Annotated in this window: 51 protein-coding genes, 6 tRNA genes, 3 rRNA genes and 1 riboswitch (2 of these 61 cut by a window edge); of the genes, 49 read left to right on the top strand and 11 right to left on the bottom strand. The window is 46.2% G+C overall.

All coding sequences use genetic code 11. The features are described 5' to 3' along the window. The 13 genes from rsmG to glmU form a co-directional block, all read left to right on the top strand. A protein-coding gene (gene rsmG / locus IX91_RS15110) for a 16S rRNA (guanine(527)-N(7))-methyltransferase RsmG (protein WP_004743583.1) crosses the window boundary here: on the top strand, positions 1-610 show its 3' portion. The gene continues 23 nt to the left of window position 1, outside the view; 610 of the gene's 633 nt are visible here — the last part of the coding sequence; its start codon lies beyond the left edge, outside the window; it ends in the stop codon at positions 608-610. 14 nt (positions 611-624) lie between these two features. After that, positions 625-1,398, top strand: coding sequence for a ParA family protein (locus IX91_RS15105; protein WP_004743582.1), 774 nt, complete (start codon positions 625-627; stop codon positions 1,396-1,398). A 24-nt stretch (positions 1,399-1,422) separates the two neighbouring features. Then, positions 1,423-2,304, top strand: coding sequence for a ParB/RepB/Spo0J family partition protein (locus tag IX91_RS15100; RefSeq protein ID WP_004743581.1), 882 nt, complete (start codon positions 1,423-1,425; stop codon positions 2,302-2,304). 187 nt (positions 2,305-2,491) lie between these two features. Then, positions 2,492-2,881: a F0F1 ATP synthase subunit I gene (locus IX91_RS15095; RefSeq protein WP_004743580.1), complete on the top strand. Its 390-nt coding sequence runs from the start codon at positions 2,492-2,494 to the stop codon at positions 2,879-2,881. Positions 2,882-2,889: 8 nt separating this feature from the next. Beyond that, positions 2,890-3,702, top strand: coding sequence for a F0F1 ATP synthase subunit A (gene atpB / locus IX91_RS15090; RefSeq protein WP_004743579.1), 813 nt, complete (start codon positions 2,890-2,892; stop codon positions 3,700-3,702). A gap of 44 nt (positions 3,703-3,746) precedes the next feature. Next, positions 3,747-4,004 carry a F0F1 ATP synthase subunit C gene (gene atpE, locus IX91_RS15085; RefSeq protein WP_004411110.1) on the top strand — a complete coding sequence of 86 codons (258 nt, stop codon included), beginning with the start codon at positions 3,747-3,749 and terminating at the stop codon, positions 4,002-4,004. Positions 4,005-4,077: 73 nt separating this feature from the next. Then, positions 4,078-4,548: a F0F1 ATP synthase subunit B gene (gene atpF, locus IX91_RS15080; protein WP_004743578.1), complete on the top strand. Its 471-nt coding sequence runs from the start codon at positions 4,078-4,080 to the stop codon at positions 4,546-4,548. Between the two features lie 14 nt (positions 4,549-4,562). Beyond that, positions 4,563-5,096, top strand: a complete 534-nt coding sequence (gene atpH, locus IX91_RS15075; protein WP_004743577.1) for a F0F1 ATP synthase subunit delta — start codon at positions 4,563-4,565, stop codon at positions 5,094-5,096. A gap of 13 nt (positions 5,097-5,109) precedes the next feature. Further along, the gene (gene atpA / locus IX91_RS15070) at positions 5,110-6,651 is read left to right on the top strand and encodes a F0F1 ATP synthase subunit alpha (protein WP_004743576.1); all 1,542 of its coding nucleotides are present in this window, start codon (positions 5,110-5,112) and stop codon (positions 6,649-6,651) included. A 42-nt stretch (positions 6,652-6,693) separates the two neighbouring features. Next, complete coding sequence (gene atpG / locus IX91_RS15065) at positions 6,694-7,560, top strand: F0F1 ATP synthase subunit gamma (RefSeq protein ID WP_004743575.1); 867 nt, start codon at positions 6,694-6,696, stop codon at positions 7,558-7,560. Positions 7,561-7,595: 35 nt separating this feature from the next. Beyond that, complete coding sequence (atpD, locus tag IX91_RS15060; RefSeq protein WP_004743574.1) at positions 7,596-8,999, top strand: F0F1 ATP synthase subunit beta; 1,404 nt, start codon at positions 7,596-7,598, stop codon at positions 8,997-8,999. Positions 9,000-9,017: 18 nt separating this feature from the next. After that, positions 9,018-9,440, top strand: coding sequence for a F0F1 ATP synthase subunit epsilon (locus IX91_RS15055; RefSeq protein WP_004743573.1), 423 nt, complete (start codon positions 9,018-9,020; stop codon positions 9,438-9,440). 151 nt (positions 9,441-9,591) lie between these two features. Then, positions 9,592-10,953 (top strand): bifunctional UDP-N-acetylglucosamine diphosphorylase/glucosamine-1-phosphate N-acetyltransferase GlmU, encoded by a 1,362-nt coding sequence (gene glmU / locus IX91_RS15050; RefSeq protein ID WP_004743572.1) that lies wholly within the window; start codon positions 9,592-9,594, stop codon positions 10,951-10,953. An 80-nt stretch (positions 10,954-11,033) separates the two neighbouring features. On the opposite strand, the gene IX91_RS15045 is transcribed toward glmU, so the two are convergent. Continuing rightward, on the bottom strand, positions 11,034-11,774 hold the full coding sequence (locus IX91_RS15045) for an amino acid ABC transporter permease (protein WP_004743571.1): 741 nt from the start codon (positions 11,772-11,774) through the stop codon (positions 11,034-11,036). Positions 11,775-11,865: 91 nt separating this feature from the next. On the opposite strand from IX91_RS15045, the gene IX91_RS15040 reads away from it, so the two are divergent. Then, positions 11,866-12,642, top strand: a complete 777-nt coding sequence (locus tag IX91_RS15040; RefSeq protein ID WP_004743570.1) for a transporter substrate-binding domain-containing protein — start codon at positions 11,866-11,868, stop codon at positions 12,640-12,642. A gap of 56 nt (positions 12,643-12,698) precedes the next feature. On the opposite strand, the gene punC is transcribed toward IX91_RS15040, so the two are convergent. Next, complete coding sequence (punC, locus tag IX91_RS15035) at positions 12,699-13,898, bottom strand: purine nucleoside transporter PunC (RefSeq protein WP_004743569.1); 1,200 nt, start codon at positions 13,896-13,898, stop codon at positions 12,699-12,701. A gap of 154 nt (positions 13,899-14,052) precedes the next feature. On the opposite strand from punC, the gene punR reads away from it, so the two are divergent. Continuing rightward, positions 14,053-14,955, top strand: coding sequence for a DNA-binding transcriptional activator PunR (gene punR / locus IX91_RS15030; RefSeq protein ID WP_004743568.1), 903 nt, complete (start codon positions 14,053-14,055; stop codon positions 14,953-14,955). Between the two features lie 45 nt (positions 14,956-15,000). On the opposite strand, the gene fadA is transcribed toward punR, so the two are convergent. Together fadA and fadB are read right to left on the bottom strand one after the other, a co-directional pair. Then, complete coding sequence (gene fadA / locus IX91_RS15025; protein WP_004743567.1) at positions 15,001-16,176, bottom strand: acetyl-CoA C-acyltransferase FadA; 1,176 nt, start codon at positions 16,174-16,176, stop codon at positions 15,001-15,003. Positions 16,177-16,188: 12 nt separating this feature from the next. After that, positions 16,189-18,360, bottom strand: coding sequence for a fatty acid oxidation complex subunit alpha FadB (fadB, locus tag IX91_RS15020; protein ID WP_004743566.1), 2,172 nt, complete (start codon positions 18,358-18,360; stop codon positions 16,189-16,191). 249 nt (positions 18,361-18,609) lie between these two features. Between fadB and IX91_RS15015 the strand changes: the two genes are divergently transcribed. From IX91_RS15015 to thiH, 20 genes are all read left to right on the top strand, one after another. Beyond that, on the top strand, positions 18,610-19,239 hold the full coding sequence (locus IX91_RS15015) for a YigZ family protein (protein ID WP_004743565.1): 630 nt from the start codon (positions 18,610-18,612) through the stop codon (positions 19,237-19,239). 40 nt (positions 19,240-19,279) lie between these two features. Further along, complete coding sequence (locus IX91_RS15010) at positions 19,280-20,737, top strand: TrkH family potassium uptake protein (RefSeq protein ID WP_004743564.1); 1,458 nt, start codon at positions 19,280-19,282, stop codon at positions 20,735-20,737. A 9-nt stretch (positions 20,738-20,746) separates the two neighbouring features. Continuing rightward, positions 20,747-21,274: a menaquinone-dependent protoporphyrinogen IX dehydrogenase gene (gene hemG, locus IX91_RS15005; protein ID WP_004743563.1), complete on the top strand. Its 528-nt coding sequence runs from the start codon at positions 20,747-20,749 to the stop codon at positions 21,272-21,274. Positions 21,275-21,726: 452 nt separating this feature from the next. Continuing rightward, positions 21,727-23,279: ribosomal RNA gene (locus IX91_RS15000) — 16S ribosomal RNA — on the top strand. 88 nt (positions 23,280-23,367) lie between these two features. Then, positions 23,368-23,443, top strand: a tRNA-Glu gene (locus IX91_RS14995). 2 nt (positions 23,444-23,445) lie between these two features. Beyond that, positions 23,446-23,521, top strand: a tRNA-Lys gene (locus IX91_RS14990). Between the two features lie 14 nt (positions 23,522-23,535). After that, positions 23,536-23,611: transfer RNA gene (locus IX91_RS14985), tRNA-Ala, on the top strand. 13 nt (positions 23,612-23,624) lie between these two features. Beyond that, positions 23,625-23,700, top strand: a tRNA-Val gene (locus IX91_RS14980). A gap of 273 nt (positions 23,701-23,973) precedes the next feature. Then, positions 23,974-26,863, top strand: a 23S ribosomal RNA gene (locus IX91_RS14975). A gap of 90 nt (positions 26,864-26,953) precedes the next feature. Beyond that, positions 26,954-27,069: ribosomal RNA gene (gene rrf / locus IX91_RS14970) — 5S ribosomal RNA — on the top strand. The 16S, 23S and 5S rRNA genes sit together here with 6 tRNA genes alongside, the layout of an rRNA operon. Positions 27,070-27,101: 32 nt before the next feature. After that, positions 27,102-27,178 (top strand) — tRNA-Asp (locus IX91_RS14965). 170 nt (positions 27,179-27,348) lie between these two features. Continuing rightward, positions 27,349-27,425, top strand: a tRNA-Trp gene (locus IX91_RS14960). A 286-nt stretch (positions 27,426-27,711) separates the two neighbouring features. Beyond that, positions 27,712-29,094 carry a multicopper oxidase family protein gene (locus IX91_RS14950; RefSeq protein WP_004745344.1) on the top strand — a complete coding sequence of 461 codons (1,383 nt, stop codon included), beginning with the start codon at positions 27,712-27,714 and terminating at the stop codon, positions 29,092-29,094. Positions 29,095-29,202: 108 nt separating this feature from the next. Beyond that, positions 29,203-29,586 (top strand): fluoride efflux transporter CrcB, encoded by a 384-nt coding sequence (gene crcB / locus IX91_RS14945; protein WP_004745345.1) that lies wholly within the window; start codon positions 29,203-29,205, stop codon positions 29,584-29,586. Positions 29,587-29,655: 69 nt separating this feature from the next. After that, positions 29,656-29,754: riboswitch (TPP riboswitch) on the top strand. Positions 29,755-29,917: 163 nt separating this feature from the next. Beyond that, positions 29,918-31,858, top strand: coding sequence for a phosphomethylpyrimidine synthase ThiC (gene thiC, locus IX91_RS14940; RefSeq protein WP_004745347.1), 1,941 nt, complete (start codon positions 29,918-29,920; stop codon positions 31,856-31,858). Next, positions 31,858-33,234, top strand: coding sequence for a thiamine phosphate synthase (locus tag IX91_RS14935; RefSeq protein WP_004745348.1), 1,377 nt, complete (start codon positions 31,858-31,860; stop codon positions 33,232-33,234). The genes thiC and IX91_RS14935 overlap by 1 nt, the downstream gene beginning before the upstream one ends. Beyond that, positions 33,224-34,012: a thiazole biosynthesis adenylyltransferase ThiF gene (gene thiF / locus IX91_RS14930; RefSeq protein WP_004745350.1), complete on the top strand. Its 789-nt coding sequence runs from the start codon at positions 33,224-33,226 to the stop codon at positions 34,010-34,012. The genes IX91_RS14935 and thiF overlap by 11 nt, the downstream gene beginning before the upstream one ends. Before the next feature lie 63 nt (positions 34,013-34,075). Then, positions 34,076-34,330 (top strand): sulfur carrier protein ThiS, encoded by a 255-nt coding sequence (thiS, locus tag IX91_RS14925; RefSeq protein WP_004745351.1) that lies wholly within the window; start codon positions 34,076-34,078, stop codon positions 34,328-34,330. 5 nt (positions 34,331-34,335) lie between these two features. Then, positions 34,336-35,103 carry a thiazole synthase gene (locus tag IX91_RS14920; RefSeq protein ID WP_004745352.1) on the top strand — a complete coding sequence of 256 codons (768 nt, stop codon included), beginning with the start codon at positions 34,336-34,338 and terminating at the stop codon, positions 35,101-35,103. Positions 35,104-35,121: 18 nt separating this feature from the next. Continuing rightward, positions 35,122-36,240, top strand: a complete 1,119-nt coding sequence (gene thiH, locus IX91_RS14915; protein ID WP_004745353.1) for a 2-iminoacetate synthase ThiH — start codon at positions 35,122-35,124, stop codon at positions 36,238-36,240. A gap of 163 nt (positions 36,241-36,403) precedes the next feature. Here the strand turns inward: thiH and IX91_RS14910 are convergent, their stop codons facing one another. Further along, positions 36,404-38,194 carry an aminopeptidase P family protein gene (locus IX91_RS14910; RefSeq protein ID WP_004745354.1) on the bottom strand — a complete coding sequence of 597 codons (1,791 nt, stop codon included), beginning with the start codon at positions 38,192-38,194 and terminating at the stop codon, positions 36,404-36,406. A 99-nt stretch (positions 38,195-38,293) separates the two neighbouring features. After that, complete coding sequence (locus IX91_RS14905) at positions 38,294-39,235, bottom strand: LysR family transcriptional regulator (protein ID WP_004745355.1); 942 nt, start codon at positions 39,233-39,235, stop codon at positions 38,294-38,296. A 105-nt stretch (positions 39,236-39,340) separates the two neighbouring features. Between IX91_RS14905 and IX91_RS14900 the strand changes: the two genes are divergently transcribed. Next, positions 39,341-40,534, top strand: a complete 1,194-nt coding sequence (locus tag IX91_RS14900; protein ID WP_004745356.1) for a multidrug effflux MFS transporter — start codon at positions 39,341-39,343, stop codon at positions 40,532-40,534. A gap of 82 nt (positions 40,535-40,616) precedes the next feature. Then, entirely contained in the window at positions 40,617-40,901 is a 285-nt protein-coding gene (gene tsrA / locus IX91_RS14895; RefSeq protein WP_004745357.1) for an H-NS-like global regulator TsrA, read from the top strand. Positions 40,902-40,942: 41 nt separating this feature from the next. On the opposite strand, the gene asnC is transcribed toward tsrA, so the two are convergent. Next, positions 40,943-41,407, bottom strand: a complete 465-nt coding sequence (asnC, locus tag IX91_RS14890; protein ID WP_004745358.1) for a transcriptional regulator AsnC — start codon at positions 41,405-41,407, stop codon at positions 40,943-40,945. Between the two features lie 101 nt (positions 41,408-41,508). On the opposite strand from asnC, the gene IX91_RS14885 reads away from it, so the two are divergent. The 3 genes from IX91_RS14885 (at position 41,509) to IX91_RS14875 (ending at position 46,143) form a co-directional block, all read left to right on the top strand. Continuing rightward, positions 41,509-44,643, top strand: a complete 3,135-nt coding sequence (locus IX91_RS14885) for an EAL domain-containing protein (protein ID WP_004749258.1) — start codon at positions 41,509-41,511, stop codon at positions 44,641-44,643. A 62-nt stretch (positions 44,644-44,705) separates the two neighbouring features. Continuing rightward, positions 44,706-45,485, top strand: coding sequence for a class I SAM-dependent methyltransferase (locus IX91_RS14880; protein ID WP_004745361.1), 780 nt, complete (start codon positions 44,706-44,708; stop codon positions 45,483-45,485). A 100-nt stretch (positions 45,486-45,585) separates the two neighbouring features. Beyond that, positions 45,586-46,143, top strand: a complete 558-nt coding sequence (locus IX91_RS14875; protein ID WP_004745362.1) for a hypothetical protein — start codon at positions 45,586-45,588, stop codon at positions 46,141-46,143. Positions 46,144-46,204: 61 nt separating this feature from the next. Here the strand turns inward: IX91_RS14875 and IX91_RS14870 are convergent, their stop codons facing one another. Both IX91_RS14870 and uspA read right to left on the bottom strand, forming a co-directional pair. Next, positions 46,205-47,089, bottom strand: coding sequence for a carboxylate/amino acid/amine transporter (locus IX91_RS14870; protein WP_004745363.1), 885 nt, complete (start codon positions 47,087-47,089; stop codon positions 46,205-46,207). Positions 47,090-47,134: 45 nt separating this feature from the next. Next, positions 47,135-47,560: a universal stress protein UspA gene (uspA, locus tag IX91_RS14865; RefSeq protein ID WP_004745364.1), complete on the bottom strand. Its 426-nt coding sequence runs from the start codon at positions 47,558-47,560 to the stop codon at positions 47,135-47,137. 156 nt (positions 47,561-47,716) lie between these two features. Here uspA and ftnA point away from each other — a divergent pair, with 156 nt between their 5' ends. The 3 genes from ftnA to IX91_RS14850 all read left to right on the top strand — a co-directional run bounded on the left by ftnA (position 47,717) and on the right by IX91_RS14850 (position 49,938). After that, a complete protein-coding gene (ftnA, locus tag IX91_RS14860) occupies positions 47,717-48,244 on the top strand; it encodes a non-heme ferritin (protein ID WP_004745366.1) in 528 nt (175 codons plus the stop codon). A 71-nt stretch (positions 48,245-48,315) separates the two neighbouring features. Further along, positions 48,316-48,639, top strand: a complete 324-nt coding sequence (uspB, locus tag IX91_RS14855) for a universal stress protein UspB (protein WP_004745367.1) — start codon at positions 48,316-48,318, stop codon at positions 48,637-48,639. Between the two features lie 105 nt (positions 48,640-48,744). After that, positions 48,745-49,938: a BaiN/RdsA family NAD(P)/FAD-dependent oxidoreductase gene (locus IX91_RS14850; RefSeq protein WP_004745368.1), complete on the top strand. Its 1,194-nt coding sequence runs from the start codon at positions 48,745-48,747 to the stop codon at positions 49,936-49,938. A gap of 77 nt (positions 49,939-50,015) precedes the next feature. Here the strand turns inward: IX91_RS14850 and IX91_RS14845 are convergent, their stop codons facing one another. Further along, on the bottom strand, positions 50,016-50,492 hold the full coding sequence (locus IX91_RS14845; RefSeq protein ID WP_004745370.1) for a YHS domain-containing (seleno)protein: 477 nt from the start codon (positions 50,490-50,492) through the stop codon (positions 50,016-50,018). 111 nt (positions 50,493-50,603) lie between these two features. Here IX91_RS14845 and IX91_RS14840 point away from each other — a divergent pair, with 111 nt between their 5' ends. Continuing rightward, complete coding sequence (locus IX91_RS14840) at positions 50,604-51,428, top strand: AraC family transcriptional regulator (RefSeq protein ID WP_004745373.1); 825 nt, start codon at positions 50,604-50,606, stop codon at positions 51,426-51,428. A gap of 88 nt (positions 51,429-51,516) precedes the next feature. Beyond that, complete coding sequence (locus IX91_RS14835; protein WP_004745375.1) at positions 51,517-52,341, top strand: HDOD domain-containing protein; 825 nt, start codon at positions 51,517-51,519, stop codon at positions 52,339-52,341. A 40-nt stretch (positions 52,342-52,381) separates the two neighbouring features. Here the strand turns inward: IX91_RS14835 and IX91_RS14830 are convergent, their stop codons facing one another. Beyond that, entirely contained in the window at positions 52,382-53,287 is a 906-nt protein-coding gene (locus IX91_RS14830; protein ID WP_004745377.1) for a DMT family transporter, read from the bottom strand. Between the two features lie 167 nt (positions 53,288-53,454). Between IX91_RS14830 and rmuC the strand changes: the two genes are divergently transcribed. The 4 genes in view from rmuC to ubiB are tightly spaced (at most 56 nt apart) and all read left to right on the top strand, a layout consistent with a single transcriptional unit that may run on beyond the window. After that, a complete protein-coding gene (gene rmuC / locus IX91_RS14825) occupies positions 53,455-55,005 on the top strand; it encodes a DNA recombination protein RmuC (RefSeq protein ID WP_004745379.1) in 1,551 nt (516 codons plus the stop codon). Positions 55,006-55,061: 56 nt separating this feature from the next. Continuing rightward, positions 55,062-55,844: a bifunctional demethylmenaquinone methyltransferase/2-methoxy-6-polyprenyl-1,4-benzoquinol methylase UbiE gene (gene ubiE, locus IX91_RS14820; protein ID WP_004745381.1), complete on the top strand. Its 783-nt coding sequence runs from the start codon at positions 55,062-55,064 to the stop codon at positions 55,842-55,844. A gap of 11 nt (positions 55,845-55,855) precedes the next feature. Continuing rightward, positions 55,856-56,461: a ubiquinone biosynthesis accessory factor UbiJ gene (locus tag IX91_RS14815; RefSeq protein WP_004745383.1), complete on the top strand. Its 606-nt coding sequence runs from the start codon at positions 55,856-55,858 to the stop codon at positions 56,459-56,461. Then, positions 56,458-57,671: the 5' portion of a ubiquinone biosynthesis regulatory protein kinase UbiB gene (gene ubiB / locus IX91_RS14810; protein ID WP_004745385.1), read on the top strand. It continues 421 nt past the right edge of the window; the window shows 1,214 of its 1,635 coding nt (coding positions 1-1,214); the start codon lies at positions 56,458-56,460; its stop codon lies beyond the right edge, outside the window. The genes IX91_RS14815 and ubiB overlap by 4 nt, the downstream gene beginning before the upstream one ends.

The raw sequence follows: 57,671 nt of genomic DNA, 5'->3' as shown, positions 1-57,671 counted from the left end.
TGATGAACTGATTGCTCAGACCGATCTAGAGGTCTCGCCTCGTCAGCGTGAACAGCTGGTTGGCTATGTCGAAATGCTCAACAAATGGAACAAGGCGTACAACCTGACATCGGTACGCGATCCACAAGAGATGCTGGTGAAGCACATTATGGACAGCATCATTGTTAGCACTCACTTACAGGGTGAGTGTTTTATTGATGTCGGTACAGGACCAGGCCTGCCAGGCATTCCTTTGTCCATTATGAACCCTGACAAAACGTTTGTGTTGCTAGATAGCTTGGGCAAACGCATTCGTTTTATCAAACAAGTTCTTCATGAACTCAAAATAGAAAATGTGACACCGATTCAAAGTCGAGTCGAAGAATACCAGCCTGAAGATAAATTCGATGGCGTATTAAGTCGTGCATTTGCTTCAATGACTGATATGGTTGAGTGGTGCCACCATCTACCAAAATCACAAGGTGGGCATTTCTTGGCGCTGAAAGGTCAATTACCACAGGATGAGATTGAGCAATTACCTGAGTGGTGTTCTGTGACCGACGTCAAAGCTTTGAATGTTCCTCAATTGGAAGGTGAGCGTCATCTAGTAATCTTATCGCGCAAGGAATAAAAGCGAGGTTCATTGTGGGAAAAATCGTAGCGATCGCCAACCAGAAAGGCGGGGTTGGAAAAACAACGACATGCATCAACTTAGCCGCATCTATGGCTGCGACTAAGCGTAAGGTATTGGTGATAGACCTCGACCCACAAGGCAATGCAACGATGGCCAGTGGTGTAGATAAATACCAAGTCGATGCCACGGCTTATGAGCTGCTGGTAGAAGATGTGCCGTTTGATGAAGTGGTGTGTCGTAAGACATCCGGCAACTATGATTTAGTGGCGGCCAATGGAGATGTGACGGCGGCTGAAATCAAACTGATGGAAGTTTTTGCCCGTGAAGTTCGCCTTAAGCACGCTTTAGCATCAGTTCGCGATAACTATGATTTCATCTTTATCGATTGTCCTCCTTCTCTAAACCTTCTTACAATCAACGCTATGGCCGCAGCCGATTCGGTTTTGGTTCCAATGCAGTGTGAGTATTTTGCACTTGAAGGTTTAACCGCGTTAATGGATACAATCAGTAAGCTTGCTGCTGTTGTAAACGAAAATCTAAAAATCGAAGGGTTACTACGTACTATGTATGACCCTCGCAACAGACTGTCGAACGAAGTATCCGATCAACTTAAAAAGCACTTTGGCAACAAGGTGTACCGCACCGTTATTCCGCGCAATGTGCGTCTCGCTGAAGCGCCTAGTCATGGTAAACCGGCAATGTATTACGATAAATACTCTGCAGGTGCTAAGGCTTATTTAGCTCTAGCTGGTGAGATGCTTCGCCGCGAAGAAGTCCCTGCATAACGACAACCAAAGGAATTCCGTCTCATGTCTAAGCGTGGTTTAGGTAAAGGGCTTGATGCCCTGCTTTCAACCAGTTCACTAGCGCGTGAAAAACAGCAAAGTGCACTGCACAGCCAAGAACTGTCATCGGATGGTAGTCTCACCGATTTAAATATTAACAGCTTAAAGCCGGGTGTTTACCAGCCGCGCAAAGAGATGGAGCCTGAAGCGCTAGAAGAGCTTGCCGCTTCAATTGAATCTCAAGGGATTATTCAGCCTATCGTGGTGAGACAGGTTGACGGTGACAAATTTGAAATCATCGCCGGAGAACGTCGCTGGCGAGCAGCTCGTAAGGCGGGCCTTAAGCAAGTACCATGCGTGGTGAAGAATGTCGAAGATCGCGCAGCGATCGCTATGGCATTGATCGAGAACATTCAGCGTGAAGATCTTAATGTGATCGAAGAAGCGGTTGCTCTCGATCGTCTGCAAGAAGAGTTTAGCCTGACTCATCAGCAGGTTGCTGATGTTATTGGTAAGTCTCGCGCGGCGGTAAGTAACTTATTGCGTCTAAATCAGCTAGAAGATGACGTGAAAGGTTTAGTTTCCGGTAATTTGCTTGATATGGGGCATGCTAGGGCGCTGTTGGCTCTTGAAGGTGAGCAACAGGTCGAGATTGCTCAGCAGGTCGCCAAAAAGAAAATGACCGTTCGTCAGACCGAGCAGTTAGTGAAAAAGTGTCTCCAGCCTCAATCTGAAGCAAAAAATGAGGTTCAAGACGCTGAAGCACAACAAATGTCACAAAAATTGAGTGAAATGCTTGGGGCTAAAGTTGCAATTGTGCGCGCTGACAACGGCAAGTCGAAAGTGACGATTAGTCTTGATGAGCCTCACAAATTAGAGCAGTTAATTGCCAAGCTTGAAAGCTAAATGAGATAATTGATCTCAATCAATATATGTAAAAATCGAATTTTTGTGCGGAAGTTGTCGGCTTGTAAACAAAATTGTAACTTTTTGCGGTGTTTTAATTGCAATCAGTTCGACTCACCGTATAATTTTCGCCAATTTCCCAGCCCTGAGGTAGTAAAGCTGTGGATTTTACTAGAGGTACGAATACATGGTAGCTGCGTTAGCTAGACCAGGACGAGCGCTTGCAAAGCAATTGTTAATGATCGAGGCGAGCGCGGTTGCGTTAGTGGCAGCGGGTATGGCGATAGCCGTCAATACTGAATGGGGAATCTCAGCGCTAATTGGAGGGAGCATATTTGTTGTCGCCAATGCTGTATTTGCCTTGTGTGCTTTTCTGTTTGTAGGGGCTCGTGCAGCAAAAATGGTTGCTGCGTCTTTCTACACCGGAGTGGCACTAAAGATCCTCATTACTGTGGCTCTCTTCTCTGTTGCTTACATGTATATGCAGGTGGAACTCGTTCCCCTCAAACTAACCTATTTGCTGGTATTAGGGATTAATATCTTTGCGCCAGCGCTATTCATTAACAACAAAAAATAGGATGAGTTATGGCTGCGCCAGGTGAAGCGCTAACATCGTCCGGATACATTGCCCACCACTTATCAAACCTATCTTTAGCAAAGCTAGGCTTGGTAGCGGAGGAGACAAGTTTCTGGAACGTACATATCGATAGCCTGTTTTTTTCTTGGTTTACTGGTTTAATTTTCTTAGGAATTTTCTACAAAGTAGCGAAGAGAACAACAGCGGGTGTACCAGGTAAGCTTCAGTGTGCTGTTGAAATGATCGTAGAATTTGTCGCGGAAAACGTCAAAGATACGTTCCATGGACGCAACCCATTGATTGCCCCTCTAGCACTAACTATCTTTTGTTGGGTATTTTTGATGAACGTGATGGACTTAGTTCCTATCGATTTCTTACCTTACCCAGCAGAGCATTGGCTTGGTATTCCTTACCTTAAGGTTGTACCGTCAGCTGATGTTAATATCACCATGGCTATGGCTCTAGGCGTGTTTGCTCTGATGATCTACTACAGCATCAAAGTAAAAGGTCTAGGTGGATTCGCCAAAGAACTTGCTTTACATCCATTTAATCACCCAATCATGATTCCGTTTAACCTACTGATTGAAGTGGTATCGCTACTTGCGAAGCCTCTATCACTTGGTATGCGTCTATTTGGTAACATGTTCGCGGGTGAGGTTGTATTCATTCTTTGTGCGGCAATGTTACCATGGTATTTACAATGGATGGGTTCACTACCGTGGGCAATCTTCCATATCTTGGTTATTACGATTCAGGCCTTCGTGTTTATGATGCTTACGATTGTTTATATGTCGATGGCACACGAAGACAGTGATCACTAATTTTTTAAACTCTTATTAGTCAAAAAGTATATTTGGAGATAGTAATGGAAACTGTACTGAGCTTTTCAGCAATCGCAGTAGCAATCATCGTTGGTCTATGTGCAGTAGGTACTGCAATCGGCTTCGCAATCCTAGGTGGTAAGTTCCTAGAAGGTGCTGCGCGTCAACCAGAAATGGCTCCTATGCTACAAGTTAAGATGTTCATCATCGCTGGTCTACTAGATGCGGTTCCAATGATCGGTATCGTAATCGCTCTACTATTTACTTTCGCAAACCCATTCGTTGGTCAACTAGCTGGTTAATCATTGCTTTTCAGAGACAAACATTGGTTTGTCATTGATTAACACTAAGTCCAATTAAAGAGGGGTAGCTGTTGTGAATATGAACGCAACTCTGCTGGGTCAAGCAATCTCGTTCGCTCTGTTTGTGTGGTTCTGCATGAAGTATGTATGGCCGCCAATCATGAACGCAATCGAAGAACGTCAGAAGAAAATTGCTGACGGCCTTCATGCGGCAGAACGTGCTGAGAAAGACTTGAATCTAGCTCAAGCTAACGCTTCTTCTCAATTGAAAGAAGCGAAGCGCACAGCAACTGAGGTCATTGAGCAAGCGAACAAGCGTAAAGCTCAAATTCTAGACGAAGCTCGTGAGGAAGCTCAGGCAGAACGCCAGAAAATCCTTGCGCAAGCAGAAGCTGAACTTGAAGCAGAACGCAACCGTGCGCGCGATGAACTGCGCAAACAAGTTGCAACTCTGGCTTTAGCTGGTGCTGAGAAAATCCTAGAGCGCTCTATCGATAAAGACGCGCACAAAGATCTTCTCGACAACATTACTGCAAAACTTTAAGTCTGGGGGCGCACATGGCTGATATGACTACTATCGCACGCCCCTATGCTAAAGCAGCATTCGACTTTGCTGTAGAAAAAGGCCAACTAGACCAATGGGGTCAGATGTTGTCTTTTGCCGCGGAAGTCGCCAACAACGAACAAGTACACGAGCTATTAACTAGCTCAATGTCTGCAGACAAACTTGCAGAAGTATTTGTTGCGGTATGTGGCGAACAAGTTGATGAGTTTGGCCAAAACCTGATTAAGGTGATGGCGGAGAATGGCCGATTATTGGCTCTTCCTGATGTATGTGCTGAGTTCCTGTTGTTAAAACAAGAGCACGAGAAAGAAATCAGTGTAGAAGTGACTTCTGCGACTGAACTTTCAGAACAGCAAAAAGCAGACATCAGCAGCAAACTTGAAACGCGTCTTGAACGCAAAGTCCAGCTGAATTGCAGCATAGATGAGGCCCTACTTGGTGGGGTTATTATTAGAGCCGGAGACTTAGTCATCGATAACTCAGCTCGTGGTCGTTTGAACCGCCTGAGCGATGCATTGCAGTCTTAATGGGGATTGGAGCATGCAACTTAATTCCACGGAAATTAGCGATCTAATTAAACAACGTATCGAATCTTTCGAAGTTGTTAGTGAAGCTCGCAACGAAGGTACTATCGTATCGGTAAGCGATGGTATCATTCGCATTCACGGCCTAGCGGACGTGATGCAAGGTGAAATGATTGAATTACCGGGTGGCCGTTATGCACTAGCACTTAACCTTGAGCGTGACTCGGTTGGTGCGGTTGTAATGGGCCCATATGCTGACCTTAAGGAAGGCATGAAAGTTACAGGTACTGGTCGTATTCTTGAAGTACCAGTTGGTCCTGAAATGCTTGGTCGTGTTGTAAACACACTAGGTGAGCCAATCGATGGTAAAGGTCCAATCGAAGCGAAACTGTCTTCGCCTGTAGAAGTGATTGCACCAGGTGTAATCGACCGTAAATCGGTAGATCAACCTGTGCAAACTGGTTACAAATCTGTTGACTCAATGATCCCAATCGGTCGTGGTCAGCGTGAGCTTGTAATCGGTGACCGTCAGACTGGTAAAACAGCAATGGCGATCGATGCAATCATCAACCAGAAAGACTCTGGTATTTTCTCAATCTACGTAGCAATCGGTCAGAAAGCATCGACTATCGCTAACGTAGTTCGCAAACTAGAAGAGCACGGCGCGCTAGCTAACACTATCGTTGTTGTTGCATCTGCTTCTGAATCTGCAGCGCTACAATACCTAGCGCCATACGCAGGTTGTGCGATGGGTGAATACTTCCGTGATCGCGGTGAAGACGCACTGATTGTTTATGATGATCTATCTAAGCAAGCGGTAGCTTACCGTCAGATCTCTCTACTACTAAAACGTCCACCAGGTCGTGAAGCATTCCCAGGTGATGTTTTCTACCTCCACTCACGTCTACTAGAGCGTGCTGCTCGTGTAAGCGAAGAGTACGTAGAGAAGTTCACTAACGGTGAAGTGAAAGGTAAGACAGGTTCTTTGACTGCACTACCTATCATCGAAACTCAAGCTGGTGACGTTTCAGCATTCGTACCGACAAACGTAATCTCGATTACTGACGGTCAGATCTTCCTACAGACTGAGCTATTCAACGCGGGTGTTCGCCCAGCGGTTGACCCAGGTATCTCAGTATCTCGTGTTGGTGGTTCTGCACAGACGAAAATCATCAAGAAGCTATCAGGTGGTATCCGTACTGCACTAGCTCAGTACCGTGAACTAGCGGCTTTCGCACAGTTCTCGTCTGACCTTGATGAAGCGACAAAGAAACAGCTAGACCACGGTCAGAAAGTTACAGAACTAATGAAGCAGAAGCAGTACGCTCCAATGTCTGTATTCGACCAAGCTCTAGTTATCTTTGCGGCAGAGCGCGGCTACCTAGCAGATGTTGAATTAAGCAAACTGCTAGATTTCGAAGCGGCTCTACTATCGTATGCTCGCGGTCAATACGCTGAATTTGCAGCTGAGATCGACAAGACGGGTGCATACAACGATGAAGTTGAAGCACAGCTGAAGAAGCTGACTGACGACTTCGTAGCAACCCAAACTTGGTAATAGGTCGGTGGCAGTAATGTCACCAACTAATGGAGAGTAACGATGGCCGGCGCAAAAGAGATACGTAATAAAATCGGTAGTGTTAAAAGCACTCAGAAGATTACGAAAGCAATGGAAATGGTAGCAGCTTCAAAAATGCGTCGCTCTCAAGACGCAATGGAAGCTTCTCGTCCATACGCTGAAACAATACGTAAAGTGATCGGTCACGTAGCAAACGCAAGTCTAGAGTATCGTCATCCATACCTAGAAGAGCGTGAAGCTAAGCGTGTTGGTTACATCATCGTTTCAACAGACCGTGGCCTCTGTGGCGGCTTGAACATTAACGTGTTCAAAAAAGCTGTGACAGATATGCAAAGCTGGAAAGAGAAAGGTGCTGAAGTTGAACTGGCATTGATTGGTTCAAAAGCAACAGCTTTCTTTAACAACAGTGGTGCAAAAGTGGCTGCTCAGGTTTCAGGCCTAGGCGATCAGCCAAGCCTTGAAGACCTTATCGGTTCTGTCAGCGTAATGCTTAAGAAATACGATGAAGGTGAATTGGACCGCCTATATGTGGTGAGCAACAAGTTTGTGAACACTATGGTTCAACAACCAACGATCGATCAATTACTACCTTTGCCTAAATCGGACAGCGAAGAGATGCAGCGTACCCACCAGTGGGACTACATCTACGAGCCAGAACCAAAATCGCTACTAGATACACTTCTAGTGCGTTATGTGGAATCTCAAGTATACCAAGGTGTGGTTGAGAATCTTGCTTGTGAGCAAGCGGCTCGAATGATTGCAATGAAAGCTGCAACTGATAATGCGAGCAACCTGATTGATGACTTAGAACTTGTGTACAACAAAGCCCGTCAGGCTGCGATTACACAAGAACTATCAGAAATCGTTTCAGGTGCAGCAGCGGTTTAAGCTTAGGTAAAACGAAATAGTTTAGAGGATTAACGATGGCTACAGGTAAGATCGTACAGATCATCGGTGCGGTAGTCGACGTAGAGTTCCCACAGAGCGAAGTACCTAGTGTATATGACGCTCTAAACGTTACTGAATCAAAAGAGCGTCTAGTTCTTGAGGTTCAACAACAGCTAGGCGGTGGCGTAGTTCGTTGTATCGTTATGGGTAGCTCTGATGGTTTACGTCGTGGAGTTGAAGTTGTAAATACTGGCGCTCCAATTTCAGTACCAGTAGGTACTAAGACCCTTGGTCGTATCATGAACGTACTTGGTGATGCGATTGATGAGTGTGGTGAAATCGGTGCGGAAGAGACTTACTCTATCCACCGTGAAGCACCAAGCTACGAAGAGCAATCAAACGAAACTGCTCTACTAGAAACTGGCGTTAAAGTAATCGACCTAGTTTGTCCATTCGCTAAGGGTGGTAAAATCGGTCTATTCGGTGGTGCAGGTGTAGGTAAGACCGTTAACATGATGGAACTTATCAACAACATCGCACTACAACACTCTGGTCTTTCAGTATTCGCAGGTGTTGGTGAGCGTACTCGTGAGGGTAACGACTTCTACTTCGAAATGCAGGAAGCTGGCGTTGTAAACGTTGAGAATCCAGAAGAATCGAAAGTAGCAATGGTTTACGGTCAGATGAACGAGCCACCAGGCAACCGTCTACGTGTTGCACTGACTGGTCTAACAATGGCAGAGCGTTTCCGTGACGAAGGTCGTGACGTTCTACTGTTCGTTGATAACATCTACCGTTACACGCTAGCAGGTACTGAGGTATCCGCACTTCTAGGCCGTATGCCTTCTGCGGTAGGTTACCAGCCTACACTAGCAGAAGAGATGGGTGTTCTTCAGGAGCGTATCACGTCAACTAAAGCAGGTTCTATCACGTCTGTACAGGCGGTATACGTACCAGCGGATGACTTGACTGACCCTTCTCCAGCAACAACGTTCGCTCACTTAGATGCAACGGTTGTACTTAACCGTAACATCGCAGCAATGGGTCTATACCCAGCGATCGACCCGCTAGATTCGACTTCTCGTCAGCTAGACCCACTAGTAGTAGGTCAAGAGCACTACGACATCGCTCGTGGCGTTCAGCAGACACTTCAGCGCTACAAAGAGCTGAAAGATATCATTGCGATTCTAGGTATGGACGAGCTATCTGAAGAAGATAAGCAAGTTGTATCTCGTGCACGTAAGATTGAGCGTTTCCTAACTCAGCCTTACCACGTAGCGGAAGTATTTACTGGCGACCCAGGTGTTTACGTACCTCTTAAAGAGACTCTACGTGGCTTCAAAGGTCTACTAGCTGGTGATTACGATGACATTCCAGAGCAAGCGTTCATGTACTGCGGTACGATCGACGATGCTATCGAGAATGCGAAGAAGCTATAAGGCTAACTAGGAGGCGATATGGCAGCAATAACCTTTCACCTAGACGTTGTTAGTGCGGAGAAGAAAATTTTCTCAGGCCTAGTTGAAACGTTCCAGGTGACCGGTAGCGAAGGTGAGCTTGGTATTTTCCATGGCCACACACCGCTGCTGACCGCTATCAAGCCTGGTATGGTGCGTATTGTTAAACAGCACGGCCACGAAGAAATTATCTATGTTTCTGGTGGTATGATAGAAGTTCAACCGGGTACAGCGACTGTACTGGCTGATACGGCTATCCGTGGTGAAGAGCTAGACGCAGCTAAGGCAGAGGAAGCTAAACGTCGCGCTGAGGAGAGTATCCACAACCAGCACGGCGATATGGACTTCGCTCAAGCGGCCAGTGAACTGGCTAAAGCCATTGCTCAGCTACGAGTTATCGAGCTGACGAAACAGCGTCGCTAATTCGCGACACTGTTTTAAAAGTGATAAAGGCGGTCGTAAGACCGCCTTTTTGCTTAATTTTTAACGGAAATTTTTCCTAATCAATTAACTAATCAAGGATTAGTGTCTAGAATACCTCTCAGTTTTAATACAAGTTCAAATGGGTAACTCAATGAAGTTTAGCGCAGTGATTCTGGCAGCGGGCAAAGGGACTCGCATGTATTCCAATAAACCTAAGGTTCTGCATACGCTTGCGGGTAAGCCGATGGTGAAACATGTGATTGACACATGTAATGGATTAGGCGCGCAGAACATCCATTTGGTGTATGGCCATGGTGGCGATCAAATGCAAGCTGAGCTAAGCAGTGAGTCAGTAAGTTGGGTGTTGCAAGCGGATCAGCTCGGTACAGGTCACGCAGTGGATCAAGCAGCACCACAGTTTGAAGATGATGAAAAGATCTTAGTGCTTTACGGCGATGTACCACTGATCTCAGAAGAGACCATTGAAAGCTTACTTGATGCCCAGCCAACAGGCGGTATCGCACTGCTAACTGTCGTACTAGATAATCCTATGGGCTACGGACGTATCGTGCGTAAGAACGGCCCTGTTGTTGCGATTGTTGAGCAAAAAGACGCGACAGAAGAGCAGAAGCTGATTAAAGAGATCAATACTGGTGTGATGGTTGCTACAGGCGGTGATCTGAAACGTTGGTTATCTGGTCTAAACAACAACAATGCTCAAGGTGAGTACTACTTAACCGATGTTATCGCTGCTGCCCATGATGAAGGTAGAGCGGTTGAAGCAGTTCATCCAGTTAACCCAATTGAAGTGGAAGGGGTTAACGACCGCGCTCAGTTGGCGCGTTTAGAGCGTGCGTTCCAGTCAATGCAAGCACAAAAGCTACTAGAGCAAGGTGTTATGCTGCGCGACCCCGCACGTTTCGATCTACGTGGTGAATTACAGTGCGGTATGGATTGTGAAATTGACGCCAATGTTATTATCGAAGGTAAAGTATCGCTCGGTGATAATGTCGTGATTGGCACTGGTTGCGTACTTAAAGATTGTGAAATAGACGATAACACGGTTGTTCGTCCGTACAGTGTGATTGAAGGTGCGACGGTCGGTGAAGAGTGTACAGTGGGTCCATTTACTCGTCTGCGCCCGGGTGCAGAGATGCGTAATGACTCTCACGTTGGTAACTTCGTTGAAGTGAAGAACGCTCGCCTTGGTGAGGGCTCTAAAGCTAATCACCTGACTTATTTAGGTGATGCCGAGATCGGTCAGCGCACCAATGTAGGGGCGGGTGTGATCACTTGTAACTATGATGGCGCAAACAAGTTTAAAACAACCATCGGCAACGATGTTTTTGTTGGCTCTGACAGTCAGCTGGTGGCGCCAGTCACTATCGCTGATGGTGCGACAATTGGTGCGGGAACGACTTTGACCAAAGATGTCGCTGAAGGTGAGTTAGTCATCACTCGCGCTAAAGAGCGTAAGATTTCAGGTTGGCAGCGCCCAGTAAAACAAAAGTAATCGCTTTTGCTACCAATAATAACGTAACAAAGCCGCTCATGATGAGCGGCTTTGTTGTATCTAGTTAGTTGGAAAGCGACTTAATGACTAGGAATAGCGATACGCTTTTCTAACCAACGAACAGCTTGAGAGACCAAAAGAATCAGCACTAAATATTCTAAAACCAGGAAGGTATAGATCTCTAAAGGTAAGTACTCATTAACCACTAGCTCGTTGGCGCGACGGGTTAGGTCACTTAGACCAATCACACTGACCAGTGAGCTCATTTTAAGAATATAAACAAACTGGTTGCCCAATGGCGGTAAGATTTGTCGAAATGCTTGCGGTAAAATTACTAAGCGCATCTTCTGCCAATAGTTCAAACCTAGCGACTCTGCTGCTTCATGTTGGCCGCGACTGATAGCTTGAATCCCACCGCGAAATACTTCTGCCATAAAGGCACTTTCCGCGATGGTCAGTGCAATGACCCCCGCCCAGAAATGATCGAGCGAGATATCCAATAAAGTAGGCATTCCATAATAAACCCACAGAAGTAACACGAGCACTGGCACAGAACGCACACTTTCTACATAGATTCGGTTGATAGCACGCAGATACTTCAGCGGTGAAAGCGCAGGCAACGCGATAATGAGCCCGAGCGTCATGGCAAACAACATACTCAGCAGAGAGACTTGAATTGTGTCGCTAAACCCGGCAAGTAGAAAGCTTACGTTGGTTCGGCCTTGATCGGTTGTTGGGTCGAGTACGTACCAACCCCACTGATAATCCGAACAGCCAGTGAGAAGTAACAGTGAACCAAGCAATAGATAACGAGAAGTCACATTACACCTTGTATTGACTAAAAAAATCCATTTGATGCTGCTATGTTAGCAATGAACGGGCTTAATTCGTAATAACTTTAGGGAAGATATAATGAACAAGTATATTCTGGCACTTGGATTGTGCTTATTGTCAGTGGGGCAGGTCATGGCTGAAACCAGTCGTTTACATCAAATCCTTGATAATGGGGTGCTACGTGTTGGTACAACAGGGGATTGGAATCCAATGACAATGAAGGATCCTGCTACCAATAGCTACCGTGGTTTTGATATTGATGTAACAACTGAGTTAGCTAAAGATCTTGGGGTGAAAGTCGAATATGTCGCAACCGATTGGAAAACGCTGGTCAACGGGGTGACTGCCAATAAGTACGACATTACCGGTAGTGCTTCGCTTAACATGTCGCGCGCCAAGGTAGCAGGCTACAGTCAGCCTTACTTCTACTTAGCTTTTGTTCCTGTGGTGCAGAAAAAGGATTTAGACAAGTATTCTGATTGGAGTGACTTTGATAAAGCTGAAGTAAAAGTGGCGGCAACGCTAGGCACGGTTCAAGAGAAGATGGTCAAAGAGTTCTTCCCATCAGCACAACATGTGGTTATTGAAGCGCCAGCGCGTGACTTCCAAGAGTTACTGGCACGCAGAGCCGATGTCTCGGTGACTTCAAACGTAGAGGCTGCAACGCTGGTGGAGAAGTTTAAACAATTGGCCATTGTTCCAGTTAAAGAGCCACGTAAGCCGACGCCAATCGCGATGCTACTGCCACAGGATGATCAGGTTTGGATTAATTACCTGAATCACTGGGTCGAGCTGAAGAAAACTCAAGGATTCTTCAAAAAGACCGCTGAGAAGTGGGGGCTGAAAAGTTTGTAACTGCTTACTTATCCGGCTGAAACTAAAAAGAGCCGCAATTGCGGCTCTTTGTCTATTTATTCATCACCGACGACTCTCGAATTGTCTGGTGCTGTGAAGTGTTGGGATAACTCACGATTAGACACCACGTAGCCAATCCACATTCCGCCCATACAAATCACAATCGCAATACCTGTCACTAGTTGAGCCTGACTTGCCATCGCGGCGACTAACGCACTGGCTAGGCTGCTGACACAGATCTGTAGGCTATTCTGTAATCCTGCTGCAGTTGCTGGACTTTGCTGTGCACTGGCTAATGCGCGATTAACAACGATTGGGTATAGAGCACCGTTGGCTACCGCAATCAAACAGAACGGAGCAAGAATTGGCCAGATTGACGTTAGCTGCCACTGAGAGGCGATAAATATCAGTAGAGAAGCGACACTGAACAGCCCGATCAACTGGCGCAGGACTTTCTCATCACCATATTTACGCACGCCGACTTTACCTAAGTAGCCGCCAGCCATAAAGGCGATAGTCTGTGGAATAAAGCTCAAACCAATATCTTTCGCTTCGTAGCCAAGCTGAGACATGATCTCTGGCATTCCGGTTAGGTAAGCAAAGAATGCCGCTGATGCCGTGGCGAACATAAACACATTACCTAGGTAGGTCTTGGAACCTAGCAGTGCCTTAATATCTGCCGACATGCTGGTTTGCTTGACCTCGGCCTTTTCATTGTTCTGTGTCATGGTTGTGATAACGAGTAGCGCACCCATTAGTGTCAGAGCGACAAAAATACTGTGCCAGCCAAAGTTATCTGCCAATAGCACACCTAGCTGAGGCGCAAGTGCCGGAGACAATGCTACTAAAGGCATGATCGTAGCAAAGATCTGTTGGCTATTACTTGAGTGACGTTTGATCACCATTGCTTGCCAGATGACTGCTGGTGCACAAACACCGATCGCTTGCACAAAGCGCAGAGCCAGTAGCTGCCATACTTGATCGCTAAACGCCAAGCCAAATGATGCGATGGTGAAAATCACCAATCCGGCTGCTAGGGTATTGCGGTGGCCAAATTTGTCCGAGGCCAAGCCCCACATCAACTGACCAAAAGCCATACCAATAAGAAAGACAGTTAGTGAAAGAGCGATTTGTTCAGGGCCTGTCGCAAAGTCGATTTCCATCGCTTTGAATGCAGGTAAGTACATGTCGGTGGCAATAAAGCCGAGCATCGAAAGGGCTGCGAGATAAACAAGCTGTAGTTTTGAAATTTTCATGATTCAACCAATCAAATTATTTAATCATTATTTACTCAGTATCAGTTGGCGCCAACCCTGATTTATTTACCTCGCCATTCTATTTTTCGATTTTCAGAAAATAAAACGTTAAAATTATTGGTTATCAATCAAAAATTTTGAACGGTTGTGTGTTATGTATTCAAAATCGTCGCTTGAGATGTTAGATACCGTTGCCCGCTTGGGAAGTTTTACCGCTGCGGCTGAGGTGCTGCATAAAGTCCCTTCAGCGATCAGTTATGGCGTGCGTCAGGTCGAGCAAGAGTTGGACGTGATCTTGTTTCGCCGTCTGCCAAGGAAAGTAGAGCTGACACCCGCAGGCGAACTGTTTATTGCTGAAGCTCGATTACTGCTGAGACAGATGGAAGATCTTAAGGCGCAAACCAAACGTGCTGCTCAAGGCTGGCAATCGACACTCAAGCTGACCTTAGACAATGTGGTCAAGCTAGATAAGCTTAAACCGCTAGTGGAAGACTTTTACCGTGAGTTCGAGTTCGCTGAGCTGCAGATCAATATGGAAGTGTTTAACGGTTCATGGGAGGCGATAGCACAAGAGCGAGCAGATATCGTGATTGGAGCGACGTCTGCGGTTCCTGTTGGTGGTGATTTTGAAGTGAGAGATATGGGGGTTTTGGACTGGGCATTTGTAATGTCTCCAGCGCATCCTTGTGTCCGCCAACAAAATCTAACTGAAGAGTTTGTCAGTCAGTATCCGGCGATCTGCTTGGATGATACCTCTAGCGTGTTGCCCAAGCGTCACACAGGGCATTATCCGCAGCAGCGGCGTTTGTTACTGCCCAATTGGTACAGTGCGATAGAGTGTCTCAAGAATGGCGTCGGGGTAGGTTATATGCCTAGGCACATTGCAATGCCGTTAATTCTTGATGGGGTGCTGGTGGAGAAAACGCTGCCAGATGAAAAGCCGATCAGCCAGTGTTGTTTAGTTTGGCGCAAGGATGATAACCATAAGCTTATTCAGTGGATGGTGGATTACTTAGGCTCTTCCAATCAACTCCATCACGACTGGTTAAAGCACTAAAGAAAACGCCAGCGTAATGCTGGCGTTATTTTAATTGATTACTGCTTAAGGGCGTTCAAAGACGGTTGCGATACCCTGACCTAAACCGATACACATTGTAGCTAGACCATATTTGGCATCTTTGGCTTCCATTAGGTTAATCAGTGTGGTCGAAATACGAGAACCAGAACAACCCAGCGGGTGACCAAGAGCGATAGCACCACCATTAAGGTTGACCTTCTCGTCCATCACTTCCAGTAAACCCAGATCTTTAGCACAAGGTAAAGATTGAGCAGCAAATGCTTCATTTAGCTCTACCACATCCATATCTTCGATAGAGAGACCTGCACGTTTGAGCGCTTTCTGAGTTGCCGGTACAGGGCCATAACCCATGATGGATGGATCGCAACCCGCAATAGCCATACCTTTGATGCGTGCGCGAATTGGCAAGCCAAGTTCATTGGCTTTGTCTTCGCTCATGATCAGCATGGCTGATGCACCATCAGATAGCGCAGAGGATGTACCTGCGGTGACGGTTCCGTTTGCAGGGTCAAATACTGGACGAAGCTGAGATAGACCTTCTACTGAGGTTTCCGGACGAATCACTTCATCGTGATCTAGCGTGAATAGGGTACCGTCCGCAGCGTGGCCCTCAATTGGAAGGATCTCGTTTTTAAAGCGGCCTTCAACGGTCGCGGCGTGGGCACGAGCATGAGAACGCGCGGCAAACTCATCTTGTTGTTCACGGCTGATACCATGCAGTTTGCCAAGCATTTCTGCGGTTAAACCCATCATACCCGCGGCTTTAGCAACGTTTTTCGACATGCCTGGGTGGAAATCCACACCATGGTTCATAGGAACATGCCCCATGTGCTCAACTCCACCAATGAGGCAAATTTCCGCATCACCAGTCATGATTGCGCGTGTACCATCATGCAGAGCCTGCATTGATGAACCACATAGGCGGTTGACAGTTACCGCACCAACTTCAATTGGCAAGCCTGCAAGCAGTGCTGCATTACGCGCAACGTTAAAGCCTTGTTCTAACGTTTGTTGTACACAGCCCCAGTAGATATCTTCAATCTCGCTTGGGTTAACCTGAGGGTTGCGCGCAAGAATACCTTTCATTAGGTGAGCAGAAAGATCTTCGGCGCGAGTATGACGGAAAGCTCCACCTTTAGAGCGTCCCATCGGTGTACGTAGACAATCTACTACGACAACGTTTTTAGTTTGATTAGTCATTTGGGAATCTCCTTAGATAGAACCTTGTTGCTGAGCACCATAAAAGGTTTGGCCTTTTTCAGCCATATCAATCAGCAACTGTGGTACTTGGTACATAGCGCCTAGATCTGAGTATTGGTTTGCCATTGCGACAAACTCGGCAATACCTACGCTATCTAAGTAACGGAAAACGCCACCTCGGAATGGAGGGAAGCCCAGACCATAAACTAAAGCCATATCTGCTTCTTGAGGAGAAGCTATGATGTTTTCTTGCAGACACAAGACAACTTCATTGATCATCGGAATCATCATTCGTTGGATGATGGTTTGATCATCGAACTCTTGTTTCTCAGCACAAACGTCGGCGAGTACTGGCAGAATATCTTCACTGAATGTCTTCTTCGGTTTGCCTTTTCTATCCAAAGCGTAGCTATAGAAGCCGCTACCATTCTTCTGACCATACTTGTCTGCTTCAAAAAGAGCATCAATCGCATCACGACCTTGTTTACCCATACGCTCTGGGAAACCTTGAGCCATTACCGCTTGGGCGTGGTGAGCGGTATCAATACCGACTACATCTAGCAGATAGGCAGGTCCCATTGGCCAGCCAAACTTACGTTCCATGACGTTGTCGATCTTAGTGAAATCAGCACCGTCACGTAGCAACATGCTGAAACCACCAAAGTAAGGGAAGAGTACGCGGTTGACGAAGAATCCCGGACAGTCATTCACTACGATTGGTGATTTACCCATTTTCGCAGCGTAAGCGACAACACGGTTGATGGTTTCATCTGAGGTGTGTTCACCACGGATGATCTCGACTAAAGGCATGCGGTGTACAGGGTTGAAGAAATGCATACCACAGAAATTTTCTGGTCGCTTAAGTGATTTAGCCAGCAGATTGATCGGGATAGTTGATGTATTTGAGGTAATGACGGTTTCGTCACCCACTTGTTGCTCGACTTCACTGAGTACTGCCGCTTTCACTTTCGGATTTTCAACTACTGCTTCAACGATAACATCCGTGTCTTCGATGCCTGCGTAATGAAGGCTTGGAGTGATCGAAGCTAGGATACCCGCCATCTTAAAGCCATCAATACGGCCGCGAGATAGGCGCTTGTTAAGCAGTTTTGAGGCTTCAGTCATACCTAAATCTAGCGACGCTTGGGCGATATCTTTCATTAAGACAGGAACACCTTTAAGTGCCGACTGATAAGCAATACCGCCACCCATGATACCTGCACCTAATACCGCTGCACGTTGAGTGTCTTTGCTAGCAGACTTAGCCGCTTTTTTAGCTAGCCCTTTAATATATTGATCATTAAGGAACAGACCAACTAGAGACTTGGCTTCTTCTGATTTCGCTAGCTTAACAAAATGTTTGCGTTCAACATCAAGCGCTTCATTGCGCGCAAAACGAGCACCTTCCTCGATAGTCACTACTGCTGTCATTGGCGCAGGATAGTGAGGGCCAGCCTTCTGAGCGACCAAGCCTTTTGCCATCGTAAAGCTCATCATAGATTCAAGCTTGCTGAGTGAAAGTGGCGATGTTTTTTGTTTACGTCGTTCTTTCCAATCCAGCTTCTCATTGATCGCTTGGGTTAGAGTTTTAATCGCTGACTCGTACAGAGCATCTGTCTCGACAATTGCATCGAGTAGACCGATCTTAAGTGCTTCATCCGCTCGGCAAGCTTTGCCTTGTGTAATGACTTCCATCGCGCTGTCGGCACCGATAACACGCGGTAAGCGAACACAACCACCAAAGCCTGGCATGATTCCGAGTTTAGTCTCTGGTAAGCCAATGCTGGTGGTTTTATCACCAATACGCATGTCAGTAGCGAGTACACACTCACATCCACCACCTAGTGTGTGGCCTTTTAAAACAGAAAGTGTCGGTACGGGTAGGTCTTCAAGTTTATTAAAGATGCTGTTAGCAAATTGAAGCCATTGATCTAGCTCTTGCTCTGATTTGGCAAATAGGCCCAGAAACTCAGTAATGTCAGCGCCAACAATAAACGCCTCTTTATCTGAAGTAAGCAGTAAGCCTTTGAGAGAGCTGTGAGCTTTAAGCGCATCAAGAGCCTTATCCAGTGACTCAAGAGTGGCGAGGTCGAGCTTGTTAACAGACGCTGGTGCACAGAAGCTGAGCTCAGCGATTCCGTCTTGTAATTCCTTTACCTGTAGGGTTTCGGCTTGGTAAATCATTGTCTATCTCCATGACATACAATCTTCGGATTGCGTGTACAGCGGTTGGTTGAGTTGCAACCGCTGTAAAGGAAAGTGGTGTTATAGTTATTCTGGTTAGACCAGTGGTTTTAGTTTGGACTTGCTGCTGGTTAAATTCAATACATTTTTTAAACAAGTGTTTAACATTGTGCGCTCGGACAGATCTTAGGCGACGTTAAATTCGCTCTCGTGATACACTGCGAGCAAGACATAACACGAACCACAACCATGAATGACCTGCCGTACTTAATACCTGCACAACCCACTCAGTTTGAAGAGGAAATAAAGAAAAGTGTCTTTATTACTTACCTTGCGCATACTCCATCAATTGACTTAGCTAAAGCGTTTGTTGAGCAGATAAAAAGCAAACACTCGGATGCGCGACATAATTGCTGGGGATTTGTTGCCGGTAGACCTGAAGATTCAATGCAATGGGGCTTTAGCGACGACGGTGAGCCATCAGGAACCGCGGGGAAACCTATATTGGCGCAATTATCAGGGTCGGGAGTGGGTGAAATTACGGCTGTGGTGACTCGCTACTCTGGTGGTATCAAGCTGGGAACCGGTGGATTGGTTAAAGCATATGGTGGTGGGGTACAGCAAGCTCTCAAGTCGCTTCAAACAATTGAGAAAAAAATAACCACAAAACTACTACTAGAGTTAGACTATGGGTTTATGCCAATTGCACAGTCTCTATTTCCTCAGTTCGGAGCTCAAGAAGTCAGTGCTGAGTACAGTGAGTTGGTTAAAATGGTTATCGAGATTGAACTTCGTCAAGTGAGTGACTTTACTCAAACCATTATTAATAAGAGTGGCGCCAAGGTACAGGTTACCTCGTTGGACAAACAACAAAGATAATTAGGAAGTCGGAAGCTACGCTTCATAAATCAATCTAACCATGCAATTTCGATCCATTATTCGCATCGTCGGGCTTTTGCTCGCGCTTTTTAGTCTCTCTATGCTAGCTCCTGCTTTAGTGGCGCTTATCTATCGAGACGGTGCAGGTGTTCCTTTTGTCACCACCTTTTTTGTTCTGCTGTTTTGCGGAACCGTGTGTTGGTTTCCAAACCGACGCCATAAACATGAATTAAAAGCTCGTGATGGTTTTCTGATCGTCGTTTTGTTTTGGACGGTACTCGGAAGTGCAGGTTCACTGCCATTTCTCATCGCTGACAATCCCAATGTTTCTGTCACAGACGCTTTCTTTGAGTCTTTTTCTGCTTTAACCACCACCGGAGCCACGGTCATTGTTGGTCTTGATGACTTGCCCAAAGCAATCTTGTTTTATCGTCAATTCCTACAATGGTTTGGCGGTATGGGTATCATCGTACTTGCCGTTGCGATCTTACCGGTGTTAGGTATCGGTGGTATGCAGCTTTACCGAGCTGAAATTCCGGGGCCAGTAAAAGACACCAAGATGACGCCGCGTATCGCCGAAACGGCGAAAGCACTGTGGTATATCTATTTAAGTCTAACCATTGCTTGTGCTGCTTCTTTTTGGCTTGCGGGGATGACACCGTTTGATGCAATAAGCCATAGCTTCTCGACAATCGCCATCGGTGGTTTCTCTACCCATGATGCGAGTATGGGACATTTCGACAGTTACGCGATCAATATGATTACTGTTGTGTTCCTTTTGATCTCGGCATGTAACTACTCACTTCACTTTGCAGCCTTTGCCTCTGGTGGTGTGCATCCTAAGTACTATTGGAAGGACCCTGAGTTTAGAGCCTTTATCTTTATTCAGGTCTTACTGTTTGTGGTTTGTTTCCTAGTTTTATTAAACCACCACTCATATAACTCGGTATATGACGCCTTTGATCAGGCTCTTTTCCAAACGGTTTCCATTTCGACCACAGCAGGCTTCACAACGACAGGCTTTGCTGAGTGGCCACTATTCTTACCCGTGCTGTTGCTTTTCTCCTCCTTTATTGGTGGATGTGCGGGTTCTACCGGTGGTGGTATGAAAGTCATCCGTATTTTATTACTGACGTTGCAAGGTGTGCGTGAACTGAAGCGTTTGGTACACCCGCGTGCAGTGTATACGATCAAAGTCGGCGGTAGTTCTCTTCCTCAGCGGGTTGTCGATGCTGTGTGGGGATTCTTCTCTGCCTATGCTCTGGTTTTTGTTGTCTGCATGTTAGGTCTGATTGCGACTGGAATGGATGAGCTAAGTGCTTTCTCTGCGGTTGCGGCGACACTCAACAATTTAGGTCCGGGTCTTGGTGAAGTGGCACTTCACTTTGGTGATGTGAATGACAAGGCGAAATGGGTTCTGATTGTTTCGATGCTATTTGGACGACTGGAAATCTTTACTCTACTTATACTACTTACGCCAACGTTCTGGCGTAGCTAAGGAGACGATGTGGCAAAGGCGCTATTTCTCTATTCAAGCCGTGAAGGTCAAACTAAAAAGATATTTAGCCATATACAGACAGACCTGTCTGAATATGATTGTGAACTGCTCGACCTACACACCATAGACACGGTGGATTTCAGCCAATATGAGCGAGTGCTTATTGGTGCCTCCATTCGTTATGGTCATCTTAACAAAAAGCTCTATCAGTTTATTGAGCGTAACTTGTCTTCTTTACAACAGAGTAAAGTTGCTTTCTTCTGTGTGAATCTAACGGCACGTAAAGAAGACCAAGGAAAGGATACGCCTGAAGGTAGTGCTTATATAAAGACATTTCTTAAAAAGTCACCTTGGCAGCCTCAACTTATCGGTGTCTTTGCTGGTGCTCTCTATTACCCACGCTATAACTGGTTCGATAGAACAATGATTAAATTCATTATGAGTATGACGGGAGGAGAGACAGATACAAGTAAAGAGGTAGAGTACACCAACTGGGAAAAAGTGACTCTATTCGCCAATAAGTTTAAAGATATGTAAAGAAAAGGCTCACTTATAAGGCTTTTAGATCGAAATTTAATCGAACAATAAAAAAGTTAGAAAAAACTGAAAAAAGGGCTTGCCAAGAATCTTTCGATCTCTATAATGCCCCCTCGCTGACACGGCAACGCTTCGAAAGAAACGAGAACCCAGTTGGCAAGGTCAATTAGCCAAGCGGAAACGCTTGAAAAAAGTTTGAAAAAAGTGGTTGACACTAAACTTTATCTCGCTAAAATGGCCGTCCGATTTGAGCGAAGCTCAGTCGGAAAGCTCTTTAACAATATAAACCTATCAATCTGTGTGGGCACTCGTTGATGATAATCCAATTAGAAACTTCGGTTTCAAATTAGGTTTCAATGAAACGAAGTGACCATTGAATCTTCGGATTCAGCACAGTCAATTCAAACATTACTTTATGTAATGTTCAGTATTCATTGAGCCGACAAAATCTTAAATTGAAGAGTTTGATCATGGCTCAGATTGAACGCTGGCGGCAGGCCTAACACATGCAAGTCGAGCGGAAACGAGTTAACTGAACCTTCGGGGAACGTTAACGGCGTCGAGCGGCGGACGGGTGAGTAATGCCTGGGAAATTGCCCTGATGTGGGGGATAACCATTGGAAACGATGGCTAATACCGCATAATAGCTTCGGCTCAAAGAGGGGGACCTTCGGGCCTCTCGCGTCAGGATATGCCCAGGTGGGATTAGCTAGTTGGTGAGGTAAAGGCTCACCAAGGCGACGATCCCTAGCTGGTCTGAGAGGATGATCAGCCACACTGGAACTGAGACACGGTCCAGACTCCTACGGGAGGCAGCAGTGGGGAATATTGCACAATGGGCGCAAGCCTGATGCAGCCATGCCGCGTGTATGAAGAAGGCCTTCGGGTTGTAAAGTACTTTCAGCAGTGAGGAAGGTGGTAGTGTTAATAGCACTATCATTTGACGTTAGCTGCAGAAGAAGCACCGGCTAACTCCGTGCCAGCAGCCGCGGTAATACGGAGGGTGCGAGCGTTAATCGGAATTACTGGGCGTAAAGCGCATGCAGGTGGTTTGTTAAGTCAGATGTGAAAGCCCGGGGCTCAACCTCGGAATTGCATTTGAAACTGGCAGACTAGAGTACTGTAGAGGGGGGTAGAATTTCAGGTGTAGCGGTGAAATGCGTAGAGATCTGAAGGAATACCGGTGGCGAAGGCGGCCCCCTGGACAGATACTGACACTCAGATGCGAAAGCGTGGGGAGCAAACAGGATTAGATACCCTGGTAGTCCACGCCGTAAACGATGTCTACTTGGAGGTTGTGGCCTTGAGCCGTGGCTTTCGGAGCTAACGCGTTAAGTAGACCGCCTGGGGAGTACGGTCGCAAGATTAAAACTCAAATGAATTGACGGGGGCCCGCACAAGCGGTGGAGCATGTGGTTTAATTCGATGCAACGCGAAGAACCTTACCTACTCTTGACATCCAGAGAACTTTCCAGAGATGGATTGGTGCCTTCGGGAACTCTGAGACAGGTGCTGCATGGCTGTCGTCAGCTCGTGTTGTGAAATGTTGGGTTAAGTCCCGCAACGAGCGCAACCCTTATCCTTGTTTGCCAGCGAGTAATGTCGGGAACTCCAGGGAGACTGCCGGTGATAAACCGGAGGAAGGTGGGGACGACGTCAAGTCATCATGGCCCTTACGAGTAGGGCTACACACGTGCTACAATGGCGCATACAGAGGGCGGCCAACTTGCGAAAGTGAGCGAATCCCAAAAAGTGCGTCGTAGTCCGGATCGGAGTCTGCAACTCGACTCCGTGAAGTCGGAATCGCTAGTAATCGTGGATCAGAATGCCACGGTGAATACGTTCCCGGGCCTTGTACACACCGCCCGTCACACCATGGGAGTGGGCTGCAAAAGAAGTGGGTAGTTTAACCTTCGGGAGGACGCTCACCACTTTGTGGTTCATGACTGGGGTGAAGTCGTAACAAGGTAGCCCTAGGGGAACCTGGGGCTGGATCACCTCCTTATACGATGATTATTGCGATGAGTGTTCACACAGATTGATGGTTTATGTAGTTTAAGAGATAGAACATCCCCCAAGATGTTCAACTTAGTGTCCCGTTCGTCTAGAGGCCTAGGACACCGCCCTTTCACGGCGGTAACAGGGGTTCGACTCCCCTACGGGATACCATTGGGTCGTTAGCTCAGTTGGTAGAGCAGTTGACTTTTAATCAATTGGTCGCAGGTTCGAATCCTGCACGACCCACCATTTTCTCAAGATATGGGGCTATAGCTCAGCTGGGAGAGCGCCTGCCTTGCACGCAGGAGGTCAGCAGTTCGATCCTGCTTAGCTCCACCATTCTTGATTCGATGGGCGATTAGCTCAGTTGGGAGAGCACCTGCCTTACAAGCAGGGGGTCACTGGTTCGAGCCCGGTATCGCCCACCATCTTTAAGCGCATTTGCGTAAGTGTTCTTAAAAATGGTTTCGAAAGAAATCTAGCTCTTTAACAATTTGGAAAGCTGACGAATAACAACAATCCCCATCTCTATGAGATGCGTTGTTATTCAATTAAAAGTTCTCAAATCCTAAAACTATGTTTTAGGTACCAACACACATTCAAGTGTTCTTGGAAATTTGAGTCCGGCAAAATCGTGTCTGCACATGTATAAAAATGCAGACAACTTTGGTTGTTTAAACAGAGACCCTTTGGGGTTGTATGGTTAAGTGACTAAGCGTACACGGTGGATGCCTTGGCAGTCAGAGGCGATGAAAGACGTAGTAACTTGCGATAAGCCCAGATTAGGTAGTAACAACCATTTGAGTCTGGGATTTCTGAATGGGGAAACCCATCTGCATAAGCAGATACTGTTAACTGAATACATAGGTTAACAGGGCGAACCGGGGGAACTGAAACATCTAAGTACCCCGAGGAAAAGAAATCAACCGAGATTCCGAAAGTAGCGGCGAGCGAAATTGGACTAGCCCTTAAGCTTTTAATGAGACAGGTGAAGCCTCTGGAAAGTGGCGCGATACAGGGTGATAGCCCCGTAACCGACATCTCATCATCAGTGAAATCGAGTAGGGCGGGACACGTGATATCCTGTCTGAATATGGGGGGACCATCCTCCAAGGCTAAATACTACTGACTGACCGATAGTGAACCAGTACCGTGAGGGAAAGGCGAAAAGAACCCCTGTGAGGGGAGTGAAATAGAACCTGAAACCGTGTACGTACAAGCAGTAGGAGCACCTTCGTGGTGTGACTGCGTACCTTTTGTATAATGGGTCAGCGACTTATATTCAGTAGCAAGGTTAACCATCTAGGGGAGCCGTAGAGAAATCGAGTCTTAACTGGGCGTCGAGTTGCTGGATATAGACCCGAAACCAGGTGATCTAGCCATGGGCAGGTTGAAGGTTGAGTAACATCAACTGGAGGACCGAACCGACTAATGTTGAAAAATTAGCGGATGACTTGTGGCTAGGGGTGAAAGGCCAATCAAACCTGGAGATAGCTGGTTCTCCCCGAAATCTATTTAGGTAGAGCCTCGGACGAATACTACTGGGGGTAGAGCACTGTTAAGGCTAGGGGGTCATCCCGACTTACCAACCCTTTGCAAACTCCGAATACCAGTAAGTACTATCCGGGAGACACACGGCGGGTGCTAACGTCCGTCGTGGAGAGGGAAACAACCCAGACCGCCAGCTAAGGTCCCAAATTATAGCTAAGTGGGAAACGATGTGGGAAGGCTTAGACAGCTAGGATGTTGGCTTAGAAGCAGCCATCATTTAAAGAAAGCGTAATAGCTCACTAGTCGAGTCGGCCTGCGCGGAAGATGTAACGGGGCTAAGCTATAAACCGAAGCTGCGGCAATGCGATTTATCGTATTGGGTAGGGGAGCGTTCTGTAAGCCGTTGAAGGTGAGTTGTAAAGCTTGCTGGAGGTATCAGAAGTGCGAATGCTGACATGAGTAACGATAAAGGGGGTGAAAAACCTCCTCGCCGGAAGACCAAGGGTTCCTGTCCAACGTTAATCGGGGCAGGGTAAGTCGACCCCTAAGGCGAGGCCGAAAGGCGTAGTCGATGGGAAACGGGTTAATATTCCCGTACTTCTTACAATTGCGATGGGGGGACGGAGAAGGCTAGGTGGGCCTGGCGACGGTTGTCCAGGTTCAAGTGCGTAGGCTTGAGAGTTAGGTAAATCCGGCTCTCTTTAAGGCTGAGACACGATGTCGAGCTACTACGGTAGTGAAGTCATTGATGCCATGCTTCCAGGAAAAGCCTCTAAGCTTCAGATTGTAAGGAATCGTACCCCAAACCGACACAGGTGGTCGGGTAGAGAATACCAAGGCGCTTGAGAGAACTCGGGTGAAGGAACTAGGCAAAATGGTACCGTAACTTCGGGAGAAGGTACGCTCTTGACGGTGAAGTCCCTTGCGGATGGAGCTATTGAGAGTCGCAGATACCAGGTGGCTGCAACTGTTTATTAAAAACACAGCACTGTGCAAAATCGTAAGATGACGTATACGGTGTGACGCCTGCCCGGTGCCGGAAGGTTAATTGATGGGGTTAGACGTAAGTCGAAGCTCTTGATCGAAGCCCCGGTAAACGGCGGCCGTAACTATAACGGTCCTAAGGTAGCGAAATTCCTTGTCGGGTAAGTTCCGACCTGCACGAATGGCGTAATGATGGCCACGCTGTCTCCACCCGAGACTCAGTGAAATTGAAATCGCTGTGAAGATGCAGTGTACCCGCGGCTAGACGGAAAGACCCCGTGAACCTTTACTACAGCTTGGCACTGAACATTGACCCTACATGTGTAGGATAGGTGGGAGGCTTTGAAACCGGTACGCCAGTATCGGTGGAGCCGTCCTTGAAATACCACCCTTGTAGTGTTGATGTTCTAACTTAGACCCGTTATCCGGGTTGAGGACAGTGCCTGGTGGGTAGTTTGACTGGGGCGGTCTCCTCCCAAAGAGTAACGGAGGAGCACGAAGGTGGGCTAATCACGGTTGGACATCGTGAGGTTAGTGCAATGGCATAAGCCCGCTTGACTGCGAGAATGACAATTCGAGCAGGTGCGAAAGCAGGTCATAGTGATCCGGTGGTTCTGTATGGAAGGGCCATCGCTCAACGGATAAAAGGTACTCCGGGGATAACAGGCTGATACCGCCCAAGAGTTCATATCGACGGCGGTGTTTGGCACCTCGATGTCGGCTCATCACATCCTGGGGCTGAAGTCGGTCCCAAGGGTATGGCTGTTCGCCATTTAAAGTGGTACGCGAGCTGGGTTTAGAACGTCGTGAGACAGTTCGGTCCCTATCTGCCGTGGGCGTTGGAAGATTGAAGGGGGCTGCTCCTAGTACGAGAGGACCGGAGTGGACGAACCTCTGGTGTTCGGGTTGTGTCGCCAGACGCATTGCCCGGTAGCTAAGTTCGGAATCGATAACCGCTGAAAGCATCTAAGCGGGAAGCGAGCCCTGAGATGAGTCTTCCCTGACCCCTTGAGGGTCCTAAAGGGTTGTTCGAGACTAGAACGTTGATAGGCAGGGTGTGTAAGCGTTGTGAGGCGTTGAGCTAACCTGTACTAATTGCCCGTGAGGCTTAACCATACAACACCCAAAGGGTTTTGATGGACTCAAAGCAAGAACTTTGAATGTGTAATTACAGAACTTAAAACAGCTTTCCGAATTAAGAATTTGCTTGGCGACCATAGCGATTTGGACCCACCTGATTCCATGCCGAACTCAGAAGTGAAACGAATTAGCGCCGATGGTAGTGTGGGGCTTCCCCATGTGAGAGTAGGACATCGCCAGGCTTTAAATTTAGACTCAAGAGTCTAACCAGTGCGGAGCGGTAGTTCAGTTGGTTAGAATACCGGCCTGTCACGCCGGGGGTCGCGGGTTCGAGTCCCGTCCGCTCCGCCACTTATTTCGAAACCTCGCTATGGCGAGGTTTTTTCGAATCTACAATTTGAAAGATTCTACAGGGGTGTAGCTCCAATTCGAAAGAACAAAGAGCAGCGGATTCCCCAAATACCTTGTGATAGGGCGTGTTGGGAGTTCGAATCTATTCGAACCTGATTGTAGAAAAATTTAGGGGTGTAGCTCCAATTGGCAGAGCAGCGGATTCCAAATCCGCGTGTTGGGAGTTCGAATCTCTCCACCCCTGCCATCTTCGAAAGCCTCAGCAGAAATGCTGAGGCTTTTTTCGTATTCGTGTCAAATCAAAGCAGCGGATTTCGCCATTACCAAAGACGAGCGTGCCGGGAGCTGGAGTGCCAGCCCAGTCGAATCTTTCCACCCTGCCATATTCAAGGCTCTAGCAGAAATGCTGGAGCCTTTTTGTTTTTCTAAAGGCGAGTACATCACCCCTAGCTCTCAAACTCGATTCCTTGTTGAGAATTATTCTTACTAATCTGTTACATTTGGTAACTTGTTTACTCAATTGTCTCTAGTTTATGGATATTTCTCGTCGCCACTTTATTAAAACAGGATTAGCTGTTTCTGCATTAAGCGTTTTGCCTGCATGTACTCTAACTCGTGCTAAGAGTGATAAGGGTGAGTTCGTTTATGAGCTCACCGCAGAGCCAGCAACGGCCGAACTAGTACCTGGTTATACAACGAATGTACTTGGATTTAATGGTGAGATTCCAGCCCCAACGATTCGTTGTCGTCAAGGACAAGAAGTTACGATCAGATTTACCAATAAGCTTTTAGAGCCAACCACGATTCACTGGCATGGGCTAAGAATTCCAATAGAAATGGATGGTGTACCATTCTTAAGTCAGGCACCAATCATGCCGGGTGAAACTTTCGAGTATCGCTTTACCCCACCTGATGCAGGGACCTTCTGGTATCACCCACATATGAATAGCGTCAAGCAACTTGGTATGGGTTTAGTGGGACTGATCATCGTCGAAGAAGCGGTTCCAGTAGAGTTTGGTGAAGAACACGAGTTGATGCTTAAGCACTGGCACCTTGATAAACAGGGGCAGTGGAAAGAGTTAATGATCCCTCGTCTTAGCGCGAGAATGGGAACCCCCGGAGAGTGGAGTAGCGTCAATGGTGTACATGAGCCTAAGTATCAATTAAAGGAAAATGCCACTACTCGGCTGCGTATCGCAAACGTCGATAATACCATTACCTATCCGATTGCTATTGAAGGGGCGGAAGCATGGGTGATAGCCATCGATGGTAACCCGATTAAAACTCCCTATAAGCTCTCTCAACATAAAATTGGCCCAGGTATGAGGGTTGACCTTGCCTTAAGAGCTCCGAAGCAAGGAGAGTCCGTTTACGTCCGATACATGAAAGGCAGATTTCCGTTTCCTCTGTGTGAGTTTGAAGCGATCAGGTCTGATCTTTCCGATCACAGACCGATCCCTCAACTTCCTCTTAATCCAGTGCCTGATCTTGATTTAGCCAATGCGGAGAGAGTCGACTTCGTATTTGAATGGGAAGGAGCAATTTCACCGGTTGGAAAAGATGGTAAGTCAGTTCCTAAGTTTTGGTTAACCAACAAACGGGCTTGGGAAGGGATGTCGAAAGATAATATTCCCGAGCCACTCGCTTCGTTACAACTGGGCAAAACTTATGTTTTCTATCTCAAGAATGTCACTCAGTATCATCACCCAATTCATATCCATGGCCATACATTCACAGTATTAGAGCTCAATGGTAAAAAGGTCGACGAGCCTTTCCACACTGACACTGTTTTACTAGGCAAAAACGGCACGGCTATCGCAGCGTTCGTGGCGGATAATCCAGGGCGCTGGATGTATCACTGTCATGTGATCGAGCATATGAAAACCGGTCTAATGGGATATATAGAAGTTAAGTGACTCCTGTAACTTTTAAAATGTTTGCAGTTAGCAATGGCTAAATCTTAATTTATGATCTTCCGTGAGCGTGTATTTTGGCTACAATACACCCAGTCAATTGGAGGAATTATGGGTCAGTTTTCAATATTGGGTTTTATCGCACTCGGTGGTGCATTTGGAGCATGCTCTCGTTATCTTGTTTCAGAGCTTTGTGTTGTGCTTCTTGGGCGTGGCTTTCCATACGGTACGCTAACTGTTAACGTGGTCGGTTCTTTTATTATGGGCTTGCTTATTGCGGCTTTTGAAAATGAGATGCTAGCTACCGAACCATGGCGCCAAATTATCGGATTGGGCTTTCTTGGAGCACTCACCACCTTCTCTACATTCTCTATGGATAATGTGCTTCTAATGCAGCAAGGTGCATTTTTTAAGATGAGTTTGAACGTGTTGCTGAATGTCTTTTTAAGCATTTCTGCCGCATGGATTGGTTTTCAAATACTCATCAAGAGCTAATGTTGGTTAAAATTTAGCTAATTATTGTTCATCACGGCTTGGTTTACCCAAGCCGTTTTTATATACTGCAATTACTTGTCGGAGTGCCATAAGGCTGAGACCGTTTATTCGGGATCCGTTGAACCTGATCAGATTAGAATCTGCGAAGGGAACAAGAGAAGATATCTACACCAGAGTTCTTTCTGGTTACCTATCAAATAGTCGAATGTTGTTATATACCATTAGTGCAGACTAATAAGGTCATAATTCGATTCCTCTTGTCGCATCTTTCCGCCAAGCATTTTTATCCCATTACTTTTTATCTAAGAATAACAAAGCAAGGAAAAATGCTATGTCGAGTCGCAAACAAGCGAGACTGGAAGCAAAACAGTTCATTGATACACTTTCGGTACAGCCGTACCCAAATTCAAGCAAAGTCTATGTAGAGGGTTCACGCCCAGATATTCGTGTGCCTATGCGAGAAATCTCACTCGCGGATAGTCTTATCGGGGGCACAAAAGAAGCGCCTATTTTAGAGCCCAATGAGCCTGTACGTGTTTACGATACTTCTGGTGTATACACTGACCCAGAACACACTATTGACCTTTACAGCGGCCTACCAAAGCTAAGAGAAGGGTGGATTGAAGAACGTGCCGATACTGAATTACTCGACGATGTTAGCTCGGTATACACCAAGGAGCGTTTAGAAGACGAGACGCTTGATGAGCTACGTTATGGCAATTTGCCACGAATTAGACGTGCTAAAGATGGTCAGTGTGTCACTCAGCTGCACTATGCGCGCAAGGGTATTGTTACCCCAGAGATGGAATACATCGCCCTACGTGAAAACATGGGTCGCGCTCAATATCGCGATCAGGTGTTAAATCAGCAGCACCCTGGTCAAAGCTTTGGGGCCAACTTACCCAAAGACATTACTGCAGAATTTGTTCGTAAAGAAGTCGCAGAAGGTCGAGCGATTATCCCTTCCAATATTAACCACCCAGAATCTGAACCAATGATTATTGGGCGTAACTTCTTAGTTAAAGTAAACGCTAATATCGGTAATTCATCAGTGACATCTTCAATTGAGGAAGAGGTTGAGAAGCTAGTATGGGCGACTCGCTGGGGTGGCGATACTGTTATGGATCTGTCTACTGGCCGCAATATTCATGAAACTCGTGAGTGGATTTTACGTAACAGCCCGGTGCCGATTGGTACTGTGCCAATGTACCAAGCGCTTGAAAAAGTAAACGGCATTGCGGAAAACCTCAACTGGGAAGTGATGCGCGATACTCTGATTGAGCAAGCAGAGCAGGGCGTCGATTACTTCACTATTCACGCAGGTTTGCTACTTCGCTATGTACCTATGACGGCAAAACGTGTGACTGGCATTGTTTCTCGTGGTGGTTCTATTATCGCGAAATGGTGTTTAGCGCATCATCAGGAAAGCTTCTTATATACTCACTTCCGCGAGATTTGTGAAATCTGTGCCAAGTATGATGTGGCGCTTTCTCTTGGCGATGGATTACGTCCTGGCTCAGTAGCCGATGCGAACGATGAAGCGCAATTTGCTGAGCTTCGTACTCTTGGTGAACTAACCAAGATTGCTTGGGAATATGACGTACAGGTCATTATTGAAGGGCCTGGCCATATTCCGATGCATATGATCAAAGAGAACATGGAAGAGCAGCTAGAGCACTGTCATGAAGCGCCGTTTTACACCCTTGGCCCACTGACAACCGATGTTGCGCCGGGCTATGATCATATCACTTCAGGTATTGGTGCCGCGATGATTGGTTGGTATGGCTGTGCGATGCTTTGTTACGTTACTCCAAAAGAGCACCTTGGCTTACCGAACAAAGAAGACGTTAAGGTAGGTATGATCACCTATAAGCTCGCAGCACATGCGGCCGACTTAGCCAAAGGTCATCCTGGTGCTCAGGTCCGTGATAATGCGCTTTCTAAAGCGCGTTTTGAATTCCGTTGGGAAGACCAGTTCAACTTATCGCTAGATCCTGACACTGCACGAGCTTACCACGATGAAACTCTACCTCAAGAGTCTGGAAAGGTTGCACACTTCTGTTCAATGTGTGGACCTAAGTTCTGTTCAATGAAGATTTCACAAGAGGTACGAGAGTACGCGAAAGATACTGAACAAGTAGCGGCGGACCAAGCTATCTCGATTAAAATGCTCGACGATCCACTTGAAGGTATGCGTCAAAAATCGCAGGAGTTTCGAGATACAGGTTCTGAGCTATACCACCCAGCAGCTCATGCAGAGGTAAGTGACTAATGAGCAAAATCCTAATTCCGTCATCATTGATTGAGCTAACAGGCTTAGTTCAGCAATGTTTGTTGTTGGCGAAAGAACGGGGTTTTTGCGTCGAAGAGGTTGAGTTGGGTGTAAGCCCAACTCAGTCTGTTCAGCTTGTTCGCGACCAACAAATTACACATGTCGCTACCGATCTCATTGATGGGTACGACTATGACTCAGATTACCCGTTTACACTTTATTATCGTTCAGGCTTGTCAGTAGAAGCCTGTGCAGAGCAACCATCTAATGCCATTTATATTGGCATTGCTGATGGTTTGGCTTGTGATAAAAAGGATGAAGTGCTCCAGATCGATATTTGGCGTCATCCCATTAACGATGAAGTGAGAGCGCTTTCCGTTAAGTCTAAACTCAATTCTGTATTTGAGTCTGAGTATCACTTTGCTTGGATAGTCGTGTTGACCGTACTTGATTTTCCTATCGAAGATGCGTTAACACTCGCGCGAGGAATGACAACTCAACAAGCGAATGTTTCACGTGAAACAGTGTTGAATGAGAAATCATTGACTCATTGGGCTGAGCATTTCAATGAGTTCCCAACCCCCGTACTAGAAGATAGCCGACTGGGCATACAAGTTGGGTGGTCTGCGCAAGGGGAGAGTGTCCGCTTTGCTAACTTAACTAAACAGAGTTTAGGGCTTTACCCAGTGGTCGATGATGTTGCTTGGATTGAGCGCTTGCTGCCGTTAGGTATCAACACCATTCAACTGCGAATCAAGAACCCACAACAAGCCGATTTAGAACAACAGATCATTCGAGCGATTGAACTCGGTCGTCAATATAAAGCGCAGGTGTTTATCAATGACTACTGGCAGTTAGCGATCAAGCATGGTGCTTATGGTGTTCATCTTGGACAAGAAGATATAGAAGAGTCGAATTTGGCTCAGCTAACCAAAGCGGGTATTCATTTAGGCCTTTCTACCCATGGCTATTACGAGCTGCTTCGTATTGTGCAGATCCACCCCAGCTACATTGCGCTGGGACATATATTCCCAACCACTACTAAGCAGATGCCGTCTAAGCCACAAGGTTTAGTGCGTTTGGCTCTATATCAAAAATTGATTGATAGCATTCCTTATGGTTGCGCGCATGAGGGCGCTAGTGGTTTGGCTCTTGGTTATCCAACGGTAGCAATCGGCGGTATTGACCAATCGAACGCAGACCAAGTTTGGCAAACCGGCGTTTCGAGCTTGGCGGTTGTTAGAGCGATTACTTTGGCGCAGTCACCTAAGCCTGTGATTGAGTTTTTCAACCAGTTGATGAAGGAAAGGCAGTCAACTTTTACTGATTCAATCTCGATAGCAACTAATGAAGAGAGAGAACAACATGCTCACTGATCAGCAGTTCTTCCGCTATCAGCGTCAAGTCGCTCTGCCAGAAATTGCTGAAAGTGGTCAGGAGAGATTGATCAAGTCGCACGTGTTGATTATTGGCTGTGGCGGACTTGGAAGTGCTGCGAGTCTCTATTTGGCGTCGGCGGGGGTCGGTAAGTTAGTAGTCGTTGATGATGATGAGGTCGATAGTAGTAACTTACAGCGTCAGATCATCTATCGTGAACGTGATCTCCAGCTTGCTAAAACGGAAGCGACGGTTAAACAGCTTTCTGAACTTAACTCCATGATCCAAGTTCGAGCGCTTCACAAGCGGCTCGACAAGGCACAGTTGCAGCTTGAAGTTATGCTGGCGGATGTCGTGTTGGACTGCACTGACAATATGCCAACTCGTCAGCTAATAAACCAAGTTTGTTTTGAACAAGCAACGCCACTTATATCTGCAGCCGCGATTGGCTGGCAAGGGCAGTTTGCTGTCTTTGACTATCAAGCGAATAGTCGTGCTGACGGAGAAGAAGGTAAGGCTTGTTATCGCTGTTTGTATCCATTCGATGAACTGCAACAAACGCAGAAATGTAGTGAGAGTGGTGTGGTTGGCCCTGTGGTGGGCACACTTGGCAATTACCAAGCATTGGCGGCGATACAAAAACTCGCTACTGGCCAGTTTCATGTCGAGACCGCCAAGCTGCATTTTTTTGATGGCTTAAAAATGCAGTGGCAAACCATGGGGATTAGCAAAGACCAACAGTGCCAAGTTTGCGCTCAAGATCAGAGTGCAAGTTAACGAGAGCAAAACAACCAATAGGTCTAATTGAAGTAACGGTTGGAAATAAGAGAGTTAGAAGCAATGGCGTTATCAGAACAACAAACAACACAAGCACTTGCTGAAGAACTCGATGTGATCACTATTGTCATTAACGAACAATCACATCAAGTTGCCAGTGCGTCAAATCTACAGCAAATCATCCACCAGTTTGAGCTGCCAGAAATGGGGTGTGTTTTTGCAATTAACAACAATGTTGTGCCGCGCAGTGAGTGGGCGAGCACAGTACTTTCGCAGGGAGATAGAATCTCTTTGTTTCAAGCTATCGCAGGGGGTTAAAGTCGATGCTTAAAATTGGTGATAAACAGTTTGAATCACGACTGTTCACAGGAACCGGCAAGTTTGCTAATAGCCAATTAATGGCGCAAGCAATTCAAGCTTCAGGCTCTCAATTGGCAACTATGGCGCTAAAGCGCGTCGACGTGAACGACCATCAAGATGATATTTTGAAGCCACTAGTGCAATCGGGCGTAAACTTGTTACCAAACACTTCTGGTGCAAAGAACGCGAAGGACGCTGTGTTTGCTGCGCAACTCGCGCGTGAAGCTTTGGGGACAAACTGGTTGAAATTAGAAATCCACCCTGATCCTAAGTACTTAATGCCGGACCCAATCGAAACACTAGCTGCTGCTGAACAGTTGGTTCGCGAAGGGTTTATTGTACTTCCTTACTGCCATGCAGACCCTGTGTTGTGTAAGCGGTTGGAAGAAGTGGGCTGTGCAGCAGTCATGCCATTAGGCGCGCCGATAGGTTCAAACAAAGGCATCGTTTCTCACGACTTCCTAGAGATTATTATCGACCAGGCCAATGTTCCTGTAGTTGTGGACGCAGGTATTGGAGCGCCTTCTCATGCCGCGCGTGCAATGGAAATGGGCGCCGATGCGGTGCTTGTTAATACGGCTATAGCCGCATCTAGCGATCCAGTTGTAATGGCACAGGCATTTAAAATGGCGGTCGAATCGGGACGTATGGCCTATAAAGCGGGTCTTGCTGGTAAGGTGTCTCACGCAGTCGCATCGAGTCCACTGACTTCATTTTTAGATGAGCTATAGGTTCTAAGCGAGAATAACATGAGCTTTGTTGAACAATTTAAGCAGCTCAATTGGGATGACATTTCGATGTCGATTTATGCCAAGACAGCACAAGATGTTGAACGTGCATTGAATAAGCCCAAGCGTGATCTGGAAGATTTTAAGGCATTGATTTCGCCTGCTGCCGAGCCCTATTTAGAGCAGATGGCTCAGTTGTCTTACACGGCAACTCGTAAACGGTTTGGCAATACTATGTCACTCTATATTCCACTGTACTTGTCTAACCTGTGTGCCAATGCTTGTACTTATTGTGGATTCTCAATGGAGAACCGTATTAAGCGTCGCACCCTAAACAAAGATGAAGTGTCTGCGGAAGTTGAAGCGATTAAACGAATGAAGTTTGATAGCGTTTTGCTGGTAACAGGCGAACACGAGACTAAAGTTGGCATGAACTATTTCCGCGAAATGGTGCCGATGATCAAGCAGCGCTTTAACTATTTGGCAATGGAAGTTCAGCCGCTCGATCAAGAGCACTATGCTGAACTTAAGACCTTAGGCTTGGATGCCGTGATGGTGTATCAGGAAACTTATCATCCTTCTACCTATGCAGAGCACCACTTACGTGGCAACAAGATGGATTTTGAGTATCGATTAGATACCGCAGATCGATTGGCAAAAGCGGGCATTGATAAGATTGGTATTGGCGCTTTGATTGGCTTAGAAGAGTGGCGAACAGATTGCTTTTATGTTGCGGCGCATCTGGATTATCTAGAGCGCACCTATTGGCAAACTCGTTACTCGATTTCGTTCCCGCGATTGCGTCCCTGTGAGGGAGCACTTCAACCAAAGTCGGTGATGACAGATAAACAATTGGTTCAGCTTATTTGCGCTTATCGATTGCTGAATCCAGAAGTTGAGTTGTCTCTTTCGACTCGTGAGTCTCCGAAGTTTAGAGATAATGTTTTACCCTTGGGCATTACTACCATGTCTGCTGCATCAAAAACTCAGCCAGGTGGTTATGCGATGGATGACGTTGAACTGGAGCAGTTTGAGATCAGTGATGAGCGAAGCGCAGCTTCGGTCGAAGATATGATTCGCGCGAAAGGGTTCGATCCTGTTTGGCGAGATTGGCACTCGGCTTATTCAGGCTTGTCTTAAAAATAGTGTTTCACGTGAAACACACGCAATAAAAAGAGGGTTGATGCATTACATCAACCCTCTATTCTTATCCAGTTATCCAGTTATCCAGTTATCCAGTTATCCAGTTAAGTTATCCAGTTATCCAGTTATCCAGTTATCCAGTTATCCAGTTATCCAGTTTCTAGCCATGAGCAAGTGGTACAGTTGCCTGACGCAGCCAATCCTTCACTTCACCTTCTACTAGAGGGCTGATCTCATCCCAGACTTTTTGATGATAGTCATTCAGCCAAGCTAGCTCTGGTCGAGTCAGCATATCTACATTGATGTTACGCTTGTCGATCGGGCAGCGTGTAAGTGATTCAAAAGACAGAACAGGGAAGTCGCCGTTGGTAGGCGTTTCGACAACAAGTTCTAGGTTCTCGATACGAATACCAAATGCGTCAGCGCGGTAGTAACCTGGCTCATTCGATAACACCATGCCTTTTGTTAAAGGAACATCGATTTGTCGCTTGGAAATACTAGCCGGTCCTTCGTGGACACTTAGGAAGTGACCAACACCATGACCGGTACCATGATCGTAATCATAGCCTTCTGCCCACAGATGCTGACGCGCGAGCGTATCAATTTGGTAACCTCGTGTACCTTTAGGGAAACGCGCACGAGCGACACCGATATGACCTTTTAGCGCAAGTGTGAATTGCTTAATCATCTCTTGTGATGGTTGACCGATAGCGATAGTACGCGTGATGTCTGTGGTGCCATCCAGGTACTGACCACCCGAGTCGACAAGGTAAAGCGTGTTCAATTCAAGCTGACCAGGCTCTGGCTGATTCTCGTGGTTGTAGTGGCACATCGCTGCGTTGCCGCCTGCTGCTGAAATCGTATCGAAACTAAGATCCATCAGAGTTGGGTCTTCACTACGAAATGCTTCTAGCTTATCTGACAAGGTTGCTTCGTCATTTAGGCTACCTGCGGCTACTTCAGCATCTAGCCAGCAGAGGAATTTGCTCATCGCAACGCCATCACGGATATGACATGCTTTCATGCCAGCGATTTCAACTGCATTCTTCGCCGCTTTTGGCATCAAGCAAGGATCAGCTTTGCTAACTACAGTTGCGCCTGCATTTTGTAGAATTAGCTTAAACCATGCGTTACTTGTTGCCGGATCCACCAGTACTTTCTTTCCGTTTAGAGTTTCTAAACGCGCTTGTAAAGCTTCAGGATGATGAACCGTTACGTCTGTCCCTACGTGTGCATCAAATTCTGCAGGTAGTCGAGCAGGGTCGAGAAAGAATTCTACGCTTGAGTCTGAATGAAGAATCGCGTGAGAAAGCAAAACTGGTAGTCGTGATACGTCAAGGCCGCGGACGTTAAGCAACCAGCAAACTGAATCAAGAGCGGTAATCACTGCGCTGTCTGCACCAGACTTTTTAACTAGTTGCGCGATTTCTTGGCGTTTACTTTGACTAGATTGTCCGACCGCTTCCGTCGCCATTAGGCGAACATCAGAAACCACAGGAGCAGGGCGATCGTGCCAAAGCTCATCAATTGGGTTACTGTCGAGGATCTTTAACTCAAGTGTGTCGGCAAGTTTTGCTTGTGCCACGTCTAACCAATCAGAGTTGTGCATGCGCGGGTCGATGGCTACAGATGCACCATTAACTAGTTGGTCTTTAATCCAATCTAACGCAGGCTCTTCAATAAGGTGACGATATTCGAACAGATCAGCAGGTACCTGTTTAGTCACTTGTACTGTATAGCGACCATCAACAAAAATAGCGGCTTTATCTTTGGTGATTACTGCAGCACCAGCAGAACCGGTAAAACCTGTTAGCCAATGTAAACGCTCATTATGTGCAGGTACGTATTCGCCCAAATATTCGTCTTCATGTGGGATAAGTAGGGCGTCAATATTGTTCTGCGCTATCCAGTGACGAATCGCGGTTAGGCGCTGTTCTGTTGTTGTAAGCATCTATGTTAATCCTTCATATTATTATGGCGTCCATATCGACGAGAGTGACTAAAATTGGACGATGCGAATAAGCTACTCTTTTTACCGTCAGCCTGCAAATTATCTAAGAGCAGTGGTTTTATCGCGGATAATTTGTCGTAACCAAGACAAGGCAGGGTCATTTTCTCTATCTCTATGCCAGAACAAAGTGTAAGCCATAGGAGGAAACTCCATCGGCAGTGGTAGCACAGTTAAATCGAGTTGTTTTGATGCGAGTTTGACGAAGTGACTTGGTGCGGTAAAGACAAAGTCGGTGTACGAGCACAGGCTAGCCGCGCTGTTAAAGTCAGGCACCGTAATCGCGATATCACGCTCTTTACCGATATCCGCCAAACGATAATCTAGCAGCCAGCGCTCATTGCCGTCACACCTAACTTGTACGTGACGTTGATTCAGATAGTTTTCGAGATTCCAGTTTTGGTTAAGGGCAGGGTGCTGCTTACGCACTAAGCACATTTGGTTATCGCGATAGATTTCTTGCTCACAAATATCGCTAGGAGGCAGCATAGTTAACTTTGCGTCATTAATATCAATGTCTTTGCCAGTAATGCCTAAGTCAATTTCCCCACGCTGTATTTGCCTAAATGTCTCTTCTGCCCAAGCGTGAGTACTTATGGTCACCCCTGGAGCACGCTTAAATATCTCCGGCAAAAAATGAGGGAGAATAAGTGGGTAAACGCTCTCCACCGCAGCAATCTGATAGCGATAGTCACTTGAACTAGGCGAGAACTGTTCCGGCTGAGTCAGTTGTTCTAGCTGGTTTATCAGCACCTCAAGTTTAGGTTTTAAAAACAGCGCTTTAGGCGTAGGTTTAAGGCCATGAGCATGGCGAACAAACAAAGGGTCGTCAAACTGTGTTCTTAGCTTGGCTAAACTCTTGCTCACAGCGGACTGGCTTAAGCAAAGTCGGTGCGCAGCGCGAGTGACGTTGAGCTCTTCTATTAAAACACGCAAACAAACCAATAAGTTGAGATCGATGCGCGCAAGCTTTTCTATATTCATTAGAAATTCTCAATGGGAATAACATTGATGACTATACGTCATTGGTTGGCATATCTAGTTTAGCTTAGAATATCGACAAATTCATCAAGTGCATCGGAGTTCAAAGTGCAAGCGGTAAGTGAAAGTTCCCCACGTAAATCACAGTTAGTGTTGTTAACACTGCTGGTTCTATTTAGCCCATTAGCGATAGACATATACTTGCCAGCACTACCAATGATCTCTTCTACGTTCCACGTGGAACATGCACTAGCTCAAGACACAATTACATGGTTCTTGTTTGCAATGGGTGTAGGGCAACTCTTTGCTGGCCCTTTAGCAGATAAACTAGGACGTCGAACTGTTGCATTGGGAGGCGTGAGTATCTATGCCGTGAGCGCTTTATTGGCGTGGAGTGCTCAGAATATTGAGTGGATGCTCATGTCTCGACTGCTACAAGGCTTAGGTGCGTGTGCGACATCGGTAGCGGCCTTTGCAACAGTTCGCGATATCTTTGGGCCGCAGAAAAGTGGCAAAATGATCAGCTACCTCAATGGTGCTATCTGCTTCATTCCTGCCTTAGCTCCTATTTTAGGCAGTTGGCTAACACAGCAATTCGGTTGGCGCTCTAACTTTAGTTTTATGGCCGGATTTGCTGCTGTGGTTCTAGTCATGCTTTGGACAGGACTAAAAGAGACTAATCCTCAATTGAGCAAAGAACCCGTTTTCAAGCTCAACCGTTATCTTGATGTTGTGAAAACACCGACCTTCCTTTTCCACGCGACGTTATGCATGCTGGCAATGGCTGTCATTCTCGGCTATGTCACCTCTGCCCCCGTTGTGTTGATGGAAAACTTAGGCTTGTCGATGAATCAATTTACTATGTGGTTTGGTATCAATGCGGCAATTAACATCGTAGCTTGTATGAGTGCGCCTAAGTTCATGGATAAGTTTGGTACTCATAAAGCTTTGTCAGTGGGTATTATTACTTTGGCGATTGCTGGTATTACTATGTTGGCAATGAAAGACCAAGTAACGGCCTTTGCTTTCATGTTGCCAATCTTTATGTCTTCTATTGGTTTTGCGTGGATTCTGGGTGCCGCTGCAGGCAAAGCTCTAGCGCCTTTTGGTGATAAAGCAGGTACAGCAGCAGCACTATTAGGACTGTTTCAGATGAGTGGTTCAGGCTTAGTGGTTGGCACCGTTCAGCGAATTGGTATGGAGCCACAAGTGATGATTGCGACGCTGATGCTGATCGTTGTTCCTGCGTTAGCAATTCTTTGGTCGAAAACAGGGAAAACTTGGCATCACGCAATGGCTTAGAGGTACTGACAAGCCTTGATAATCTAACCAAACGATGTATATTTGAGCTTCTTATTTCGAGTTCTGTGGATAAATCACAACGATGTCAATGACAACATACGAGATGGCTCGTTTATTGGAGCAACTAGAAGAGGCTCCAGAAAAGGTCATGTTTGGTAAACTTTTGAGTGAATTAGGCAATCAAAGTGGTGAGCGTATTCGCAGTGCCGCAAAACAGGTGCCATTGCCAATTCTGCGCGATATGGTTTATCAGTTCCAGCAGGTGATTGACTCACGTAAAGGTGAGCAGATTGAGTCGCTGGCGAAAGAGATCGCCGAGCAAGGTATTTCCGTTGATGATCTCAAGCACTACCTAAGCTCGAAATAGTCAGGCTTTACAAATACTAAAACTCGCTACGGCGAGTTTTTTTATGGGTTAACGTTTCGATTGATCGGGTTTTGCAAAGAGATAAGGGTTTCAGTCGATTGCACTTCATCAATCGCTTGTAGCTTATCGATAAGAACGTATTGCAGCTCTTCAATGGAGCGGCACATGAGTTTAACGAAAATATTGTATGCGCCAGTGGTGTAATAAGCTTCGACCACTTCTTCTAAAGCGTTGAGCTTTTCAAGCGCAGAATGATAGTCTCGCGCGGCATTGAGGTTAATACCGATAAAGCAGCATACGTCGTAGCCGAGTTTCTTGGTATCAACAATGACTTCAGTACCCTGGATAATATCACCAGCTTTCATTTTCTCGATTCGTACATGAATCGTCGCCGGGCTGACTTCAAACTGCTTAGCCATTTCGGCATAAGGGGTTCGAGCATCTTCCATTAAAGTTTTTAAGATTGCTTTGTCCAAGTCATCAAGTTTAATACCGTGTGCTTGCATGTAAGTCCTTGTAAATCAGCCTAACTTAGTGGAATAAGTACAAATTATCACCAGTGGTGATACAATTATATCTATATTCCTTTGATTTTGAGACTATTTTAGTGCGTTTGTGCCTCCTCCTACTAGCGCTAGTTGTCAGCTTTGTTGCGCGAGCAAATGAGAAAGATGTGTTAGTGGTCCACTCTTATCACCAAGGGTTCTTTTGGACAGATACATTTCAGAGTGGTCTAGAGCATCAGCTTAGCGACACCTATATCTCTACTCGAGTACTTTATCTTGATACCAAACGAATGCAGAGTGAGGCTTATTTGGATCAGCTTTACTCACTGTATAAAACCAAGTTTGAACAAGAAAAATTCAAAGCCATTGTCGTCAGTGACAATAATGCATTAATCCTAATGAACAGGCTGGCTGATGTGATTGGTGATACGCCAGTTATCTTTGGTGGTATCAATAACTACAGCCCTTACATGCACCGAGATTTAAACGCGACTGGAGTTATTGAAGATATCGATCTCTACAGCAATATTTCGCTGATAGAACGCATTCAACCCGAAGTTAAATCAATCTACATTATTAGTGACCACTCGGTGACAGGCGCCGCTGTTCGCGCTCAAGTTGGTCAGTTCTTATCGAATTACCCAAACTACTACAGCAAAATCATCTCCTTTATTCCAGACACTTTTGATCAGCTATTAGAAATGGTTCAGCAGCTGGATAGTCATTCTAGTGTACTTTTTTGGATCTACTACCGAGAGCGAGATGGTTCTGTGGTCGCAACTAAAGCTCAGTGGGAGAAGCTGAACCAACTATCTCTTGCGCCAATCTATATGGTGCATGATTTAGGCTTGGGATCTGGAACGGTTGGAGGAGTGATTCAAAGTGGTCGCCAACACGGTCAACAGACGGCTGAGCTGTTGATGAAAGTTCTGGAAGAAGAATCTAAACCATTGCCTAGGGTTGAAGTGGGCATTCCGGAAATCAAACTCGACTACCAAGCTGTGCTCAAATGGGGTTTAGGTATCGAGGGGGAGGCGACGTCGATCATTTTCAATAAACCACAATCTTTTACCGATCGTTATCAACAAGAAATTAAGATTGTAGGTAGTGTAGTTCTTTTCCTTTCCTTGATTATCATGGGGCTCATTTACTACCTCAGCCGTATCAAACGCAGCGAGCAATTAGCAAAAGATAGCCAGACACTTATAGAGATGGTGTTTGACCAAAGCTATCATTTTATTGGTGTTCTTGATGACAATGGACATATTACTTCTAGTAACAGCAAGCTGCAGGATTTGCTCTATGACCAAAATTTTAGTGTAGATAGACCCATCTGGCAGCATAGGCATTGGGAGCAGGAAGCGTCACAGCAATTGAAGCAGTTCTTTACCACTGAGCATGATACGCTGGCTCAGTTTGAAGCCGAAATTTGGCATTCAGATCAAGGCTCAATAGTGCTAGAGCTTTCGCTTAAACCGATTCCAATACCCGATAAAGGCACTCAATACTTACTGGAAGCTCGCGATATTACCTCACGTAAGATTACCGAGGAGCGCCTGTTTCAACGTGAAGCTAACCTCAGTCATTACTATGATCAGCAACCCGTGATGATGCTGACTCTTGATGAACAAAATCGCATTCAACAAGTGAATCAGTTTGCCGAGCAGTTGTTAGGTTATGCGGCTGATGAGGTGCTAGGTCATCGGTTAAGGGAGTTCTATTTCCACGAGGCAACGCTGATACCTCGGCAAGTATTATTACAACCCAAGCTTGCTATAAAAGGGGTGTGGCGACGTGAGGTCGAATATCGTCACGCTAATGGGCACACGGTGTGGGTTCGAGAAAACATTCGTCCTTTGGCGGAATCTGGGCACCTGCTGATTGTTGGTGAGGATGTCACCGAGACTAAAGCGCTGTCGGAACAGCTTCAATATCAAGCGCAGCATGACTTGCTTACCGGTACCTACAGCCGAAACTACTTCGAAGCGGAACTAGAAAAAGCTTTGAAGGAAGTAGAAAGCTACACTCGAACGCATGCCATGCTATATATCGATCTCGATCAGCTTAAGGTACTCAATGACACTGCAGGTCATGAAGCGGGCGATGCTGCGATTCAGTTCTGTGCCAGCATGCTAGAAGAAACACTGCCTTACAACACGATATTGGCGCGCATGGGGGGAGACGAATTCGCAATCCTTCTCAAAGACTGTACCGAAGTTGATGCTAAGAAACTGGCAACAACCATCATTAATACCTTAAGCGAACATGCCTTTATCTGGGAAGACATCAGGCTCAACCTAAATTGCTCGATTGGTATTCGCTTAATAGACCATACCGCCTCTTCGCCACAAATGGTTCACGCTCAAGCGGATACGGCTTGTCATATTGCTAAGGAAGAAGGGCGAAATCGATACAGTATGTACTGTCTTGATGACCAAGAACTACGTCGTCGTGAGCAAGAGATGGAAAGCGTTAACCTAGTTCACAACGCCCTAGCCAATAACAGACTAGAGCTGTTTGCTCAGCAAATCCTTGATTTAACGGGTGAAGAGCAGGGTATTCACTTCGAAATTTTGGTTCGAATCAGAAACGTGGATGGAGAGTACATCTCACCGGGTATCTTTATGCCTGCCTCTGAGCGTTACAACATCGCCCATTTAATCGATAAGCAGGTTGTGAGTCAGACCTTGGATTGGTTTGAACAACACCCACATGCGCTAGAGCAACTGGGGCTGTGTTCGATAAATCTGTCAGGTCACTCAATGGGCAATAAAGAGTTTACGGCTTACTTGCTTGAGAAATTGAAATCGAGCTCAGTGCCGTGCGAGAAAATCTGTCTTGAGATCACCGAGACGGCAGCCATGAGCAACATGAATCAAGCGATAGAGTTCTTTGGACAACTGAAAGCGCTGGGCTGTTGCATCGCGCTAGACGATTTTGGCTCGGGTCTTTCTTCATTTGGCTACCTGAAAAAACTTCCGGTCGATATCGTAAAAATTGACGGCATTTTTGTCCGCGACATGGACACCAATGAGATGGATCATTTAATGGTGCGCTCAATTAACGATCTTGCTCGCCAGATGGGCAAGCAAACCGTCGCTGAGTTTGTCGAAAATGCTCAGATTATTGAGCTATTGATGGAGCTCGGAGTCGATTATGCTCAAGGTTACGTCATCGGCAAACCGAAACCACTTGCTGAGCTAGTATCAGAGCTAACGCCACAACAGAATACTTAGTGAAATAGCTCAAGATCCAGTAAACTGCGGCTGAGTCACTGATACTACCCTAGGAACATTGCGTGCAACTACAACTGCTATGTGAAGACCAAACACAATCTGAACGTTTTCAACAGATAACCCAACGCTGGGAGTTAACTCATAGCGATGACAGCCCATTTGCTCTTGTGCTCACTGAACAGCGTTTGGAGTTACGCAAGTTGGATGAGCCAAAACTAGGCGCTATCTTTGTTGATTTAGCCAGTGGTGCAGTTGCACACAGGCGTAAATTTGGTGGTGGCAAAGGTCAGGCGATCGCCAAAGCGGTCGGCTTAAATAAAGGTGCCACACCAACGATACTTGATGGTACGGCAGGTCTTGGGCGTGACGCTTTCGTACTGGCTTCATTAGGCTGTAAAGTTCAAATGGTTGAGCGTCATCCTGTTGTCGCAGCGTTATTGGATGACGGACTAACCCGAGCCAAAAGCGACCCTGAAATCGGAGCGTGGGTGAGCGAGCGGATGTCATTGATTCACGCATCTAGTCATAATGCACTGAGCCAACTTGCTGAAGACCCTGAGTTTGTTAAACCAGATGTGGTTTATCTCGACCCTATGTACCCGCACCCTGAAAACAAGAAAAAAAGCGCGTTAGTGAAAAAAGAGATGCGCGTTTTTCAGTCTTTAGTCGGTGCCGATCATGACGCTGATGGACTGTTGGAACCCGCCTTAGCCCTTGCTACTAAAAGGGTGGTGGTGAAAAGGCCTGACTATGCAGACTGGCTCAATCAACAAAAACCTATGATGGCTATCGAGACCAAAAAAAATCGTTTTGATGTTTATGTTAATGCATCAATGACTTAGCGAACACTGTATCAATAGTGCGATTTTTGTCCTTGCTAATTCGTTATCAAGCAGGTATATCTTACTAAGAACTATTCGTATTCTTAGCTGGAGTTGTAGCGTGGCTAAACGTTTCTGTAAGATGAATCGCAAGCAAATTGCGGAAAATTTGGGTGATATCCATCGTTTGGTGGTTGAACCTAAATACCTTTGCCGTTCCTGTGCTCGTTCGTCTGCTTCTAAAGACTCTCTTTGCAAGCCAGCTGCTATTCCCCCTCAAGCATGTCAAAACAAACCGTTAGAGCAACAACAGAGCTGCGCTTTACTTGCAGAAGCTTTGCCTGCTGCTCCAGTCAATCAAACTTCAGAGCAAAAAGCACAAGCGGTCAGAAGAGTGGTTGAGAAGGTCAAAGAGAAAGCCTTGCTGCAGAAAGCGCAACTGCAAACTAGCCAAGCGGAAACTGTAGACAGTGAAATATTTGATTTAGAAGATAAAAAAGCGCTTAAAAAAGCTAAGAAAGCGATAAAGAAACACTACAAACAACAGAAGAAGTTGCTCAAGCTTGCAGATAAGCAACGTAAGCTGCTAAAGAAACAGAAAAAATTGGAAAATAAGGTGAGCTTGTCGCGATTAATCGCACAAAAGTCAGAAGCGCAAACTAGTTCAAACCTTCATTAATCCTCCAAATAGTAAAAAGCTCTCCATTAATGGAGAGCTTTTTTGCATCTAATGATTCTAATTACTGTGGATTGGCTTGATAGCTCTGCTCAACTTTACGCTTAACCCAAGTTTCGTTGACCCATAAAGAAAGCAAGATAATAGATCCACCGATACACAATTGAGTGATATCCACATCTCGATTCCAAATCACAATGTTAACGATGAGACCAGCAGGCACCAACGCATTGTTCATTACCGCTAGCGCTCCTGCATTGACCATGGTTGCGCCTTTGTTCCAAGCAAAGTAACCGAGACCAGAAGCAATCAGGCCTAAATAAACCAAAACACTCCACTGGGTCGTCGTGGTTGGCATTTTGTCTAGATTACCCATTAAGGCGAAAGCGACCGTCGCGACACACAAAGCGCCTAAATAGAAGTAACCAAAAATAGCATGTTGTGGCAGATCGACATGGTATTTCTCCATTAGATACTTATAGCCAACTTGGCCAATGGCGAAACAGACATTAGCGCCTTGAACCACTAAGAAACCGACGATGAAATTCTCATTGATTCCAGCGAACTTAATAAAGGCTGCGCCAGCGACAGCGATGACTGCTGTTACTAGATACCATGGTGAGAAGCGACGTTTAAGTAGATCGTAAATTAGCGTGACATAAATTGGTGTAAAGACGGTAAACAGCAGCACTTCTGGTACAGAAAGTAATAGGAAAGATTGGTAGTAGAAGCAATACATTAGGCCAAGTTGGAAGCCACCAACGACCATCAGCTTGGCAATCAGCCCTTTATCGACTCCTTTGAACTTAAGAAATGGTAGGAAAACCAAGCTCGCTAATGCCACACGCATTAAGACCGAGAACCAAGAATCAACCTGACCCGCGAGATAAACACCGATCAGGCTGAATGAAAACGCCCACAATAAAGTGACCGCAGATAAATAACCCATGATTAAGACTCATTCGCAAAAACTATGGGTGCAGTGTAACTCTATTTAGTCTTTGAGTGGTACTACCAACATATCAACTGGCGAGCAATTAATTAGCTGGCGAGTTGAAGATAGCAGCTTGCTCCAAAAATCTTGGTGGTGGCCGCACACCACGAGGTCGATATTGAACTCTTTAATGGTGTCGCACAGTTCATTGTTCAGATCACCGCTGCCGACCAGCGTGTGCTTAATTGGGAAATCGGCATGGTCCGCCAAATTTTGTAACTGCTTTTGTGAGGCTTCGATAGCCTGATGCTGGGTTTCAGCCAGATTAATATCAATTAGGCCAGTATAGAGCTCGGCGTAGTTAACATCGATATGGACAAATGACACCGACGCGTTGAGTGGTTTTGCCAAGGACACGGCTCTTTCGACCAAGAGTTTGCTGTCCTCTGAGAGGTCGATGGCAACCAAAATATGTTGATAACTCATAGTGCTATCTCCTTGTAAGAGTCTTAATTAAAGATTAGCACCTTGAGTTAATAAATTTTGCTGAAGTGATCTCAGATCCACATTTGGCATACAAAGTGTTATGGTTGTGAACATGATATAGTCAATTTAACTTCATAGACTTAGTAGGAGTGGTAAATGCTTTCTCAAGCAATGGTCGATCAATTGAATGAGCAAATTAATCTCGAATTTTTCTCATCCAATCTATACTTACAAATGAGTGCTTGGTGTGAAGACAAAGGATTTGAAGGTGCAGCTGAATTTTTACGCGCACACGCCGTAGAAGAAATGGAGCACATGCAGCGTCTTTTCACATACGTGAGTGAGACAGGTGCGATGCCTATTCTAGGTGCAATTGAAGCACCGAAGCACGAGTTTAATAGCCTAGGTGATGTCTTCCGTGAGACGTTTGAACACGAGCAGATGATTACGGAAAAAATCAACAAACTAGCTCATGTTGCGTTTACATCACAAGACTATTCTACGTTCAACTTCTTACAGTGGTACGTTGCAGAGCAGCACGAGGAAGAGAAGTTATTTAAAGGGATCTTAGATAAGTTAGATCTAGTTGGCGAAGACGGCAAAGCGCTGTTCTTTATCGACAAAGATTTAGCAGCTTTGGCAAAAGAAGGTTCATCTTCAATTATGGATGCCCCTGCTGAATAAATTTCAGCGTAAGACACTCTAAGCAGATCGTCTTTTTCTCTGGGCATACAAGAAGATGTAGGGAGGAAAAGATGATCTATGCTGACACAATTCTATTTGCGCTAATGATGGTAACTCTAGTCAATATGGCTCGTTACCTTACTGCACTGCGCTCTCTTATATACATCATGCGTGAAGCTCACCCGTTACTTTACCAACAAGTTGATGGTAACGGTTTCTTTACCACTCATGGTAATGTCACTAAGCAAGTTCGTTTGTTCCACTACATCAAGAGCAAAGAGTATCACCACCATCATGATGAAGTGTTTACCGGAAAATGCGATAGAGTCCGTGAGCTATTTATTCTTTCGACCTCTTTACTCGCGGTAACCTTATTGGCAGCGATGATTCTTTAGGTCAATTGGCATTCGCTCAAAATGCCGTTAAAATAGTCGCGCAAATGGCGAAGGATGTGCATCAGGCACATCCTTTTTTATTGGTTTTTATTTGAGTAGTAGTTCATGACAGAGAAGTTTGATGTCGTCATCATAGGCGCAGGTGCCGCTGGGCTGATGTGTGCAGCAGAAGCTGGCAAACGCGGTCGTAAAGTGTTGGTGCTTGATCATGCCAAAAAGCCTGGACGTAAAATCTTAATTGCTGGTGGCGGTCGCTGTAACTTCACTAATTACGATGTGTCAGCCAACAACTTCCTGTGTCAGAACCCTCATTTCGTTAAATCTGCGCTGTCTCAATACACCAACTGGGACTTTATCTCTATGGTCAGTAAACATGGGATTGAGTTTGAAGAGCGAGATCATGGCCAGCTATTTTGTGTCGGTGACTACAACTCAAAAGACATCGTTAAAATGTTATTGGCTGAGTGTGACTTACCAAGCGTGACTCAACGTTATCAGCAAGATGTCCATCATATCGAGAAGACTGAGGCGGGCTTCGAGCTACATGCCAATACCAGTGTGATCGAATGTGAGTCGCTAGTCGTGGCGACAGGTGGTCTTTCCATGCCGAAACTGGGCGCGACGCCATTTGGTTATAAAGTGGCAGAGCAGTTTAATCTCAGCGTTGTACCCACCAGTGCGGGTCTTGTGCCTTTCACTTTGCACAAAGAAGATAAAGAAGCGTTTGCTGAGTTGTCTGGTATTGCCATTCCGGCTGAAATCACAGCTCAAGATGGAACCGTGTTTAAAGAGGCACTACTGTTTACTCACCGCGGTTTATCGGGGCCTTCAGTATTGCAAATCTCGTCGTTCTGGAAAGCGGGGCAAAAAGTCACTATCAACCTAGTTCCGGAAGTTGACGTTAATGAGCTACTGCAACGCTCACTAGAGAAGCACCCAAACCAGAGCCTGAAAAACACCTTGGCTAAAGTGCTACCTAAGCGCCTTGTCGAGGTCCTGATAGAGCGTAAGGTATTTGCAGACAAACCCCTTAAACAGTTCAATGCTAATCAGCTAGAAGCGGTCACCGCTCAGCTTGAAAACTGGCAGATTGCGCCGAATGGAACGGAAGGGTACCGCACAGCAGAAGTAACTCTCGGTGGCGTTGATACTAACCACCTCTCCTCAAAAACCATGGAGTGTAAGCAGGTTAAAGGCCTGTACTTTATTGGTGAGGTTATGGATGTCACGGGCTGGCTTGGTGGCTACAACTTCCAATGGTGTTGGAGTTCCGGTTTCGTTGCAGGGCAATGGGTCTAGCCTGAATGGATTGAAAAAGCGGAAGAGTCTAGGCTCTTCCGTTTTCCATTGAAGGGAAATAAGCAGAATTGAAGGGGTTATAATTTATCCGCAGCAACTGTTTTAATACTGGTCCAGTTGGTGTTTGCATCCTGAATGAAGCCTTGAGTATCCTCTAACCAGCGCTGTTGTACCGTTTTGTCTAGATTGAGATAAAGCTTGCCGTCTTCAATTTTCCACGCTTGCGGGTCTGTTTCAAACTTCTTGCCCATTGCTACCCCAAATGCGCAGTAGCCACCATACTGAGGGGCGAAAGCTTGGGGATCCGCTTTGAATTGATCGCGGTTTTCACCGCTCGCGAAGTGATAAATGGCATTTTTATAGGTAGCGGAAAACTGTGGATTGCCCTGCACAGCACCTTGGTCAGTAAAGTATGCGACTGGATCATAACCTTTGATTGCTAGATCATTGTCATCCACACTCATATCTATATCTGCTGCCATCAGTGAGAAACTGGTTCCGAGTAGCGCTGCCATAAGAGTCAGCTTTTTACCGGTTGATTTAATGCGTGCCATAACAAGCTCCTTGCCTATGTTTGGTTATCTTGTATGAAATAAATTAGCCGACTTATCCGGTCTATAGAGGGACTAAAAGTCTAAAAAGTACGCGAATCGTTCGGAGGTAACATGGATCTGCTGTCAAAATTGATGGGGCACTTTTCTATCCGCACTGGTGTTTTCTATTCTGGCCAATTATGCGGCGTCTCTTCGTTCAAGCAGAGTCCGCATAACCAAGGGCATCTTCATGTGCTTAAATCTGGTCATTTGAAGTTGGCAAGCTCATTGGGGAGTGCGCATCACCTAACGCAACCCAGCATCATTTATCTACCTAGTAGTACGCCGCATGTGATAGAAGGCGTCGCTGAGGGGGCAGACCTCGTTTGCGCTAATGTTGAGTATCGCGCAGGGCAGGTGAACCCTCTGTTGTCGGCATTGCCAGATGTCGTGGTCATCCCGTTTGAAGTCGCCCCTAACTTAACGCCAGTGATTGAGCTGTTGTTTCAAGAGTCGCATAGCGAGTCTGCAGGGCAGCAATTTATGATGGATAAGTTGAGCGATACATTGATGGCACTGATCTTTCGCTACTTAATTGACGAGCAAAAGATAGAGCAGGGACTCTTCTCCGCTTTAGCACATCCACGCTTGGCAGCCGTTGTATCGGCAGTTCACCAACTACCAGCCCGTCATTACACTATTGCCGAAATGGCTTCGTTAGCGGCGATGTCACGCACTCAGTTTATTGAAACCTTTAAGCAGGTTGTCGGTGACACCCCTGGAGATTATGTGCAGAAGTGGCGAGTGTCGGTTGCTCAATCTTTATTGCTAAAAAACAAACCTCTTAACTGGGTTGCTGATGAAGTTGGATATGGTAGCTACTCTGGCTTTTCTCGCGCTTTTCAACATGTTTCGGGTACTTCTCCACGCCAGTGGCTACAAGACTCAAAGCAATAAGTTACCCCATTTTATGAAAGGCTTATCGACCTAGTTGTTAATTTCTGTCCTATATTAAATGGGGAGAAGAGAGCAAGGAGTAACCTCTATGAGTCAACAAGCACTGATTTCTCGTATTAACGAGTTGCCGCGAATCGAAAGTGTACTGCAAGAGTTGTTGGAAATGGTCAACCGAGATTCGATCGACTTCGGTGAACTCGCCCATAAGATGGCAATGGATCAGGTATTGTTGGCAAGGGTTCTAAGGATGGCAAACTCTGCTCAATTTGGTGGTGTTAAAGGGGTGGCGAATATTAATGATGCCATTGTTCGTATCGGAATTGGTGCTATTCGTAACCTAATTTCTTCTTCGATACTTGCTTCGACGTTTCCCAAGATAGAAACCCTCAATATCAAAGATTATTGGGCGGCAACCTTTGAAGTAGCAACAATTGCTAGCACCATAGCGAGAGACATCAAACTTGACCCCAATGAGGCCTTTAGTACTGGCGTGCTGCATAACATTGGTGAACTCATGATTCATACTCTAGAGCCTGAAAAAGCGGTCGCCATCAGCCAACGTGTGGCAAGTGGGGAAAATGCCGCTCAGGTGCAAAAAGAAGTACTTGGTGTCGATGCTCAAGAACTCGGAGCCGTGCTTGCCGAAAGCTGGAAGTTCCCTAATCAGCTTGTTGATGCCATCGCCAATGTTAACCACCCAGCTAAAGCGGTAGAGTCGAAACGACTGGCTTGCTTGATGTATCTGGCGCGAGATGCGCATCAACGCTGGGATATGATGTTGGAAGAGAGTGAAAAGCTGAGTTACCTAGAAAACAGTAAAGCGGCTAAAGCACTACATGTATCACCTGAGCTAGCCGCTAAGATTGATGAGGTGCGCGGGCAAGGCAGTGAGCTAGCCTATCAATTATTCTAGATAGGCTAGCTCAACAGACCCTGTTGGTGTTAACGTGTTGTTATACCGGCTGTTTGGCGTGATCTTTTTTGCCAAATTTGATCTGCTGGATCACTAAGCCAGTAATGATCAGTACCAAGCCGACCAAAGTCGATGGGTGAATTTGTTCGCCAATTATCGTTGCTAGCAACATCAGCGAGATAAAAGGGGAAGCAAAGATAAGGTTACTCAAACGCGATGTGTTTTGAGTTAATTTAAGTGCACTCAGCCACAGAACAAAAGTAATCCCCATCTCAAACAGGCCGACATAGCTGACGGCTAGCCATCCTTGTGTTGATATATGGCTAAAGCTCAGCCCTTCATACAGCGTTAAACCAATTGCGAATGGAATCGCAACCAGAAAGCCGAGTAAAACCCCAACAATCGGATCTGCCTTGTTCTTGGTATTTAAAATCCAGTAACTTGCCCAAAGTAGGGTAGAAAACAGTGCCAGACCAACCCCGAGTGGACTTTCAAAGTTTAAGCCAAGCACATCACCCTGAGTGGCAATAACAATTACCCCCAAGTAGCTGAAGGTACAAGCGATCCAGTCTTGCTTACGGATTTTCTGACCTAAAAATACCGCCGCCATCAGAGTAAGTGTAATCGCCCAACTGTAATTGATCGCTTGTGCTTGTGAGGCAGGAAGTAACTCATAAGCTTTAAACAATATGATGTAGTAAGCGAGTGGGTTTATTAGACCTAACAGTAGGTAATACCAAGGATTGGAGAGAAACGTGCTCGGTAGTGTTTTCAGCTTACCTTGCACGGCACAAATCGCCATTAGTGCTAGCGCGGAAACGATACTGGCGACAGTTAGCATTTGGATCGGAGAAAACTCAGCTAAGGTGAGTTTGAATGCGGTGGCAACCGTTGACCAGAGTAGTACTGCTGATAAACCTAAGCCTAAAGCACGGCGCTCGTTCATGATGTTCCTTCAATAAAACCAACCAGTTAAGATTCACTGGCGACAAGTATGGGACAGGGTAGTGAGCGCCTAGTCTAGCTGTTCGATATCTAGCCGACAAACTGGACATTTATCCAGTGGTAAAATACCATTGAAAGTATCTCATTCTGAACAGTTAAATCTTTATTATGCAATGGATTCTTGAGCATCAAGCTATGTTGATCAGTGGCCTATCCGGTGCCGTCGCAAGTGGCGTGGTTGTCGGCTGGTGGGTCAAACAGAAAATGCGCTTTGACAATCAGCTTCTTGAACAACAATTAGAATCGAATCAGCACCTTGCCAGTAGCCAGATTGTGCAGCTAGAAAAAGAACTCGGTGAGGCACAGCGAGAACTCGACGAGCTAGATAGTGAACGTGACAAGTCAGCCTACGAGTTAAAACAGTCTCACGGTAAGTTAATGGCAGTGCTAGAGAAGCTGCGCTATTTCGAGGCAGTGAAGCAGGAACGTCAACAGTATGCCGATGACCTCAACCAAATTCGTGAGCAAAAATCGCAGCTAGAGGCACAGTTACGTGAGCAAGAAGCGCGACATGAACAACAAAACAAAGCCAGCCAAGAAAAGCTCCAACTGTTAGAGCAGGCAGAAGAACGCCTCAAGCAGCAATTTGAACAGCTTGCCAACCAGCTATTTGAAGCCAAAACGGCCAAAGTGGATCAGCAAAACCGCCAGAGCTTGGATGGTTTGCTTTCTCCTCTAAAAGAGCAACTGGAAGGGTTCAAGAAGCAAGTGAACGACAGTTTTAATCAAGAAGCCAAAGAGCGTCACACCTTAGTTCATGAGCTAAAAAACCTCCAAAGATTAAATGAGCAGATGACCAAAGAAGCGCTTAACCTGACTCAAGCGCTAAAAGGTGATAACAAGCAGCAGGGCAACTGGGGCGAAGTGGTACTCGCGCGCGTACTCGCTGAGTCTGGCTTACGTGAAGGGCATGAATATCAAACCCAAGTCAGTTTGCAAAATGAAGCGGGTAAACGCTATCAGCCCGATGTCATCGTTCACTTACCGCAAGATAAACAAGTGGTGGTGGACTCGAAAATGGCCTTGGTGGCCTACGAAAGGTACTTTAATGCTGAAACTGATAACGAGCGAGTGCGGGCACTAAGTGACCACTTACTTGCATTACGAGCACATATAAAAGGGCTGTCTCAAAAAGACTATCATCAGTTAAAAGGCATTCAGAGCTTAGACTATGTACTGATGTTTATTCCTGTAGAGCCTGCATTTCAGGTCGCTATTCAAGCAGACCCTAGTCTGGTCAAAGATGCGATGGAGCAAAACATCATCTTGGTGAGCCCAACCACCTTACTTGTCGCGCTACGTACGATCGATAACTTGTGGCGTAACGAGCGGCAAAACCAGAATGCGCAGGTTATTGCCGAGCGTGCCAGCAAACTTTACGACAAACTGCGCCTGTTTGTGGATGATATGGAGAGTCTTGGCGGCGCATTAGATAAAGCCAACCAAAATTACCAAGGGGCAATGAACAAGCTCGCGACTGGGCGCGGGAATGTGATTCGCCAAGCGGAAAGCTTCAAACAACTGGGCGTTGAAGTGAAAAAACCAATTTCCAATGATTTGGCGCAACTTGCTCAGCATGACCATTTCACAGAAAATGCTGCCTTGGATAAAAATGACTCTTTCGTACAAAGACATCCGGATGAGGATAAAGTAAACTAATCGCCCGCAGTGCTTAGGTCGTATTAATTCAATGCGCTGCTCGAAGAGGAATCATCATGACGGATACAAGCGTGCAATCGAACACAGCTTTAGAAACAAATGAAACCACGCACTTTGGTTTCAGTACCGTAGCCAAAGAAGAGAAAGTGGCTAAAGTTGCTCAGGTCTTCCACTCAGTAGCAGCGAAGTACGACATTATGAATGACTTAATGTCGGGTGGTATTCATCGCCTATGGAAGCGTTTTACTATCGACTGCAGTGGTGTTCGTCCTGGTCAGCGCGTGCTTGATCTTGGTGGTGGTACGGGTGACCTAACCGCAAAATTCTCGCGAATTGTTGGCGAAAAAGGTCATGTGGTACTGGCCGATATCAATAACTCTATGCTTAACGTTGGCCGAGATAAGTTACGTGACAATGGTATTGTCGGTAATGTCCATTACGTGCAGGCGAATGCCGAAGAGTTGCCGTTTCCTGACGACTATTTTGATGCGATTACGATTAGCTTCTGTCTACGTAACGTAACGGATAAAGATAAAGCACTACGCTCTATGTACCGTGTGCTCAAGCCGGGTGGACGTCTACTAGTTCTAGAGTTCTCTAAGCCGATCTTAGAGCCGCTCTCAAAGATTTATGATACTTATTCATTCCATTTACTGCCTAAGATGGGCGAGTTAGTGGCTAATGATGCTGAAAGCTACCGTTACCTAGCGGAGTCTATTCGTATGCACCCAGATCAAGAGACACTGAAAGGCATGATGAATGAAGCTGGTTTTGATCAAACCAGTTACTACAACCTGACGGGTGGTATCGTTGCCCTTCACCGTGGTTATAAGTTCTAAGGTCGGTTGTTATGCCATTTGAGCCTCTTGTTACTGCAGTGATTGAAACGTCACTCAATACGCTTATTAACGATGACCCTGAGCTGGGTCGTCGTCTTGCTCGCCTAAAAGGGCAAGTGATTCAAGTTCACCTTAAAGAGCTGAACAAGACTTTGACCTTTATCTTTAGTCAGCAAATTGATGTGTTGGCGAATTATGAAGGTGAGCCGGATTGCTACTTATCCTTGAACCTCTCGGTTCTGCCAGAGCTGCGTGAGCAGGCCAATATTACTAAGCTGATCAAGCAAGATAAGTTGGTCTTAGAAGGTGATATTCAGTTGGCGCAGAAGTTTTCTCAGCTGATGACGGACTGCAAACCCGATATTGAAGAGTGGTTGTCACGCGTGACTGGAGACGTTGTCGCGCATACTGTGGTTCAGGGTGCTGCCAATGTCGGTCAATTCTTCAAATCGCAAGCGGCAAAGCATCAAGATCACCTTGCTCAAGTTCTAACAGAAGAGTGGAAAATTGCGCCAGCACCGCTAGAGGTGGCGCACTTTTGTGACCAAGTGGATGAAGTGAAAAGCCAAGCGTCACGTATCGAGGCTAAATTGAACCAACTGTTGGAGCGCGCATGACCCCGACAGAGATGCGTCGTTTATACCAGATCATCCGTGTTCAGCTAGAGTATGGCTTGGATGAGCTACTGCCAACACACCAGTTGACCAAAGCGCCACTGTTAGCAAGAAAAAGCCTGTTTTGGATTAAGAACAAACATCCAGAGAAGCCGCTCGGTGACAGGCTGCGTTTAGCACTGCAAGAGCTTGGCCCTGTATGGATTAAGTTTGGTCAGATGATGTCGACTCGTCGAGATCTTTTCCCGCCGCAAATTGCTGATCCACTAGCCTTGCTTCAAGATCAGGTTTCCCCATTTGATGGTCAGCTTGCCAAGCAGCAAATCGAACAAGCACTCGGTGGTTCACTAGATACATGGTTTGATGATTTCGCGATTGAACCGCTTGCGTCTGCTTCGATCGCTCAGGTGCATACCGCCAAGCTGAAATCGACTAACCAAGAAGTGGTATTGAAGGTTATTCGACCAGATATTCGCCCGGTCATTGATGCAGATCTAAAACTGATGTACCGAATGGCGCGTATAGTCGCCAAAGCACTTCCTGAAGCACGTCGTTTGAAACCTGTCGAAGTGGTGCGCGAATATGAGAAGACCTTGCTTGATGAATTGGACTTGCGCCGAGAAGCGGCCAACGCGATTCAGCTAAGACGTAACTTCGAAGGAAGTGAAGAATTATACGTTCCTGAAGTTATTACCGACTTCAGTAATGAAACTGTCATGGTTTCTGAGCGAATATACGGCATCCAAGTTTCTGATATTGAAGGGTTGAAGGCTAACGGCACTAATATGAAGCTGTTGGCGGAGCGCGGCGTGAGCGTGTTCTTTACCCAGGTATTTCGAGACAGCTTCTTCCACGCGGATATGCATCCGGGCAATGTGTTTGTTGAGCCGGAGCATCCAGAAAACCCGCGTTGGATAGGTTTAGACTGTGGAATCGTTGGGACGTTAAATAGTGAAGATAAACGCTATCTGGCGGAAAACTTTTTAGCTTTCTTTAATCGAGACTACCGACGTGTGGCGGAATTGCATGTTGAGTCAGGTTGGGTTCCACGTGAAACCAACATTGATGAGTTTGAATTCGCAATACGTATTGTGTGCGAACCGATATTTGCTAAGCCGTTGTGTGAAATTTCGTTTGGTCATGTTTTGCTAAACCTGTTTAACACAGCGCGCCGCTTCAATATGGAAGTACAGCCGCAGCTCGTATTGCTGCA

This window comes from Vibrio tubiashii ATCC 19109 (assembly GCF_000772105.1).
Taxonomy (GTDB): Bacteria; Pseudomonadota; Gammaproteobacteria; order Enterobacterales; family Vibrionaceae; genus Vibrio; species Vibrio tubiashii.
The sequence above is the reverse complement of the archived record's forward strand: the minus strand, read 5'-3'. Positions and strand labels throughout refer to the sequence as shown.

Excerpts from the sequence above, each read along its gene's own strand:
- IX91_RS15010 (WP_004743564.1), top strand. The coding sequence starts at position 19,280 with ATGCAATTTCGATCCATTATTCGCATCGTCGGGCTTTTGCTCGCGCTT.
- thiC (WP_004745347.1), top strand. The coding sequence starts at position 29,918 with ATGTCGAGTCGCAAACAAGCGAGACTGGAAGCAAAACAGTTCATTGAT.
- tsrA (WP_004745357.1), top strand. The coding sequence starts at position 40,617 with ATGTCAATGACAACATACGAGATGGCTCGTTTATTGGAGCAACTAGAA.
- IX91_RS14840 (WP_004745373.1), top strand. The coding sequence starts at position 50,604 with ATGGATCTGCTGTCAAAATTGATGGGGCACTTTTCTATCCGCACTGGT.
- IX91_RS15100 (WP_004743581.1), top strand. The coding sequence starts at position 1,423 with ATGTCTAAGCGTGGTTTAGGTAAAGGGCTTGATGCCCTGCTTTCAACC.
- atpG (WP_004743575.1), top strand. The coding sequence starts at position 6,694 with ATGGCCGGCGCAAAAGAGATACGTAATAAAATCGGTAGTGTTAAAAGC.
- crcB (WP_004745345.1), top strand. The coding sequence starts at position 29,203 with ATGGGTCAGTTTTCAATATTGGGTTTTATCGCACTCGGTGGTGCATTT.
- IX91_RS15040 (WP_004743570.1), top strand. The coding sequence starts at position 11,866 with ATGAACAAGTATATTCTGGCACTTGGATTGTGCTTATTGTCAGTGGGG.
- IX91_RS14905 (WP_004745355.1), bottom strand. The coding sequence starts at position 39,235 with ATGAATATAGAAAAGCTTGCGCGCATCGATCTCAACTTATTGGTTTGT.
- uspA (WP_004745364.1), bottom strand. The coding sequence starts at position 47,560 with ATGAGTTATCAACATATTTTGGTTGCCATCGACCTCTCAGAGGACAGC.
- fadA (WP_004743567.1), bottom strand. The coding sequence starts at position 16,176 with ATGACTAATCAAACTAAAAACGTTGTCGTAGTAGATTGTCTACGTACA.
- IX91_RS14920 (WP_004745352.1), top strand. The coding sequence starts at position 34,336 with ATGCTTAAAATTGGTGATAAACAGTTTGAATCACGACTGTTCACAGGA.
- fadB (WP_004743566.1), bottom strand. The coding sequence starts at position 18,360 with ATGATTTACCAAGCCGAAACCCTACAGGTAAAGGAATTACAAGACGGA.
- punC (WP_004743569.1), bottom strand. The coding sequence starts at position 13,898 with ATGAAAATTTCAAAACTACAGCTTGTTTATCTCGCAGCCCTTTCGATG.
- rmuC (WP_004745379.1), top strand. The coding sequence starts at position 53,455 with ATGCAATGGATTCTTGAGCATCAAGCTATGTTGATCAGTGGCCTATCC.
- IX91_RS14870 (WP_004745363.1), bottom strand. The coding sequence starts at position 47,089 with ATGGGTTATTTATCTGCGGTCACTTTATTGTGGGCGTTTTCATTCAGC.
- thiF (WP_004745350.1), top strand. The coding sequence starts at position 33,224 with ATGCTCACTGATCAGCAGTTCTTCCGCTATCAGCGTCAAGTCGCTCTG.
- IX91_RS14830 (WP_004745377.1), bottom strand. The coding sequence starts at position 53,287 with ATGAACGAGCGCCGTGCTTTAGGCTTAGGTTTATCAGCAGTACTACTC.
- IX91_RS14950 (WP_004745344.1), top strand. The coding sequence starts at position 27,712 with ATGGATATTTCTCGTCGCCACTTTATTAAAACAGGATTAGCTGTTTCT.
- asnC (WP_004745358.1), bottom strand. The coding sequence starts at position 41,407 with ATGCAAGCACACGGTATTAAACTTGATGACTTGGACAAAGCAATCTTA.
- atpA (WP_004743576.1), top strand. The coding sequence starts at position 5,110 with ATGCAACTTAATTCCACGGAAATTAGCGATCTAATTAAACAACGTATC.
- punR (WP_004743568.1), top strand. The coding sequence starts at position 14,053 with ATGTATTCAAAATCGTCGCTTGAGATGTTAGATACCGTTGCCCGCTTG.
- ubiE (WP_004745381.1), top strand. The coding sequence starts at position 55,062 with ATGACGGATACAAGCGTGCAATCGAACACAGCTTTAGAAACAAATGAA.
- glmU (WP_004743572.1), top strand. The coding sequence starts at position 9,592 with ATGAAGTTTAGCGCAGTGATTCTGGCAGCGGGCAAAGGGACTCGCATG.
- thiH (WP_004745353.1), top strand. The coding sequence starts at position 35,122 with ATGAGCTTTGTTGAACAATTTAAGCAGCTCAATTGGGATGACATTTCG.
- IX91_RS14845 (WP_004745370.1), bottom strand. The coding sequence starts at position 50,492 with ATGGCACGCATTAAATCAACCGGTAAAAAGCTGACTCTTATGGCAGCG.
- ftnA (WP_004745366.1), top strand. The coding sequence starts at position 47,717 with ATGCTTTCTCAAGCAATGGTCGATCAATTGAATGAGCAAATTAATCTC.
- atpE (WP_004411110.1), top strand. The coding sequence starts at position 3,747 with ATGGAAACTGTACTGAGCTTTTCAGCAATCGCAGTAGCAATCATCGTT.
- IX91_RS14910 (WP_004745354.1), bottom strand. The coding sequence starts at position 38,194 with ATGCTTACAACAACAGAACAGCGCCTAACCGCGATTCGTCACTGGATA.
- IX91_RS15015 (WP_004743565.1), top strand. The coding sequence starts at position 18,610 with ATGAATGACCTGCCGTACTTAATACCTGCACAACCCACTCAGTTTGAA.
- IX91_RS15055 (WP_004743573.1), top strand. The coding sequence starts at position 9,018 with ATGGCAGCAATAACCTTTCACCTAGACGTTGTTAGTGCGGAGAAGAAA.
- atpD (WP_004743574.1), top strand. The coding sequence starts at position 7,596 with ATGGCTACAGGTAAGATCGTACAGATCATCGGTGCGGTAGTCGACGTA.
- atpH (WP_004743577.1), top strand. The coding sequence starts at position 4,563 with ATGGCTGATATGACTACTATCGCACGCCCCTATGCTAAAGCAGCATTC.
- IX91_RS14935 (WP_004745348.1), top strand. The coding sequence starts at position 31,858 with ATGAGCAAAATCCTAATTCCGTCATCATTGATTGAGCTAACAGGCTTA.
- uspB (WP_004745367.1), top strand. The coding sequence starts at position 48,316 with ATGATCTATGCTGACACAATTCTATTTGCGCTAATGATGGTAACTCTA.
- IX91_RS14815 (WP_004745383.1), top strand. The coding sequence starts at position 55,856 with ATGCCATTTGAGCCTCTTGTTACTGCAGTGATTGAAACGTCACTCAAT.
- IX91_RS14850 (WP_004745368.1), top strand. The coding sequence starts at position 48,745 with ATGACAGAGAAGTTTGATGTCGTCATCATAGGCGCAGGTGCCGCTGGG.
- IX91_RS15095 (WP_004743580.1), top strand. The coding sequence starts at position 2,492 with ATGGTAGCTGCGTTAGCTAGACCAGGACGAGCGCTTGCAAAGCAATTG.
- atpB (WP_004743579.1), top strand. The coding sequence starts at position 2,890 with ATGGCTGCGCCAGGTGAAGCGCTAACATCGTCCGGATACATTGCCCAC.
- thiS (WP_004745351.1), top strand. The coding sequence starts at position 34,076 with ATGGCGTTATCAGAACAACAAACAACACAAGCACTTGCTGAAGAACTC.
- IX91_RS14835 (WP_004745375.1), top strand. The coding sequence starts at position 51,517 with ATGAGTCAACAAGCACTGATTTCTCGTATTAACGAGTTGCCGCGAATC.